Consider the following 57,671-nt stretch of genomic DNA (forward strand, 5'->3'; position numbering starts at 1 on the left):
ATCAAACCCGGCAAAGCCGCCCCGCCGCCGAAGCACGCCGACATCAACGGCAACCCGAAGGGTCTCGACGGCCCGAAGGGCAAGGGCGACCCCGACGCGCCGCCACCCAAGACCGACCCGCCGCCCAAGAACGGCGACGACAGCACGAGCACATCGGGTGCGAAGGGCGACCCGCCGCCGAAAACCGACCCACCACCCAAGACCGATCCGCCGCCGAAGAGCGACCCGTCCGCCGACGGGCCGCCGCCCAAGGCCGACCCGCCCGGAGGCACACCGAAAGGCGGCCCGGACGGCGGCGGCACGCCGAAGGGCGACCCCAAGGGCGACGGCCCGCGTGACCGCGCGGTGCCGGACGACAAGAAGGTCTGCGTCTCCGACCCGGTGGACGTCGCCACCGGTGAGGTGGTGCTGAAGCAGGTCGACCTGACCTTGCCGGGCGACGCGGGCGAGCTGGTGCTGTCGCGCACACACCTGTCGTCCTACCGCGCGGGCCGGTGGTTCGGCCGCTCCTGGGCGTCCACTTTGGACCAGCGGCTGGAGGTCGGCCACGACCGGATCCGGTTCTACGCCGAAGACGGCATGGTCCTGGTGTACCCGCTGCCCGACGGCGACCGGACCGTGCTGCCGATCGAGGGACCGCGCCACCCACTGCGGCGGACCGCCGAGGGCTACCGGTTGTCGACCGGATCGCGCGAGCTCGGGTTCGCGGCCGGGCCCGGGCCGGTGCGGCCGCTGACGCTGATCGAGCAGGGCGGCTCGCGCACCACGATCGACCACGACGGCAGCGGCGCCCCGCGGCTGCTGCGCCGGGACGACGGCACCGAGATCAGCGTCGGCTCCGGAGCCGGCCGGATCACCGCGCTCGGCGTGCCCGGTGGAGCGCCGGTCGTCCGGTACGGCTACAACCGGCTCGGCCAGCTCACGCAGATCGCCGGGTTCGCCGGGCGGCCGGTGAACCTCGACTACGACGTCGACGACCGGATCGTCGGCTGGCAGGACCGTACCGGCACCTGGTACCGGTACGTCTACGACGCCGCGGGCCGCTGCGTCCGCAGCGTCGGTGCCGAGCGCTACCTCAACGGCACGTTCGCCTACGACACCGAGGCCCGGACCACCCGGCACACCGACGCGCTGGGCCACACGTGGACCTACCGGATGAACGAGGCCGGGCAGCTCGTCGAGCGGACCGACCCGCTCGGGCACACGCGCCGGTACTCGTGGACCCGCTACGACGACCTGCTGTCGCAAGTGGACGAACTCGGGCGGATCACGTTCTACGGCTACGAAAACGGTGTGCTGACGACCGTGACGCGGCCGGACGGTTCGGTCGTGCGGCTGACGCCGACCGAGACGGGCGAGGTTGAGCTTCAGGCCGGCGAAGCGCGTGTGGTGGCCACGGCGGCCGACCCGTACGCCGCCCTGCCGGGCGTCTCCACACTGTTGCGCGTCGACGGCGCGGCGGACGCCCTCGGCGACGAACCGGTGCTCACCGCGGCGGTGCGGCCGGGCGACCGCGACCCGTTCGGCCGGCCGCGGCTGGCGCACACCGCGTCCGGCGGCGCGGTCCGGCTGGGCTGGACGGCCGAAGGGCAGCGGTCCTGGCGGCTCGGCCCCCACGGCGAGCGGGAAAGCTGGCGCCACGACGGCGAAGGACGCGTCGTCGAACACCGCGACGCCGCCGGGCGGACGACGCGGCGCACGTACGGCCCGTTCGGCCTGCCGATCGAGGAGTTCGACGCCGCCGGCGCGCGCACGGCGTACGGCTACGACGCCGAGCTGCGCCTGATCGCCGTGACCAATCCGCGCGGCCAGACCTGGCGCTACACCTACGATCCGGCCGGACGGCTCGTCGAGGAGACCGACTTCGACGGCAGGCGGCTGACCTACGCCTACGACGAGGCGGGGCAGCTCCGGCGGATGACCAACGGCCTCGGCGAAGTCACCGAATACGCCTACGACCAGCTCGGCAACGTCGTCGAACGCCGCACCGCCACCGGCGTCACCGGCTACGCCTACGACGCGCTGGGACAGCTCGAGTACGCGGTCAACAACGACTCGGTCCTGCAGATCGTCCGTGACGAACGCGGGCGGGTGCGCGAAGAGACCGTCAACGGGGTCGGTGTGCGCTGGACTTACGACGCCGCGGGGGTCCACCGCACCACTCTGTCCGGTGTGGACAGTGAGTGGCGCTACGACGGCGAACTCCCGGTGTCGCTGCGCGTGGCGGGCCGCGAAATCGCGTTCGAGTACGACGAAGCCGGCCGCGAAACAAGCCGGTCGGTCGACGGCTCGGAGGTCCTGCGTCAGACCTTCGACGCCGCGGACCGGCTCGGCGAGCAGGAAATCACCGGCCTGGGCCGGCGTACCTACACCTACACGCCGGACGGCAGGCTCGCCGCGATCGACGACGCGCGCCCGGTCCGGTTCGGGTTCGACGCCGCGGGCCGCGTCGCGGAGGTGCACGCCTCGGACGGTGTCGAACGCTTCGCCTACGACGCGGCGGGGAGGCTCACGCCCGTCGGGACGCGGTACGGCCACGACCCGCAAGGCCGCGTGACCAGCCGGGTGCACGCGGCCGCCGAGTGGCGCTTCGTCTGGGACGAGCTGGACCGGCTGGTCGCCGCGATCGGTCCGGACGAGTCGTTCTGGACGTACCTCTACGACCCGCTCGGCCGGCGGTTCGCCAAGCGGCGCTGGGAAATCGGCGACGACGGCGCGCCGCGGCAGACCGCCGAGACGTGGTTCGTCTGGAGCGGCGCCGAGCTCGTCGAGGAGATCGAGGTGACCGACAGCGGGCACTCGCGGGTGCTGGCCTGGGAGCGGCACCCCGGCGACGGGCGCCCCGTGGTCCAGGTCGAGCAGCGCGGTGCCGAGGTGCGGTTCCACACGGTGGTCACGTCCCCGGCCGGCACGCCGACCGAGCTCGTCGGCCCGGACGGAAGCGTCGGCTGGCAGGCGCGCACGAGCTTCTGGGGCGAGCTGCTGCCGTCGACGTCCGGCACCGCGCCGATGCCGCTGGCCTTCCCCGGCCAGTACCGCGACGCCGAGACCGGGCTGCACTACAACGTCTACCGCTACTACGACCCGGCGACGGGCCGGTATCTGAGCCAGGACCCGCTCGGCCTCGCCGCGGCGCCCGACCCGGTGGGCTACGTCGAGCAGCCGCACCTGCGGGGCGACCCGCTCGGCCTGGTGCAAAGCCCGTGCGGCAAGACGGGTGGCCCGAAGGCCCCGGAGAACCCGGCGGGCGGCGGCGACGCGGCGAAGCTGCCGCCGGGGTCGAAGAAACCGGACGGCCTCGACGAGTTCCGCGACCCGGACGGCAAGATCCGGCCGCACAACCTGACCGACGAGCAGTACGCCAAGTTCTCGAAGAAGTGGGACGAGATGATGGCGCCCGGCAAGGACAAGTCGTGGTTCTGGTCGGGCGGCCACATCAAGGACTCGGAGTTCTCCGACGTCCCGGTGTGGGCCAAGAACGCGGACCCGTCGAAACCGAACTCGCACCTCTACGACCCCGCCACCGGCAAGAACATCACGGAGTCGCAGTACCACGGCTCGATCGAGAACCCGGCGATCGACCTGGCGAAGAAGAACGGCGGCAACACGCTCGAAGGCATTCTGAAGGACAACGACGTCGAGATGCCGAAGTTCTCCGACAACCACCCGAACGGCGAGAAGGTGTGGAAGGACGCGTCGAAGGCACTGGCGCACAACGCGGAGGGCGACGTCCACATCGCGCTGCCGAACACGCCGGGCAAGTCGAGCGGCTGGCCCAACCAGGGTGACGAGCTGGGTTCCCGGCGGCCGAACAACGTGTTCGACATGGACGAGTTCCCGATCCTGCGGCACAACCCGAAGGTGGACAAGGTCTGGGCCCACGACACGGACTACCCGGACGCCCCGCCGGTGGTCATCTGGGACAAGACCAAGCGCTGACCCTCAACCGGCGGCGGTGTTCGGGCGTGAGAGGGAGGTCCGCACGTACTCCACCGGAGAGGACTCCCATGGACACCTTGCCCGAAGACCCGATCGGCCCGCCGGTGCTCGGCCGAGCGGCACTCCCCGTCACCGCCCGCAACCAGGCACTCGCCGGCCGCAACCCGCGCCGGGACATCTTCATCCAGACCACCACCGTCAGCCTGCACCCCGAAGACAGCTGACCCGCCGCCCGCCACCGGTCGCACCGGTGGCGGGCCCCCGGAAGCCCGTCAAGCGAACTGGATCCCGCCGTCGATCATCACCGACTGCCCCGTCATGTAGTCGGAATCGGGCGAAGCCAGGTACGACACGTAACTCGCCACGTCCTCCGGCACCGACACGCGGCCGAGGTGGATCAGGTTCGAGTACTTCTCGATCGCCTGCCCCTTCCGGAGCCCCTCGGACTCGGCCAGCTTCTCGTCGATGAGGTCCCACATCGCGGTCCCGACGATCCCCGGGCAGTAGGCGTTCACCGTGATGCCGTGCTCGGCCCACTCCATCGCCGCGGCCTGGGTGAGCCCGCGCACCGCCCACTTCGACGCCGAGTAGTGCCCGAGCAGCGCGAACGGCCGGTGCGCCACGATCGACGCCGCGCCGATGATCTTGCCGCCCCCGCCCTGCGCGATCATCTGCTTCGCCGCGGCCTGGTAGCAGAGGAAGATGCCGCGCGCGTTGATCGCCAGCATCCGGTCCCAGTCCTCCGGCGTCACTTCCAGCAGCGGCAGGACCTGCGCGATGCCCGCGTTCGCGACCATGACGTCCAGCGACCCCAGCGCATCCACGGTCTCGGCGACCATGGCCGTGACCGCCGCCGGGTCCGAGACGTCCGCGGTGACGGCGGCCGACCGCCTGCCGAGACCGCGGATTTCCTTGGCGACCGTCTCCAGTTCGGTCTCCTGGGCAGCGATGTCGTTGACGGCGACGTCGTGCCCGTCCGCCGCGAGCCGCAGCGCGATCGCCTTGCCGATCCCCCGGGCCGCGCCGGTGACGAGGACGTTCTTGCTCATGCGATGACTCCTTTGTGTCGCAGGGCTTCCACGGAACGTAGGCGAGCCCCGCCGGAGTCAGAAGACGGCCGCTGTCTCAGTTTGAGACGCGCCGGTGGCGGAACAGCGCCCGGTACTCCCGCGGTGACGTGCCGAGGTGCCGGTGGAACGCCGCCCGCACGGTCGCCGTGCTGCCGAGTCCCGTGTGCCGGCCCAGGTGCTCGACCGGGAGGTCCGTCGTCTCCAGCAGTTCCCTCGCGAGATCCAGGCGCGCGCCGGTCAGCCACGCCATCGGGGACGTCCCCGTCTCCTCGCGGAACCGCCGCAGGAACGTGCGCCGCGACAGGTGGACGCGGGCGGCGAGCGTGTCGACGTCCACTTCGCGCGTGAGATCGGCCAGCAGCCAGTCGCGCAACGGGCCGAGGCGGTCGCCCGTCGGCTCCGGCCGCAGGCGCTCGATGTACTGCGCCTGGCCGCCCGCGCGCTGCGGCGGGGCGACCAGCTGGCGAGCCTTGGCGTTGGCCGCCGCGGCGCCTTCGTCGGTGCGGATCAGGTGCAGGCACAGGTCGATCCCCGCGGTCACGCCGGCCGAGGTGAGGACGTCGCCGTCGTCGACGTAGAGCCGGTTGGGCAGCACCCGCACGCGCGGGTAGCGGGTGCGCAGGTCGGCGGTGAACTGCCAGTGCGTGGTCGCGGGCCGCCCGTCGAGCAGGCCGGCCTCGGCGAGCGCGAAGGCCCCCGTGCAGATCGAGACGATCCTCGCGCCCCGGGCGTGGGCGGCCCGCAGCGCGTCCAGGACTTCGGTGGCCGGCGGGGTGCCGACGTCGTCGTAACCCGGGACGATCACCGTGCCGGCGCCGTCGAGGGCCTCGAGCCCGGCGTCCGCGGCGATCGTCAGGCCGCCGCCGCCCACCGGGACCGGGCGCCGGTCCGCGCACACCGTCAGCTCGTAGTGCGGGTCCGAGCCGAAGACCTGCACCGGGATCCCGATGTCCAGCGCGAGCACACCCGGGAGCGCCAGCACCGTGACGCCGTGCCGCTTCATGGCACGATCCTAGCGGTGACCGGCCTGCGGGCCACTGTCACCGGCCGTTGCCGGCTTCTAACGTCGACGCCGTGACCGACTTCCTCGCCCTGCCCGCCGGGCCGCTCGCCGACACGATCCTCGCCACCGTGCGGAAAACGGAAAGCCCCGCGGTGGCCAACCACAGCGTCCGGAGCTTCCTGTTCGCCCGCCTGCTCGCCGAGCACGAAGGCTGTCAGGACGACGCCGCGTACGACGCCGGGCTGCTGTTCGCGGCCACCGTCCTGCACGACCTCGGCGTGGGCACGCTGGCGCCCGGCCGGACGCGCTTCGAGGTCGAGGGCGCCGATCTCGCCGCCGAGCTGCTGACCGCGAACGGCGTCGGCGCGGCGCAGGTCGACCTCGTGTGGGAGGCGATCGCGCTGCACACGTCACCCGGCATCGCCGAACGCCGCGGCCTGCTGGCCTACCTGACCCGCGAAGGGGTGGGCATCGACTTCGGCCGCAACGCCCACGTCGTCACCGGCCGGCACGAGCGCATCCACGAGGCGCACCCGCGGCTGTCCATGGTCCCGTCGCTGGTCGACGCCATCGTCGAGCACGCCGCCCGCGCGGGAGAATCCGCCGCACCGCGCTATTCGATCGCCGGCGAACTCCTGCGCGAGCGCCGGGAAGCCGGTGTCACCGGGCTGGAACGCGCGACCGCCGGCACGCCCTGGGCGTGACCGTGGCCGGCGCGTGCCTGGGCCACATCGGGCTCAGCGCAGCTGCCGCCAAGCCTCGCGACGCCGGCGCTGGGCCTCCGGATCCGCCACCGGGGCCGCCGACAGCAGACGCTGCGTGTACGGGTGCGCCGGGGCCGTGAGGACGTCCTTCGTCGGGCCTTGCTCGACGACGTGACCGCGGTGCATCACCGCCACCCGGTCGGCCAGCTGCTCGATCACCGCCAGGTCGTGGCTGATGAACAGGCACGCGAAGCCGAATTCGTGGCGCAGGTCGCGCAGGAGGTCGAGGACCTTCGCCTGGATCGTGACGTCGAGGGCGCTCGTCGGCTCGTCGGCCACCAGCAGGTCCGGGTTCAGCGCCAGCGCGCGGGCGATGCACGCCCGCTGGCGCTGGCCGCCCGACAGCTCGTGCGGGTAGCGCCCGGCCAGCGACGGCGACAGCTGGACCGAGTCCAGCAGCTCCGCCACCCGGCCGTCCACTTCGGACGAGGAGACCGCGCGGTGCAGCCGCAGCGGCGTCGCGACGCTCTCCCCCACCGTCGTCCGGGGGTTCAACGAGGACAACGGGTCCTGGAACACCACGCCGATCCGGCGCCGCAGCGCCTTCGCCGCCCGGCCGCGCACCCGGGTGATGTCCGTGTCTCCGATGTGGACGGATCCGCCGGTCGGCGCGAGCAGCCCCGTGACGGCGCGCGCGACCGTGCTCTTGCCCGAGCCGGACTCGCCGACCAGGCCGAGCACCTCCCCGGGCTCGACGTGCAGGCCGACTCCCGCGGCCGCGCGGACGGCGATCGCGCGGAACCGGCCGCGGTAGGTCACCGACAGGTCCGTCACCCGCAGCAGCGGTGCCTCGGCGGGCACGTCCGGGACCGACGCCACCGCCGGGTGCTCCGCCGCGGCGACGTGGCCGGGGCCGACCGAAAGGTCCGCCGCCAGCGCGCGTTCGAGCCCCGTCGTGGCCGTCGCCGAAAGCGAGACGACCGAGCCGAGCAGCTGCCGCGTGTACTCCTCGGCCGGCGCGGTGAAGATCGCGGTGGCGGTCCCCTGCTCGACGACCCGGCCATCGTGCATCACCACCACGCGGTCGGCCAGGTCGGCGACCACGCCCATGTCGTGGGTGATCAGCAGGATCGCCGTCCCCAGCCGGGAGCGCAGGTCTCGCAGCAGTTCCAGGATCTCGGCCTGGACGGTGACGTCCAGCGCCGTCGTCGGCTCGTCGGCGATCAGCAGCTTCGGCTCGTTCGCCACCGCCATGGCGATGACGACGCGCTGCAGCTGCCCGCCGGACAGCTCGTGCGGGTAGGACCGGAACCGCTCGCGCGGCTCCGGCAGCCCGACCAGGCCGAGCAGCTCGATCGCCCGGTCCCGCGCGGCGGGCGCCGCGAGCGGCCGGTGCGTCCGGATCGCCTCGACGAGCTGGTCGCCGATGGTGAACACCGGGTTCAGCGCGCTCATCGGCTCCTGGAACACCATGCCGACCTCGCCGCCGCGGACCTCGCGCAGCTCGGCCGGCGTCATCGCGTAGAGGTCCCGCCCGGCCAGCTCCGCGCGGCCCGTCACGCGGGCCGTCGGCGGGAGCAGGCCGAGCACGGACATCGCGGTGACCGTCTTGCCCGAGCCGGACTCCCCGACCACCGCGACGACTTCGCCCGCGCGGACTTCGTAGCCGACCCCGCGGACGGCTTCGACGTCCCCGAACGAGACCGCGACGTCGTGCAGCCGCAGGAGCCCGGCCGCGGTCACTGCACGATCCCGAACTTGCGGTAGTCGACGTAGGCCGGGAACCGTCCGATCTGGACGTCACCGACCTGCGACCCGTGCAGGAACGAGTTGCGGGTGTAGATCAGGGGCACGACCGGCGAGTCGGCGAGGATCTTCTTGTCCAGCGCCGCCCACTTCTTGCCGGCCTCGGCCGGGTCCACAGTGGCCTGTGCCTCCCCGATCAGCTTGTCGACCTCGGGGTTGCTGTAGCGGGACTCGTTGTACCCGCCGTTGCCGATCTCGGTGGACTGGAACAGCGGCTGGATGTTCGCGTTGGCCGACGGGATGTCCGGCTGCCACGAGGTGAGCGTCAGGTCGTAGTCGGACAGGCCCTTGGTGTCCACTTCGGACGTGTAGGTGTCCTCGTCGAGCGGCTTGATCGTGACCTTGATGTTCGCCCGGGCGAGCGCGGCCTGGATCGCCGCGGCCTTCTCCGGGTAGCCGTTTTCGTTGTGGGTGGCCAGGACCAGGCCGTCGAGCCCGTTCGGGAAGCCCGCCTCCGCCAGCAGCTGCTTGGCCTTCGCCGGATCACCCGACGGCGGCGCCGGGTACAGGTCGTACTGCTCGCGGCCCTGCAGGCCCGGTGTGATCAGCGTGGTGGCGACGTCCCCGGCCAGCTGCGCGCTGCCCGCGCTCGCGACCTGGTAGGCGGCCTTGTCGACGGCGTACTGGAACGCCTGGCGCACCTTGGGGTTGGTGAGGTTGCCGCGCTGGGTGTTCAGCGAAAGGTAGGCCAGCGCCCCGGATTCCGACGTCACGAGCCGTGACTTCGCCGACGCGTTGCCCTGGATCTGGGCCAGCTGGGCGGGCGAGGCGAACGACATACCGAAGGCGTTGCGGTCCTTGCCGGTGTCGTCGATCAGCCGCTTGGAGATGACGCTGGTGTCCTGGCCGAGCTCGAAGTCGATGGTGTCGGCGTAGGCCAGCCGCGTCTTGTCCTCGTCGCGGCTCCAGTTCGGGTTGCGGGTGAGCTTCGCCGACTTGCCGCGCTCGTAGCTCTGCAGCTGGTACGGCCCGGACGCGACCGGGTGGTCACCGTAGTTCGCCTCGGCGCCCTTGCCCTTCGGCACCGGCGAGAACGCCGGCGTGCTGGCGACCCAGTTGAAGTCGCCGTAGGCGCGGGCGAGGTGGAAGACGATCGTCTTCGGGTCCGGCGTCTGGATGGTGTCGAGTTCCTTGCCGTCGAACGGGCCCTTGTACGCCAGGCCCGGCGACAGCAGGTCCTTGTGGTAGGCCAGCCCGCCGGAGAACGCGGGCGCGAACGAGCGCTCCAGGCCCCACTTGACGTCCGCCGAGGTGATGGCCGTGCCGTCGGCGTACTTCAGGCCGTCCTTGAGGGTGAACGTCCACGTCTTGCCGCCGTCGGTGGCCTTCCCGGTGTCGGTCGCCAGGTCCGGCACGATCGTGGTGTCCTTGCCCGGCGCGACGTCCCACGACGTCAGCCGCCGGTGGATCAGCCCGAGCGTCGTGACGACGAGGTTCGAGCTCTTCGCCGGGTCCCAGGTGATCGACGGCGCGTCGTTGAGCAGGACGAGGTTCCCGCCCGGCTTGACGGTGCCGCCCTGCCCGGCCGGTGTGTCGTTGGCCCCGCACGCCGTCAGCAGCGTGACGGCGGCCAGCACCCCCGCGGCGAACCGCAGCTGTTTCATCGTTACCCCTTCAGACGAGGCGCGCACGCGGATCGAGCGCGCCGTAGCAGAGATCGACCAGGAAGTTCAGGACCGTGACCAGCAGGGCCGAGAAGAGCGTCACGCCCAGCAGGACCGGCAGGTTGAGCGACGCGATCGCGTCCACCAGCAGCCGCCCGACGCCGGCCATGCCGAAGATCCGCTCGGTGATCACCGTCCCGGCCAGCAGCCCGCCGAGGTCGACGCCGAAGACGGTGACCACCGGCAGCAGGACGTTGCGCAGCGCGTGCCGGCCCACGACCTTCCGCTCGGTGAGGCCCTTCGCCCGCGCGGTGCGGATGTAGTCCTCGCCGAGGGTTTCCAGCATCTGGCCGCGGGTGAGCCGCGCGTAGATCGCGGCGTGCAGGAACGCCAGCACGAACCACGGCAGCACGAGGTGCCACGCCCACTGCGCCGGGTCTTCGGTCAGCGGCACGTACCCGTTCTTCGGGACGACGTCGAGCGCGAACGCGAAGATCGTGATGCCGATCATCCCGGCCAGGTAGGCGGGCATGGACACCCCGGCCATCGCGGCTGCCATCGTGATCCGGTCGGCGGCGGTTCCGCGCCGCAGCGCGGAAAGCACGCCGAGGCCGACGCCCAGGACGATCCAGATCGCGGCCGCGCCCAGCGCGACCGAGAAGCTGACCTCGATCCGGCCGCCGATCTCGCTCAGCACGTCGACGTTGTTCTGGAAGTCCCAGCCGAAGCACGGCGCGGTGCAGTGGACCGCCGCGGCGCCGGTGCCGAACGTGCGGCCGCCGAGGATGCCGCCGAGGAAGTCGAAGAACTGCCGGTACCACGGGACGTCGTACCCCATGAACTCCCGCGCCAGCTGCAGGCCCTCGGGCGAGCACGGGCGGCCGCAGGCCATCCGCGCCGGGTCGGCGGGCAGGACGTAGAACACCACGAACGTCACGAAGGCGACGACGAACAGGACCAGCAGCATCCCGGCGAAGCGGGTGGCCACGAACCGGGCGGTGCGCATCAGGCGGCACCGCCGGACCGCGGGTCGAGCGCGTCGCGGATCGCGTCGCCGACGACGTTGAACGCCAGCGTGACGAGGAACAGCATCGCGCCGGGGAAGACCAGGTACATGGGGTCCGTCTCGAAGAAGTCGATGGCCGCGCTGATGGTGCGGCCCCAGCTGGGCGTCGGCGGCAGCACACCGACGCCGAGGAACGAGAGCGCGGCTTCGTTGCCGATCATCGACGGGATGGACAGGCTGGCGACGACGATGATCGGCGCCCACAGGTTCGGCAAGAGCTCTTTGGTGAACACGTGCCACGGGCCGCCGCCGACGACCCGGGCCGCGGCGACGAAGTCGCGCTTGGCTAGCGTCAGGGTCTGGGCTCGCACGATGCGGGCGATGCGCGGCCAGCCGAAGAGCCCGAGCACGACGACGAGCGTGATCTGCCGCGGGAAGTCCACCGGCAGGACGGCGCCGAGCGCGATCATGAAGATGAGGTAGGGGAAGCCGAGGATGACGTCGGCGGTCCAGGTGACCAGCCGGTCCCACCAGCCGCCGAGGTAGCCGGCGCTGACCCCGATCACGACGCCGAGCACGGTCCCCAGCACGGTGGCGCCCAGCCCGACGAGCAGCGACGTCCGGGCGCCGTGGGCGACGAGCGCGAAGAGGTCGACGCCGGTGAGGGGCTCGACGCCGAACCAGTGGGCACCGCTCACCCCGCCGAGCGCGCCCGCGGGCAGCCCGGTCGGGCCGAGGGTGCCGATGTCCGGGGTGAGGCTCTGCCCCTCGGCCAGGACGAACAGGTCGGCGCCGGCGGCGAGCAGCAGGATGACGACGATCAGCAGCGCGCAGACGGGCGTCCACCGCCCGGTCCGGACGGCGCGCCACACCGCGGCGGGCAGGGAGCGCGCCGCGAGCGGCGGAAGGGAGGGGGCGGACACAGCACCTTCAGGGAGTCGAAGTTCAGCCGATCGAGTGACGATCGGGAACTCTATGGAGCTGCGTCGGTGATCATTCAACCGTCTCAACATGTGGACGGGAAGTAACGCGCTGGTGGGTGATTGGTCCGGCTCGTCCCGGTTTTTTCGCACCATGCGGACGTTCGGAAGTCGCGGAAGGCGGCGGCCCTGGCGGCGCGAACCGTTCTCGTTCCCGAAGCCGGACAAAGCCGGACAAGCGGGCCGGGCACCTTCCCGGCACCGGTTCCGCCCGCCGGTAAGTCCGCTTTGGGCACCCCGGGCGGCACGATGACGAGGAGCCCGTCGCCGCGGTCCTGAGTGGACAGCCGCCACCACCCGACCCCGGCCGCGATGTCCACCACCACGATCGACCGGTGCACCGGCCCCTCGACCCGACACTCAGCGTCGGCTGCTCCCCTCCCGGTCCAGCCCGCTCGTGGCGCGACGGCGGCGGTTCTCCCCTCCCTCGCCCAAGATGTTCCCGGCCGTCCAGGTGAGCAGGGCGCCGCCGGCGAAGACCGCGCCGAGGACGGCCGAGCCCGGCCAGCCCGCCACGTCGTACACCGCCGTCGTCGCGGCGGCGCCGGCCGCCGAGCCGAGGGAGTAGAAAACCATGTAGCCGCCGATCACCGTGCTGGTGCGGCCGGGGAACACCGTCGTCAGCAGGTGCTGGTTGGCGACGTGCACGACCTGGACGGCGAAGTCGAGCACCAGCACGCCGAAACCCGGCAGCAGCAACGACCAGCCGAGCTGGCCGATGGCGAGCCACGATCCGAGCAGCAGCACGAGCGCGATGCCGGTGACGCGGCCGGTGTGTCCCGCGTCGCCCCAGCGGCCGGCCCGGGCCGCGCCCAGCGCGCCCGCGAGCCCGGCGATGCCGAACAGCCCGATCTGCGTCTCGCCGAGGTGCCACGGTTCGCCGGCCAGTGGCAGCGCCATTCCGCTCCACAAGGTGCCGAAAGACGCGAAGAGGAAGAAGGCGATCAGACCCCGGCTGAGGAACAGCGGCCGGGTGAGGAGCCCGGCCGGCGACCGCGGTTTCCGCCCGCAGGACTCGGTGCCGGTCCGGACGTCCGCGGGCAGCGCCACGACGCACAGCGCGGAGAGGACGGCGGCGAGGACCGCGAGCGCGAGGTAGCTGCCGCGCCAGCCACCGAGATCGGCCAGGGTGCCGGTGAGCACCCGGGCGCCGAGGATGCCGGCCACCACGCCGGCCGTCACGACGCCGAGGGTGCGCCCGCGCTCGGCGGGCGGTGAGATCGACGCGGCGTAGGCGACCGTCGTCTGCACCACCACCGCGAACAGTCCCGCGACGGCGAGACCGCCGAACGCCACCCAGGCGACGGGCGCGGCCGCGGTGACCGCGAGACCAGCCGCGACCAGGCCGAGGTGGGCGGCGATCAGGCGACGGCGGTCGAGCCGGTCGCCGAGCGGCACCAGCAGCACCAGCCCGGCGAGGTAGCCGAGCTGCCCCACGGCCACGAACCAGCCGACCGAGTCCCGGGGCACGCCCAGGTCGTCGCCCATCGGGCCCAGTACCGGCTGCCCGGCGTACACGCCGGCGACCGCGACTCCGCACACGACGGCAAGCAGCAGCTTCGTCCCGCGTCCCACCACACCTCCCAATTAGTTGCGATTTGCAACTCTTCGGAGAGTAGGCGAGAATGGTTTCATTACGCAACTCACGGGAGACGCGATGTGGACGGACCCGACCTGCCCGGTCGCGCGGGCGGCGGACGTGATCGGCGACCGGTGGAGCCTGCTGATCGTCCGCGACGCGATGGACGGCGCCCGCTCGTTCACCGACTTCCAGCAGCGCACGGGCATCGCCCGCAACATCCTGACCGACCGGCTGCGCAAGCTCACCGGGCACGGCCTGCTCGTCCAGGTCGAGGCGCCGTCGGGCAAGCGGCGGCAGTACGCGCTCACCGACGCGGGCCGGGACCTGTTCGCCGTGATCGTGACGCTGCGCCAGTGGGGTGAGCGGCACGCCTTCGAGGCGGGCGAGCCGCATTCGGTGCTGGTGGACGAGCACGGCGTGGTCGTCCCGCCCGTCGTCCCCACCGCACCCGACGGCGCACCGCTGACCTGCGACACGACCACGGTGCTGAAGGTGGATCAGCCGTAGCGCTTGCCCAGCCACTCGACGATCTCGGCGGCCGCGAGTTCGTTCCCCGTCGGCTCGCCCTCGGCGATGGCGCCGCCGAAGTGCAGGCCGCGCACCGTCGTCGCCGTCAGGTCCGCCGCGCCGAGGGAGGCGATCATGCGGCGGGAGTCCGCCGGGAACGCCGCCTGGTCGCCCGTCAGCTCGATGAACAACGTCGGGACCGTGACGCCCGGGCCGCACCGGACGAAGTCGGCGCGGGAGCTGAGGCCGGACCACGTCGACAGCCACGCCTCCGGCGTCGCGAGCCGGCCGAACCCCACCAGGCCGTAGTCGATCAGGTCGGGGCGTTTGCCGAACAGCGAGCCGTACGGGCGCTCGCTGGGGTCCAGGTTCAGGTCGACCGTGCGCGGGTCGGCGTCGGTGCGGAACACCGTGATGACACGCGGCGCCAGCGAACGGCGGCGGTCCTCTGCCCGGCCGCTCGTCTTGAACGCTGTGCGCGCCGCGGCGGTGCCGGCCAGGTGCGCGCGGGCCACCGCGTCGATGCGGGCGACGCGGTCGCGCTGGGCCGCGCGATAACGGTCCAGGAATTCCGTTGGGTAAGAGGAACTTTCCGGCGGCTCGGCGAAACCGTTGGCCGGGGAGAACGGGTCGAGCTCGGGGACCACCGACATCGGATCCGTCTCGTCGGCCACCGACGGGTCGATGCACGCGAGCAGCAGCTTGCCCTGGCCGGGGTGCGGCGCCAGGAACACGACGCCGTCGGGCAGCGGCATCTCCGCTTCGGCCAGGCGCGTCGGCCGTCCGCCCGGCGTGGTTTCGACGCGGTCGGTGAGCGCGGCCTGCTCGCAGTAGTAGGCGAAGAGCGTGCCACCGCCCGAGTGGCCGAGCACGACGACCGCGTCGAATCCTTGCTGCCGCAGGAAGACCTGACCGGCGGCGACGTCGAGGAGCGCTTGTTCGTGGACGAGGTTCAGGTCGTTGTTGACCGACCGCGTGTGCTGGGTCCACACCGCGACGCCGGCCCGCAGCAGCAGCGGGACGAGCGGGTGGTGCGTCAGGTCCTGCCGCGGGTGCGTCAGCGCCACGACGGTCCGCGCGCCGGCCACAGTGGACAGCACGCCGCGCACGGTGGCGCCGTCCACTGTGGTCAGTTCGTGGACGGTCGAGGCGGGCCGCTCCCCCGCGGCGAGGTAGCGGCCGGCACCGAGGCGGCCGCTCACACCGGCTCCACGCGCAGGGCGTCCTTGTCGTGCTGGGTGATCCGGCTGTCGCGGGCCACGCCGCCGACGCAGGAATACCAGACGGCGTGCCGGCAGCCGGTCGCGCGGCGGTCGACGACGATCGGCCCGGCCGCGCGGATCTCGAAGTAGGGCCCGATCCGCCCGACGGTGACCACCGGATCCTCGGCGGCGATCTTGGCCACGGCGGTGTTCTCCGGGACGTCGAGGATGTAGAGCGCGGTCATCGCGCCGGCTCCCAGTCCGCAGCACGCTCGACGATGAGTTCGGCCTTGCGCGCCAAGAGCTTCCCGAAGGTCGGCTCCGGCCCGCCGACGACGTCGAGGAGCGCGTCGATGGTCAGATTGGCGTCGAGGTCCTCCTGCGGCGTCACCGGCCGCATGGCGCGGGTGATCTCGAACATGTAGCCGTTGGGGTCGTGGGTGTAGATCGACTCGATGGTCTCGTGCTGGATCTGCATTTCGACCGGCCAGTCGCTCGCATCGAGCCGCCGCCGGTACTCCAGCAGGTCTTCTTCGTTCTCGACGTGGATCGCGAGGTGCCGCGACCGCACGAAGTACTCCGGGACGTCCGCGCCGAACCGCGCGTAGACATCGCCCTTGACCCCTTGCGTGCCACCGACTTCCGGGGTGGTGCCGAAGTAGTAGAAGAACGCGATCCGGTCTTCGTTGCCGATGTCGAAGAAGAAGTGGATGAAGTCGGGGTGGTTCTCCGGGCCCCAGCCCGCCGCGCAGATCGAGTGGACGACGGGGAACCCGAGCACGTCCCGGTAGAAGCGCACGGTGGCGGCGGGGTCGAAGGTGGGGAACGCGACGTGGTCGACGCCCCGCACCCGGTGGTCCAGTTCGGTCATGGTTGCCTCCCGCGTTGTCTCGTGAAGTTCACGGTACGCGGGAGTCGACGGGAGAGTCAATATTCTGACACCTGTGCCGAACGACACTCAGACGTCGAGGATGCGCTCCAGGTGGTCCAGGTCCTGACGCAGCATCTTCAGCGCCGCAGCCGGCCCTTCACCGTCAAGAACATGCTGGTCAGGACGCTGCAAAGCCCCCACGGCCATATCGGCCAGCTGCTCGACGACCTGCTCGGCGCTGTCCCGCCCGCCCGGGTGGAACCACCAAGCCACCCAGTTGCACATGCCCAGCACACCGAGCGCCGCCACGCGGCCGTCGACCGGCCGGAACCGCCCCGCGCGCACGCCCTCTTCGACGACCCCGGCGATCGTCTTCAACACCGCCCGCCGGCCCTCGTCGTAAGCCTCCGTCAGCTCGGCCGGCAACTCCGCCTCCGACCGGATCAGCAACCGGAACCGCTCCGGCTGCCGCGCGCGCCGCCCCACGATGATCTCCACGATCCCACGCAGCTTCGCCACCGGGTCGAGGTCCCGCGCCACCAGCTCGGTCAGCTCCTCCAGCGGCCCGTTGGTGACCTCCGTGACGAGCTTGGCCAGCAGCTCTTCCTTGCTCTTGACGTAGTAGTAGAGCGCCGGCCGCGTGATCCCCAAGGCGTCCGCGATGTCCTGCAGGCTCGTGCCCGCGAAGCCGCGCTCGGCGAAGAGCCGCGTCGCGTGCTCGTAGAGCTCGTTCTCCACCAGTTCCCGCCGGGCGGTGGTCCCCTTTTCGCGGGACCCGCCCCGCGGTGTGCTGCCGCTCATCCTCGTGATGGTAGAGGTCCCGCGAGCAACCGCCCGGCTCCCGGCAGCCGCGGCGCGAGGTTCAGCCCCTTCAACAGCGCGTACGCACCGGCCGTCGCCGCGGACAACACCGGCAGCCCGAACTCCGTCTCCGCGGGTTCGACCAGGTCGAGCGACGGCATCTGGACGCAGGCGGAGATCACCAAGGCGTCCGCCTGGGAAAGGTCCAGGCCGCGGGCAGCCGCCAGGACACGCGAGCCGGGAATGCACCCCACCTCCGCGTTGTCCCCGACCTCCAAAGTGGCCCAGTCCACGACGTCGAAGCCCTCCGCCCGCAGGTAGGCGACCACTTCCTCGGCCAGCGGCCGCAGGTACGGTGTCACGAGGGCGACGCGCCGGGCCCCGAGCGCGCGCAACCCTTCGACGAGCGCCCCGGCGCTGGACAGCACCGCCGGGTGCGCGTCGCGCGCCGCCAGCCTGCTCACGACCGCCTTCTCCGTGCGCGAGTGCTCGCCCGGCCCCTGCGCCATCACCGCGACGAGGCACGCGTAGAGCAGCGCGTCGACGCCGGCGTCGGCCAGTTCGTCCACGCAGCGTTCGCGCTGGGCGTTCATCGCGCGCAGCTCCTCCGCCGACACCTGGTGCATGCGCATCCTGCTGCTGTGGAAGGAAAACACGGCGGACGGGTGGCGCGCGAGCAGCGCCGGGATCTCCGTCTCGACGGTGACGTTCGAACTGGGGACGACCAGGCCGATGCGGTGCGGGGTCACGGGGTTTCTCCTTGCTCGGTGGCGATCTTCGCGGCGATTTCGGCCTGCAGGCGCTTCTTGTCCAGCTTCCCGACGAGGGTGCGCGGGATGTCGTCGACGACTTCGACGCGTTCCGGCCACTTGAACTTGGCCACACCCAGCTCGGCGAAGTGCCGCCGGACTTCGGGCAGGTCCACGGGCCCGCCGACGACGAACGCGCACGAGCGCTCGCCCAGCCGCCGGTCGGGCATGGCCACCACGGCGGCCGCCGTGACGCGCGGGTGACGCAGCAGGAGCAGTTCGACCTCTTCGGCGTTGATCTTCTCGCCGCCGCGGTTGATGACGTCCTTGATCCGGCCTTCGATGCTCACGTACCGCTCGCCGTCGAGGACGCGGATCGCCGCGAGGTCGCCGGTGCGGTAGAAGCCGTCGGTGGTGAACGCGCGCGCGTTGTGCTCCTCGGCGTCGAAGTAGCCGCGTAGGGTGTACGGGCCGCGGCAGCACAGTTCGCCGACTTCGCCGTCCGGGACCTCGTCTTCGGTGCCCGGTTCGAGGACGCGCACTTCGTCCAGTTCGGACAGTGGCGTGCCGACGGTCGTGGCGCGCGCGAGCCGGGGCGCGCCGGGGCGGGTGGTCAGGAACAGGCCCTCCCCCATGCCGAACAGCTGGCCCGACCACAGCCCGCGGCGCTCGAGGTCGTCGAACAGCGCGGGCGGGACCTTGCTGCCCGACAGCACCACCTGGGTCAGCGCGGCCGCCGCGGCGGCGAACCCCGCGTGGCCGACGGCCTGGAAGTGGCCATGGCCGAGCAGGACGTGCGTGGCCGCTTCGCGCGCCAGCAGCGGGAGCGACGCGTCCAGGTCGGCGGTGCCGAGGACCAGGCACGCGCCGACGCTGTGCGGGCCGTGCAGCGCGCAGACGATCCCCGCGTTGTGCACGATCGGGATCAGGTGGGCGACTCGCGACTCGGGGGTCCACCCCCAAGACCGGGCGTAGGCGAGGGCGTTGTACCAGTACTCGGCGTGCAGCCGCGGGATCACCTTCGGCACGCCGGTGGTGCCGCCGGAGAGCTGGAACACCGCGACGTCGTCCGGGCCGATGCCGGCCTGGATCTCCTCGACGGTCTTGCGCGCGGCTCCCGCGTCGGCGTCCCGGCCGAGCGCCTCCAGGGAAACGCCGCGTGGGTCGTCGCCGAGCACCAGCACGTGCCGCAGGGTCGGGTGGCCGGCGGCCTGCTCGACCGCGAAGCCGACGAGGTCGAACCCGCCGGTCTCCACGAGGTGCGCGACGGCGCCGACCCGGCGGCTGACCTCGCCGATCTCGTGGCCGCGGTGGGCCGCGAGGGTGCACACCGGCACCAGGCCCGCCTTGAGCACGCCGTACCAGGCGAGCACCGTGCCGAGCCGGTTGCCGGCCTGGAACAGCACCGGGTCGCCGGGTTCGAGCCCGAGCCCGGCCAGGCCGGCGGCCAGCAGGTCGGTGCGCTCGTCCAGCTCGCGGAAGGTGACCCGGCCGTCGAGCGCGACGACGGCGTCGCGGTCCGGATGGGCCAGCGCGATCTCGTGCAGCCGCGTGGCGATCGTGCGGGTGCCCCACAGCCCGCGGTCCCGGTACGCGCGCACGGCGTCCTCCGGGTACGCGACGACTTTGCCGCCCCAGCTCATGCCGTCTCCTCGATCAGGTCGGTGCGGGCGCTGACCAGGCCGGCGGCCAGGTCGTCCCGCAGTGCGGCGGGTCCGGCCACCAGCACGATCCCACCGGTTTCGAGCCGGACGCGCTCGGCGAGGTCCAGCCGGGTGAGCAGCGCCCCGCGGTCACCCGGTCCGGTGAACCGGAACCCCGCCGCGCCCCGGTCCCGGGCTTCCCGGGCGCGAGCCACGACCGCGTCCCCGGCGGGATCCCACGGATCTTCGACGACGTCGTCGAGCGGGACGAGGTCGCCGGGTGGGGCCGGCTGCCGGTCGAGGACCCAGTCCACGAGCCCGGCCGCGGGTGGGGACGTCCCGGCGTACTGGGTGAGCGCGGCCCCGACGACGTCCGGGCTGGTGGCGGCGAAGCGTTCCAGGGGGACGTTCCCGGCGCGGGTCATGTAGGCGACCATCAGCCGCTCGACCGGCAGGTGCAGCCGCGCGGGGAACGATTCCCACCACAACCGGCTGCGCCGGGCCAGCTCCTGCAACCGCTCGACGGCCGGGCGCCGGTCCGCCTCGTACCGCGCGAACGCTTCCGCGGTGTCCGGCGCGGACCGCAGCGCGTCGACCAGGCCGATCGCGTCCTCCATGGCGAGTTTCGTGCCCGAGCCGATGGAGAAGTGCGCGGTGTGCGCGGCGTCGCCCAGCAACACGACCCGCCCGGCCGCCCACCGGGCACAGTGGACGGTCCGGAACCGCAGCCAGCGCGTGCGGTTGCCGATCAGCCGGTGGCCGCGCAGCTGCTCGGCGAAGGCGTCTTGCAGGTACCGCAGGGACACCTCGTCGGACTCCCCGTCCGCGACGTCGTGGTCGAACCCGGCCCGGCGCCAGGTGGCCTCGTCGGTCTCGATGAGGAAGGTGCTGCGGCCGGTGCCGTACGGGTAGGCGTGGGTGACGAAGACGCCGTGCTCGGTGCGCACCGGCTCGAACAGGGCGTCGTCGAGCGCGAAGCCGGCGCCGCACCACAGGTACAGCCCTCGGCCGGTGCCGATCCGCGCCCCGAAGCCGCCTTGCTCGCGCGTCGCGCTGCCGACGCCGTCGGCGGCGATCACGAGGTCGGCGTCGAGGTCGGCGGCCGCGCGACGGACACCGAAGTGCAGGTCGACACCGGCCTTTTCGGCGTGGCGCTGCAGGATCGCGAGGAGCTCGGTGCGCGCGACGCCGACCAGGCGGTCGTTGCGGACGCGGGCGATCCGGCCGTCGACCCGCAGGGTCATGTCGTGGCGGCAGCCCGCGGCGACGACGTCACGCAGGGTGTCGGGGTCGGCCGCGGCCAGCTTGCGCTGGGTGCCCGCGGCCAGGCCGACGCCGAACCCGAAGGTGGTGTCCGGCTCGCCCTGCTCGTGCACGGCGACTTCGCAGGACGGGAACGCCAGCTTCAGCAGACGCGCGGCGTAGAGCCCGCCCGGCCCGCCACCCAGCACCGCGACCCGACGTGGCTGCATCTCCGACCTCCTTGTTTGACATTTACGTCGACTATTTGACGTCAGAGACCAGAAGGCGTCAAGAGGGTTGACTCTTGTCACATGCGTTGAATAGTCTACGCCGCAGTTAGCAGCTTTCTCCGCGCAAAGGAGCGTGAGTCATGGCCTATGTCATCGGCGTGGACGTGGGCGGCACGTTCACCGACGCCGTTCTCGACGACGACGCCGGGACCGTGCTCGCCGCGAAGTCCCCCTCGACCCCGCCCGACTACTCCCAGGGCGTGCTCGACGTGCTCGGACTGCTGGCCGAGCAGCTCGGCAGGTCGCTGCCGGAGCTGCTGGCCGACACCCACCACATCGCCCACGGGACGACGTCGTCGCTCAACGCGCTGGTGACGGGCAACGTGCCGCCGGTCGGCTTCCTCACCACCAAGGGCCACCGCGACTCGATCTTCGTCATGAACGTCGAGGGCCGCTACCTCGGTCGTGCACCGCACGAGCTGCAGAACGTGCTGCACCAGAAGAAGGACCACGGGCTGCTGCCGAAGCGGCTCGCCCTCGAGGTGACCGAGCGGGTCGACCGCGACGGCACCGTCGTCGTCCGGCTCGACGAAGACGAAGCCCGCGCGAAGATCCGCGACCTGCTCGCCGACGGCGTCCGCGCCATCGCCGTCTCGCTGCTGTGGTCCTTCCGCAACCCGGCGCACGAACAGCGGATCCGCGAGCTGATCGCCGAGGAGGACCCGGACGTCTTCGTCGCGCTGTCATCGGAGGTGAGCCCGCGCATCCGCGAGTTCGCCCGCAACGCCACCACGATCATGAGCACGCAGATCGGTCCCGGCCTGCGCGACTACCTCACGACGCTGGAGGACACGCTGCGCGCGAACCGGCTTTCCGGGCCGTTGCTGGTGATGCAGAGCAACGGCGGCGCGGTCGCCGCGAAGGAGGCGCCGGCCGCGGCGATCAGCACCGTCGGCTCGGTGCTCACCGGCGGGGTGATCGGCTCGGTCGCGCTGGGCCGCCAGCTCGGCCACCGCAACATCATCTCCACCGACGTCGGCGGCACCACGTTCCTCGCCGGGCTGGTCGTCGACGGCGAGCCGGTGCGCGACACCACGACCGTCATCAACCACCACCCGATCAACGTCCCCACCCTGCGGGTCGACGCGATCGGGTCCGGCGGCGGCGCGATCGCCTGGCTGGACGCCGGCGGGAACCTGCGCATCGGGCCGCACAGCGCGCAAGCCGTGCCGGGTCCGGCTTGCTACGGCAACGGCGGCACCGAGCCGACCAACACCGACGCCAACCTGGTGCTCGGCATCCTGCCCGAACGCGGGCTGCTCGGCGGCCGCAAGCCCCTGTCGCTGGAGCTGGCGCGCGAGGCGATCGACACGCACATCGCGAAGCCGCTCGGCCTCACCGTCGACGAAGCGGCGGCCGCGATCTACACCGTGCAGAACGCGCAGACCGGCGACCTGCTGCGCAAGACCGTCGTCGAAGCCGGCCACGACCCGCGCGAATTCGTGCTCTACGCGTTCGGCGGCGCCGGACCGGCGCACTGCGCGGGCTACGCGGCCGAAGTCGGGTGCACCGAGGTCGTCGTCCCGCTCGGGCCGGTCGCGTCGGCGTTCTCCGCGTTCGGGCTCGCCTCCTCGGACATCGTGCTGGCGGCCGAGCTGTCCGACCCGTCGAACGTCCCCTTCGACCCGCGGCGCGCCGAACGCAACTTCGGCCGGCTGGAACAGCGGGTCCGCGAGGGCCTCGACCGGCAGGGCCTGAAGTTCGAAAAGGTCGAGCTGTTCCGGGAAATCGACATGCGCTACTCGATGCAGCTCGCCGAAGTCACCACGCCGGTCGTCCGGGGACCTCTGGACGTGGCGGCGATCGAAGAAGCCGCCGCCGGGTTCGAAGAGCGTTATGCCGCCCTGTACGGCAAGGACGCCGGGTTCCGCGAAGCCGGGATCCAGGCCATCACGTTCCGCGTCCGCGGCGTCGGCATCCTGCCGTTCAGCCCGGAGCTGCCCGAAGTCCCGGTCGCGGACGCACCCGCCGCGCGGGCCGGCACGAGGCTCGTGTGCCTCGACGCCGCTCTCGGGTACGTCGACACCGCCGTCTACGACTACCGCGAACTCCGCAGCGGCCACGTGCTGACCGGCCCCGCCATCGTCGAGGTCCCGACCACCACCGTCGTGGTGCCCGCGGGCTCCACCGGCACCGTCGACCACCTCGGCAACCTCACGATCAGGAGCGCCGCATGAGCATGCCCATCCCGGGCTCGGAGCAGTTCTCGAGCCGTCCCGTCGACCTCGGCGAGCTCCGGCGGTCGCTGCCGTCCACTTTGGATGTCCACAGTGTCACCCAGGACCAGATCGACGCCCTCGACCCGCTGACCTACGAGGTCGTCCGGCACCGGCTGTGGTCGGTCACCGACGAGATGGGCGAGGCGCTCAAGCGCATGTCCGGCTCGCCGATCGTCACCGACGCCAACGACTTCGACTTCGCCATCTCCGACGAGCTCGGCCAGGAGGTGCAGGTCGGCCTCTACAACACGATGCTCGTCGGCGCGGTCGACCTCGCCATCTACTGGACGCTGCGCAACCGCGCGGCCAACCCGGGCATCGAAGCCGGCGACATGTTCCTCTGCAACGACCCGTGGGTCGGTGGCGGGCTGCACCAGAACGACGTCATCGTCTACCAGCCGGTGTTCCACGACGGCAAGCTCTTCGCCTGGACCAGTGCCATCGCCCACCAGCCGGACCTCGGCGGCGTCGGGCTCGGGTCCTTCTCCCCCGCCGCCGAGGACGTCTTCTCCGAGTCCCTGCCGACACCGCCGGTGAAGGTGGTCCGCGACGGGCGGCTGCAGCGGGACGTCGCCGACCTCTGGGTGCGCCGCTCGCGCGTGCCGATGCTCGTCGGGCTCGACCTGCGCGCGAAGATCGGCGCGAACAACGTCGGCGCCGAACGCCTGCACGCGCTGATCGACCAGTACGGCCCGGACACCGTCAAGGCCGTCATGAAGCGGATGATGTCCGACGCCGAAAGCCGGTTGCGGGACAAGCTTTCCGCGCTGCCCGACGGCACCTGGACGGCCACCGGTTACCAGGACCAGTCGCACGAGGGCGACCGGAACCTGCACAAGATCACGGTCACCACCACCAAGACCGGCGACCACCTGACGTTCGACTTCACCGGCACCGACCCCCAGGCCGGCGTCATCAACTGCACGTACGCCGGCATGCGCGGCGGCGTGATGCTCGCGCTGCTGCCGATCCTGGCGGGCGACATCCCGTGGTCGGCGGGCGGGCTGATGCGCTGCTTCGACCTCGTCACCGAGGAGGGGACGCTCAACAACGCGACCTTCCCCGCCGCGGTCGGCCGCGGCCCGATCGGCCCGGCCTGGCTCACGGGCAACCTGATCGCCGAGTGCCTCGCGCAGATGCTCGACCGGGACATCTCCCTGGGCAAGAGCGTGCAGGCGACGTGTTGCGGGACGTGGGACACGGCGGTGATCGCGGGGCTCGACGAACGCGGCGAGGCACCGGCGCCGTTCCTCAACATCATCATGGAACCGATGGCCGGCGGCTACGGCGCGCGGCCCGACGCGGACGGCATCGACACCGGCGGCCTGTTCTGCATCCCGATGGGCCGCGTCCCCGACGTCGAGATGACCGAGTTCCTCTACCCGGTGTTGACGCTGTGGCGGCGTGAGGTCCCCGACTCCGGCGGGCCCGGGCGCCACCGCGGCGGGCTCGGCGCGTCGATCGCGCTGACCCCGCACGGCACGAGCGTCCCGATGGGCCTGGTGCTGGCGTCGGCGGGCAAGGCGGTCGCGCAGAACGGCGGCCTCGCCGGCGGGCACCCGGGCAACAGCGGCCTCGACGTCGTGGCGCGGCGGAGCCCGGTGGCTTCCCTGCTCGCGTCGGGCCGGATTCCGTCCACAATGGACGAGCTGGGGTCCGCTCTGGAGCCGGGGCAGAACTACGCGTCGAGCTACCTCGCACCGGGCGAGGTCTTCGCGATGACGTGGCAGGGTGGCGGCGGCTACGGCGATCCCCTGGCGCGGGATCCCTTGGCGGTGGCTCGCGATTTGCGCGAAGCCAAGATCACGCCGGAAGCGGCGCTCGAGGTCTACGGCGTGGTGGTCCGCGACGGCGTGGTGGACGCGGCTGCTTCGGCGGCCGAGCGTTCCCGGCAACGCGACCGGCGCCGCTCGCGTTCGTCGGTACCGGGGCCTTCGCTGGGCAAGGTGAGTTTGACCGGCGCCCGCCGGCTCGACGACAACCTGGTCGAACCCGCCGACGGCGGGTTGGCGTGCGGCCACTGCGGCGAAGTCCTGCGCGCGAAGGACGGCGAACCGGCGGCGGCGGTGTACGAGGGGCCACCCACGGACGCGGGCCCCCAGATCATCGCGACGGCGGCCGACTACGTGGACGCGGCGGTGGTGTTCCGCCAGTACTGCTGCCCATCCTGCTGGACGGCGGTGTACTCGGGCGTGGTGCCGGCGGACCACCCGCACTCGCTGCGAGCCCTAGGCCACCGGACGGCGGCGCCGGTCGCCTGAGCAGAGCGTTCCGCACCTGGGCCGCCACTGTCTTCACTGCCTCCGTTCGCACGGGAGGTCCGCGAGAGCACGAGCGGCTGACGCCCAGAAAAGAAGCTGGGTGGTCATCCCGTCGCCTGAGGCCGCAAAAATCACTTTGAGCCAGGCCCGCAACCCACAGGAAAAGGCGAGAAGACAACGCAAGCTTGCGGGCCTGGCTCAAAGTGATAGGCCTCGTTCAGGCGACGGGATGACCACCCAGCGACCACCCGAGAAGGCGAGCCGGAGAGCAAAACCCAAGGCCATCCCAGAGCCTGCCCGTCCGGCGAGGACATCTTTTGACCGTCCCCCGAGGACATCTTTTGCCCGTCCGGCGCTGTTCCCCAGCCCCCGCCAGGCACGCGCCCACCCAACCCCCAACCGTCAACCCGCAACAGCAGGCCGGTCCCCCGCGCGGGCCAGCAACCCCGAAATCGTCACTGCCAGGGTCCGGCCCACCAGCTCCGTGAAGTCCACCCGCGTGGCCGCCACCGCCGGGTCCAGCGCGTAAGCCGCCTGCAGTGCCTCGGACGGCCGGCTGTGCGGCCACGCCGCCGCGGTCACCAGGCTGGTCGTCGACACCAGCTCGAACGCGGCCCGATCGTCGAACTCGGGCAGGTGGCGGCGGACCACCGCGGTCAGCGACTCCACGGCCCGCAGGAGCGCGCGCTTGTGCTCGAGTGCCACCTCGGTGGAGACGTTGTGCTCCAGGACCGCCGCCTGCGAGCTGATCAGGTCGCACAGCACCGGCCGCCGCGCCAGCGATTCGGCCAGCACCGCCGCCAGCCGGTCGCCGCGCTCTCGCGGCGAGCCCTCCTCGACGGAAGAGCCCGCCAACTCGGCGATCCAGTCGCGCACGTGCCGGTCGAGCAGTTCCAGCAGGACCGCCTCGCGCGACTCGACGTACCGCACGATGTTCGCCTTGGCCAGGCAGACCCGGCGGCTCAGCTCGTTGAAGCTCAGCTTGGCGACCGGCAGCTCGGTCAGCATCTCGTCGGCGGTGGCCAGGATCGCGCGCCGCCGCTCGGCCCGCTGCTCGTCGGTCCGGGCGCGCTTGAAGTTCACCTCGCCATCTTACGAACCCCCGGTACGTTGTCAACGAACCAGCGGTACGTTATCGTGGGTCTCGTAACGTACCAGCGGTACTTAGAGAGGTCTGTCATGTACCAGGTCCCTGACCAGCACGGGAAGCTCGCCGTCGTGACCGGCGCCAACAGCGGCACCGGCAAGGAAACGGCCAAGCGGCTGGCCGCGGCCGGCGCGGACGTGATCCTCGCCGTCCGCACGCCCGAGAAGGGCGAGCAGGCGCGCCGCGACATCCTCACCGAGCACCCCGGAGCCCAGGTCGAAGTCCGGCGGATCGACCTGGCCGACCTGGCCTCGGTCCGCGAGTTCGCCGACGGGCTGATCGCCGCCGGCCGGCCCCTCGACCTGCTCGTCAACAACGCCGGCGTGATGACCCCGCCCCAGCGCGTCGAGACCACCGACGGCTTCGAACTGCAAATGGGCAGCAACTACCTCGGCCCGTTCGCGCTGACCCTGCGCCTGCTGCCGCTGCTGCTCGCCGCGCCGGCCCCGCGGGTGGCGACGATGAGCAGCGGCATGGCCAACGCCGGCCGGATCGGCTTCGACGACCTGCAGTGGGAACGCGCGTACCGCCCGAACCGCGCCTACGCCCAGTCGAAGCTGGCCGACCTGATGCTGACCCTGCGGCTGGCGGACATCGCGGCCGAGCGCGGCTGGCCGCTCCTCTCGACCGGCGCGCACCCCGGCTACACCCGCACCAACCTGCAGACCTCGGGTCCGGGCCTGGACGGCAGCAAGCCGGCCCCGCTCACCTCACTGGCGTTCAAGCTGGTGCCGTCCCAAGGGGTCGAGCAGGGCGCGGAACCCCTGCTGTACGCGGCGACGAGCCCGGACGCGGTGCCCGGCGGCTACTACGGCCCGCGCTGGGGGCTGGTCGGCCCGGCGAAGACGGCCAAGCCGGCGCGCCGCGCGCTGGACAAGGCGGTGGCCGAGCGGCTGTGGACCGAGTCCGAGCGCCTCACCGGCGTCTCGCTGCCCGCCCACGCCTGAGCGTCACCCGCGCAGCGCCGGGCCGATCCAGCGGCGGACGAGCGCCCGGATCCCGTCGTCGGTGAGCGCCGGGGTCGAGGGGTAGCGCAAGTACGACAGGAAGAGCCGCATCAGGAGCTCGGCCAGCCCCTCGAAGTCCTCGTCGGTGGTGACGCCGGCGGCCGTCCAGCCGGCCGGCACGTTCCGGAGAATCGTCGCGCCGTAGGAGAAAGCCATCGGCGACAGCACGCCTTCGGTGAAGAAGTCGGCTTCGCCCGCCTGCAGGAGGAGCCCGAGGTAGGGCTCGCCGGGCAGCGTCCGGACCGCGAACACCACGGACTCCACGGCGACCTCGACCGCGCTGCCGAACGACGTCAGGTGGCGTTCCATCCGCCCGGCGAACTCCTCGACGCCGGCCAGGGCGACCGCGCGCAGGATGTCGTTGAGGCTCGGGAAGTAGCGGTAGACGGTCTGCCGCGTCACCCCGGCCTCGGCGGCGACGTCGGACAGGGAGGTCTTGGCGAGGCCGACGCGGTCGAGGCACGCCGTCGCCGCGTCGACGATCCGGCGGCGTGCCTCGTCTTCGGTGCCGGGTGGGTTGCCCCGCCAGCCGTGGTGCCCCATGCGCCCCATCTTCCCCGACCGGACGGCGTCAGCCGGGAGCAGGGGCCCGCTCGTTCCGGTACAGCGCGACCAGCACGAGACCGGCCGCGGCGAAGCACGCGAGCACGTACGGGACGCTCCCGGCCGGGCCATCGCCGTCCGCGGCGAGCCAGAACACCGCCAGCACGCCCAGGTAAACGGCGGGATAGACCCGGGCGAAGACGGACCGCGGCGGGCGGTCCGCCCGGTTCGCCGCGATGATCCAGGCACCCGCGACCCAGACCAGGGCCAGCTCGACGCCGAGGATCCACGCCTGCGCGCCCGCGTGGCCGTCGAAGAGGCTCGACGGGAGGCCGGCGATCGCCATCGCCGGCGGGGTGAGCACCCCGGCCACCAGGGTGCGCCAGGTCAGCGACCACCCGCGTCGCGGACCGCCGGCCAGCCGCACCACCAGGTAGGTCAGCGCGCCGAACGAGACCGACGCGAACAGCAGCATGCTGGTCATCGGCACCGACGCCAGCGCCGGCTGGTTGACGATCCGGTTGCCCGGGTTCCACGCCCACCACCTCAGGTGCGGGCCGAGCTGGTCGAAGACTTCGTAGCACACCTGGCAGACGAAGGCGACCGCGACCGACCCGGCGAGCGGGCCCCGGGTCCGGAAGATCCCGAGCGCCCGCACGAGCTCGTAGGCGAGCTGGCTGAACGCCGGGTAGAACGCGACGATGTAGAGCGGCAGCCGGTCCGCCATGAACTGCACGGTGAACTCGTTGTGGGCGAAGATGAAGCCGTACAGCCGGTCGAGGCCGAACCACTCCGGGAAGTACAGCGGCGGCTCGGTGACGAACAGGTAGACCAGCGAAGCCCACCACAGCGCCAGGTTGACCGGATCGCCCGCGCGGTACCGGCGGACGGCGTGCGCCAGCGCGAAGACGGCACCGCCGACGACGAGCAGTTCGAGCAGCGGCATCGTCCAATGGGCCAGGTCCCACGGGGAGCGGGCCGAGACCACCGGGGAGACGTCGTGGCAGTCGAAGCCGAGACCGCGGGTGACGGCTTCGGCGTCGGACCCGCACGCCGTGCTCATCGCGCGGTCGCCGTCGAGTAGTCCGTGGCGGGCGGCTCGGCCTGGGCGTCGAAGCCGAACGGCACCCGGTGCCGGCCCAGCGCCGCGCGGACGCGGTAGCGCACGAGCCCCGCGAGCACGCGCGGGTTGCGCAGCATGTCCCCCAGCGACTCGTCGAGGTTGAACACCTTGGCGAAGTGCTCGTCGACGACTTCGTCCTCCCGGGCGGCCCCGACGATCAGGCTGAACGCCGGAGCCGAGACGGCGGCGAGGATCCGGCGCTTCCACTCGGGCGGCTTCTCGGTGCCCTCCGCGCACTCGTACCCCTGGTCGCGGGCCATCGCCAGGCGCCACGGGACGTTCAGCAGCTTGCGTTGCGCGGCAAGGAAGTCCGCGGAGAACTTCGTGTCGACGCGGTCGGCGCGGGCGAGGTGTTCGCGCAGCAGCAGGGCCGAGCCGGCCGCGGAGCTGATGCCCTGGGCGTAGAACGGGTTGAACGCGCAGATCGAGTCGCCGACGAACGCCAGCCCCTTCGGCGGGGTGCGCAGGCGGTCGTAGCGCCGCCACTTGTTGCCGGTCGAGCGGGTCAGGTGGACTTCCGAGGTGGGCTCGCACCGGTCCATCGCGGCCGCGAACAACGGCGTCCGGACGCGGCGGGCGGTCTCGACGAACGCGTCCGTCGTGCGCGGCATCGGCAGCCCCCACGACCCCATGCAGGCGATGACCCGGTTACCCTCGACGGGGAAGAAGTTGACCAGGTAGTCGTGTTCGTCGGGGTGCTCGCCCTTCGCCGGGGTCGGCATGATCACCAGGTGCCGCCACCACCAGGACGCGGGCCGCGGCGTCGGCAAGTCGTACCAGCGCGAGGTGTAAGTGACCTTCGCGTCGAGCGTCCTGGTCTCCGGCTCGGGCCAGCCGGCCGCCGCCAGCCAGCCGCCGACGGCGGAGCCGCGGCCCAGGGCGTCGACGACGAAGTCGGCGTCGAGGTGCCCGCCATCGGTGTCGACGCCGGTGATGCCGCCGTCGCGGGTGGTCAGGCCGGTGACCACGACACCCTCGCGGACGGTGACGTTGGGCAGTTCGCGCACTTTGTCCCGCAGGACGCGTTCGATGAGGATCCGCGAGCTGTAGACCATGGTCATCGCGCTGCGCTTGCGGGCGGACCAGCCGGCTCCGTCGAGGTAGGCGGCGTCCATGGACGGCATGAGGTGCAGCCCGCCGGCGGCGATGAGGTCGGCTTCGAAGCCGGGGAAGAGCGCACCGATCGCGCGACGGCCCGAGTTCAGCAGGAAGTGCGGGTGCTTGCTCTGCGGCACCCCGCGGCGGTGCTCGGCGCCGGCGGGCAGCTCGTCGCGTTCGAGCACGAGTACTTGGTCGAAGTACGGCGCGAGCGCGCCGGCGGAGCAGAGACCGGCGGCACTGCCCCCGAGGACGACGGCGGTCTTGCCGAGCCGCATACGACCAACTCCCATCATACAAAGTGACGACGAATGTATGAATGGATGGGCGTGGGTGTCAAGGGGCCCGGGTCGCTAGGACGCGGGCGGCGAGCTGACCCGCAGGACGTTCCCGTCCGGGTCGTGCAGGCGCATCTCGTACATCCCCCACGGCCGCACGAACGGTGGCTCCGCGATGTCGACGCCGCGCCCGCGCCACTCCCGGAACAGCCGGTCGACCTGCGCGGCCGTGTGGACGTCCAGGTGCAGGCGGGTCGCGTGCGCGCCCGGGACCTGGGTCAGCATGAGCTGGACGTGGTCGCGGCCGACCAGCGCGGTGCCCGGCTCGTGCGGTTCGCCGTCGTGCAGGAACCGGGCCCGGCGCTCGGACCAGCGCCAGCCGACGTCGAAGCCCAGCGCGTCCGCGTAGAACCCGAGGCTGGCGACGACGTCGGCCACCAGCAGGTTGGGCCGGCAGGCGAAGATCGCCGGCCCGGGCGCGGCGCCGGCCCAGTCCTCGGCGAGCAGGCCGAACAGGAGGTCGTCCGTCCATTCGCCCTTGAGCCACGTGTGCCGGCGGCGGAAACCCTCGCGGCCGAACCCGAGCCGTTCGAGCAGGCCCGCCGACGCGGTGTTGCGCGCGTCGCACTCCGCCGACACCCGGCGCACGCCCGCGGCGAACGCCCGGTCCAGCACGCACCGCACGGCGTCGGTCGCGTAGCCGCGCCGCTGGTGCGCGCGGGCGATGGTGAACCCGAGGTCGGCCTGCATCCGGTTGTCCGCCAGGCAGAGGCCGACGTCCCCGACCAGCACCCCGCCGGCCTCGACGGCGTACTGGAACCAGCCGGGCACGCCCTCTTCGGCGGCCGCGAACTCGGCGACGAGCTGCCGGGCTTCCGCGTCCGGCACCGGCGCGTCCCACCCCTGGTACCGGGCGACTTCGGGATCGGAACGGTAGGCGGCGAAAGCCTCGGTGTCGGCGGTGGTGAACCGCCGCACGACCACGTGCCCGGACGCCACCGGCAGTTCGCTCATCCGCCCAGGTTAGAGCGCTTTCAGCGCGCCGAGCCGTGGGAACCGCGGATCCGCAGCCCGTCGGTCTCGATGATGAGTTCCGGCGGGTAGCCGTTCACCCCGACGCCCGCGAACCGGATGGGCTCGCGGCCGGCGCCGACCAGCGTCGTGGTGCCGTTCTTCTCCTCGAGCCGGACCGTCCGGGGACCCGATCGGGTGTCGAAGACGTGCATGCTGCCGAAGGCCGCGTCGAGGTCCGGCCAGGCCTGCCGGGCCACCCCGTCGAGGACGACGGACGGCAGCGCCTGCGGCTCCCCGTCCAGGAAGACCTCGGTCGTGGAGGACTCACCGGTTTCGATGCGCAGGCCCGTCTGCTCCTCGTTGTCGAGGGTGAGCTCGACGTACCCGCCGCGAGGAGCCGTCTCGCGGATTTCGAGCTCACCACCGGGCCGGACCAGGAACTCCGCCGGGTACCGGGCGACGACGGCGAGGAGCGGATGGCGCAGGCCGTTGACGATGCGGATCGTTTTCACCCGCTGCGCTAGTGATTCGGTCAACGGACAGGCCTTTCGGAGTAGCTGCGAATCGGCAGATCGTACCTCCGGCTGCCGGGTCGTCGGAGCTACCCCAGGGGTATCTAAGGGGTGGTCCAGTCCTGCGTCACCCGACCGCCGGGTTCCGGCGGCGGCGCGGGTTCCCCGGCCCGCGCCCGATCTCCGCGCAGCGGTGGATGGCGAAGGCGTGACTCAGGTGATCGCGGAAGACGGTTCGTGGTCCGCACGCTCGAAGACGGCCGGCCGGCGGAGCACCGCGCAACCGCGGGCGTGAGCCCTGCCGGTGTCAGCGGCGCGCGCGGCGGCCGGACGGGTCGTGAGCCGGCGTGCCGGAACGGCGCTGCGGGCCGGGCACGCCGTCGGAAGGCTGCTCCGGGGTGTACACGGGTTGGCGGAACAGGCCGCCGTACCGGACGTCCTGGGGTGTGGTGAGCGTGCCGGGCAGGGGCTCCTCGGCGATGGGGTGGCTGAACAGCGAACTGTCCACTGTGGAAGCGGTGATCGGGGGATCCTTTCGTGACCGCCACCGGAGGTGGCGGGGTTCAGACGGGTACCGCTACGCGGCTCGCTCGTGGGGCGAGGGGTAGCTGACCCAGTCGGGCAGTCCCGTGGTGGGCGCCGCGGGCTCGAGCCGCAAGCGTGACCCGGTGGGCATCGGCCGGATGGGGGCCGAGGGCGGCGCAGGTTCGACCACTCGCGCTCGGAATGCCCTCGGACACCACCCAGCGTACACGACACCCTCGCGGAGTGTGTCAAGACCGGGTCCTGCCGACCGGGCTCACGCACCCCCGTTCGCCAACGCCCGTACCTCCGTCTCCCCCAACGCCCGCCCGTACAACCGGAAGTCCGCGACCGCGCCCTTCAGATACGGGTGCTTCGGGTTCTGCGAGCGCCCCAAGTAGTTCAGCTGCGTCGCCCCCAGCAGGAGCGGGCTCATCTTCGGCGCCGGGTTCACCCCGGTCAACTCGCCGCCGAAGTACAGCCGCAGCCCCTCGCCCGCCGTCACCGCCACGTGCGTCCACTCCCCCGCCGGGAGCGGGACCGCCGCGTCCACGTAGTCCTCCGCCTCCATGCCGCCCAGCTTCATCGCGCAGCGCGCCACCCCGAGCCCCGTGCGCGGGGTCAGGAAGAAGTACGACTGCGCGTTGAAGCCCAGGTCGAACACGCGCGCCGAGTTGACGACCGCGTCCACCCGTACCCACATCGACACCGTCAGCCCGGTCAGGTTCGCCGGCAGGCCCGGCGCCAGCCGGACGTGCCCGTCGACGCCGTCCAGCTCGATCCCCCGCTCCCCGGCGACGGCACCGCCGCCGAGCACCGCGGCCGGCCAGCGACGCGTCGACTCGGACAAATCAGCGCCGAGCGGGTACACCGCCACGGTCTTCGGCGCCGGCCGATCCGGCTTCGCGGCGAGATAGACGCTGTAGTGCTCGTGCTGCACGTCCAGGAACGGGCTCAGCCGCAGCCGTTCCGAACCCGCGAGCACGCTGAACTCCGCCCGCCCCGGCTCCCGCCGCAACGAGCGCGGGTACACCGTCGGGATGACCGGCGGCACCGACGACCCGTGCCGCGCGGCGAGCACCAGCGGGCCGTACGTCAGGGCCGACACCGCGGGGTTGTCCGGCGCGGGCAGCCACCGCGGGGTCATCGGCAGGTGAAGTTCGACGACGTCACCGGCGTGCCACCGGCGCCGGATCGTCGCGAACCGCCCCGGCGTCGCGTCCACCGGCACGCGGTTCACGGTCAGGCGCGGGTGGGACACCCACGAAGGAATCCTCACGCGCAGGGCGAATTCGCCGGAACCGTCGACGCGCAACCGAACGGTTTCGTCGTACGGGTATTCGGTCTCCAGCCGCACCGACGCACCATGGAAGTCCACTGTGGACGGGATGAACAGGTTGACGTACAGCGTGTCGCCCGCGGTGAAGTAGATGTTCTCCGCGTACTTGACGTGGGTTTCCAGGCCGGTGCCGTGGTCACACGTGAAGTTGCCGTAGTCGCTGCTGTACGTGCCGGGGTCGGACGTCACCCCTTGCTTGCCCTGCCGCTGGGCTCCCGGCGTCAACCCGGTGTAGTACGTGACGAAGCCGTGCGGCGAGCCGGGGTCCTGCTCACCCAGCAGCTGGTTGAGCAGCGTCCACTCGTAGTGGTCGAGGTATCCGGTGCGGCTCGGGTCCTGCAGGAACAGCAGCCGGCCGAGCTTGAGCATGTTGTAGCTGTTGCAGTTCTCGCAGGTGTTCTCGCCGAGCTGGCTGACGACCTGGTCCGGCGGGCCGAAGAACTCCGCGTTGGCGTTGCCGCCGATGACGTAGCTGTGGTGGTGCACCACCTGGTCCCAGAAGTACGTCGCGATCGTGCGGTACCGCGGCTCGCCCGTCACGTCGTACTCCGCCGCCGCGCCGACGATCTTCGCGATGTCGGTGTTGGCGTGCCGCCCGGCGAGGGTGTCCTGGCGGGCGGCGAGGGGCGTGAAGATCTCGTCGTGGTCGAACCGCCGGGCCAGAGTGAGGTGCAGCGGGTCTTTCGTGACGGCGTAAAGGTTCGCGAGCGCCTCGTTCATGCCGCCGAACTCGGTGTGCAGCACCTTCTGCATGGCGTCATGGGAAAGCGGCGCGGTGCGGGTGTCGATCCAGCGCGCGATGCCGCGGGCGACGTCGAGGGCGCCCGCGGTGCCGAGCAGCCGGTGCTGGTCGAGCAGGCCGGCGAGGATCTTGTGGATCGTGTAGTACGGCGCCCACACGGACTTCCCGGCCTCGAGGCTGACGAAGTCGGACTCCGGGAACGCCGATAGGTAGCCTTCGGTGAACCCGGCCGACGGCGCCGCGGCCTGGCACTCGGCCAGCGCGGCCACCAGCCGGGTGCTCTTCGCGGCCAGCTCGGCGTCGCCGAGGTTCGCGGCCGCGAGGGCCAGACCGGACAGCAGGTGCCCGGTCGTGTGCCCGCGCAGCTGGCTGTTCGGCGCTTCCCAGCCGCCGCAGGGTTCGGCCGACGTCGGCAGCCCGGCGGTCAGCCGGAACGTGTGCAGCAGCCGGTCCAGGTCGACGAACTTCAGGTACGCCACGGTCCGGCGCATGTTCGCCAGGTACCGGCTTTCGAGCAGCCGGACCCCGCCGAGCGCGACGGGCCGCACCGGCGCCGCCGTCGACGCCGAAGCTTCCCACGGGACCACCGCCGCGAGGCCGAGCGCGGCTCCCAAGCCGAGCGCGGTGCGCCGCGTGACCTTCATCGGATCTCCTCCTGGCGGTACGGCAGCAGGCGCACCGGCCCGACCAGCCCGTAGGCCTGCCGCGCCGCGATCGCGAACACAGCGGGCCGGCTCACCCGGAGCCGGTTGTTCAGCGTGGTGGCGACCTCCACTTCGATGCTGTTGCGCCCGGAGCGCAGCCACGGCCCGACGTCGACGACGGTGTCGAGCACGTCGCACGGCGGCAGCGCGACGCCGTTGACCCGCACGCGGTAGGTGTCGAACACCTCCCCGAGATCCAGGTACGCGCCCAGCCCCCGGTCCCACCGGCCCAAGTCGACGGTCGTGCGATAGTGCCCGACCCCCGACACGTCCTCCAGACCGGGGATCGACGGCCAGGCCGCCAACGCGGGCAACGAGAACCGACGCTTCGGCTTGATCGTCGTGGTCGGGGTCGGCCCCGGCTGCCAGTCCTCGACTTCGAGGTCCCAGGTGGACAGTGCGATCGGCGCGGGCGGATCCGTCACCGAGGTCCGCGCGACCCGTCCGGTCGGCAACGTGGTCGAGTACGTGCCGGCCACCGGCGAACGCACCACCAGTTTCCCGTCGAGGTACCGCACCTCCGGCGCGTCGGACGACACCGCGTGCGGACCCCGGTCCGCGGCCAGCCCGACGATCACCGACTGGCCCGGCTTCAAGGACACCGAAACCCGGACCTTGTCGCCGCTACGCGAGAACAAGCCCAATCGTGAAGTCTCACCGGTCCACGCGTCGAGCAGGAAAGGCTGCGCGTCCCGGTCCTGGGCCGTCAGCCACACGTCCTGCGTGACGGCGGTGATCTTGCGATTCTCGGCGTGCCGGGCATTGCAAAGGTAGTAGTAGTCGGCAAGACCGTCGATGCGGTGCACGCTCATCACAGTGGACGGGTCGTGCTCGACATCGCGCGTGACGCCCAGTTCGGCGAGCGCGGCGGGGATTCCGGTGGCGTCCGCGACCACCCGGACGGAAGGCTGCGCGAGCAACGACGTCACCAGAGAGCGGAGCCGGTCGTTCTCCCCCGGCTGCGCGATGCCCTCGGCGTGGACGTCGGTCCAGGTGCCGATGACGACCGTCGGCAAGCCGGCGCGAGCGAAGTCGAGGAGCCGCTGGGCCGCGTGGACGGACAGCGTGTGCTCGCTGCCGTGGAACTGGTCGCCGCCGAGGATCATCGCCTTGTACGCGGGCCCGTCGGGCGCCAGCCGGCCCCGCCGGACGACCGCGCTGGGCAGGTCGAGCACGCCTTCGCTGAGGAAGCCGTGGGTCCAGCCGGCCGGGATGCCGTCGTTGGTCGCCCACGGCGCGCCGATGCCGGTGGACGTCCAGCCCTTCTGGCGGAAGAACGCGAGGTCCACCTGCGGCCGTCCGGTGCGCAGCACCAGCTGGGTGCGGGCGAACCAGCCGGCGATGTCCGGCACGTGCCCCCACGTCGGCTGCCGCGGCCCCCACGCCTCGGCGTACCCGATGCCGTTCCCGTTGTACGGCGAGAAAGCCGCGAAGCCGGGCCACTCCGCGCCAGGCGCCATCGCGTAGGCGAATCCGTGCAGCACGGCCTGGTTGACGCCGCCGGCGAAGACGCTGCCCATCGTCTGCAGCACCTTGTCCCAGGTGGTGTTGTACGCGCCGTTCGCGTACGCCGCGGACTCGCACGACAGCAGCCGCCGCCCGCCCATGTCACGGCCGGACGCGAGCACGCGGTAGTCGTCGAGGTTCTTGAACCCCAGTGATTCGCTCTCCGGCGCGTCCAGCAGCGCGGCGCTGCGGATGGCGTCGGTCTGCAGGCCGTAGGGCTGCACGCGCAGCGTCATGCCGAGGCTGTGCGCGAAGTCCCGGATCGGGAGCAGGTGGTGCTCGTGGTAGAGGTCCGAAAGCACCCGGTTGTAGTCGTCCTGCACGTGGTTCGACGTGTCGGAGTCGAAGGCGAACAGGTACTTGCCCTTGCGCTGCACGATAACCGGCAAGTACGGCAGGAGGTCGTACCCCATCCGTCGCCGGAACTCGGCGAGGAAGTCCGGCGACCAGATCGTCGCGTCGGTCTCGATCTCCAGGGAGTCCTCGAACAGGTCGCCGCCGACGTCCTTGAGCAGCCCGCGGATCGCGCGGGTGAGGATCGTCGAGTTCCACTCGTCCAGCACGACGCGGGTGCCCGCCGCGCTGAAGTGGTCGACGACGTAGGCGAGCGGCGTCGTGTGCGGGCCGGCTTCCGGCTGCTGAGCCGAACCGCGAGCCCAGTACGCGAGGAGCACCCAGGTGCCTTCGGGCGCGGTCCAGTCGATCTGTCCGTTCTGGACGTCCACCGTGCGCACCGACGCCGGGTCCAGCGTGACGGTGACCGCGGTGGGCGAACCGATCACCTGGGCGGCCTGGACCGCGACCAGCTCTTGGTTGCCGACGCCGTCTTCGGCGGGCACCAGCGCGGCCGGCGGCGGGCCGGTGTAGCTGCCGGTGACCGTCACGACGCCGTGCGCCAGTTCCTTGCTCGCCGCGACGTCGTCGGGCGTGATCGTCGGGACCGCGGTGGGCCAGCACGGGCCCATGGCGAGATCGACGGTCAGGCCGCGGGCCTTCGCCCGGCGCAGGGCCGTCTCGACCGCCGCGAGCCACGCGGGCGTGCCCCAGCCGTGGTGCTCGGGGTCCATGACCGTCTGGACGCTGTGGTGGACGTCCTGGATTTCGACGCCGCCGAAGCCGGCGTCGGCGATCTGGTCCACCTCGCGGGCGATCTCGCCGAGGTCGACCAGGCCGTGCGGCCACCACCAGCGGAACTTCGCGGCCGTCGAGGCGTCCGGCTTGGCGAACTGCTTCGCGAACGGCTTCCCGGGCGTGGCGAGGGCGGGTGGGGCCCACGAGAGGGTCGCGCCGACGCCGAGGGCGGCGCCGATGGTGAGGACGGTGCGTCTGCTGACGGTCATCGGGTGGGCTCCAAGCGGGCGGTGAGGGCGGCCTGCGGGCGCAGCGCGACCGGGCCGACGAGGCCAGACGGCAGGATCTTGTTGCGCGAGTTGGCCAAGGTGTTGGTCACGCGGACGCTGATCGTGTTGACGCCCGGGTGCAGCGCGCTCGTGGCGTCCACTGTGTACGGGTGCCAGAGCGCGGCGGGCAGCTCGGTGCCGTTCACCGTCGCGGTGGCGAGGTCGTGCACCTCCCCGAGGTCGAGCACCAGCTTGCGGCGCGCGAGGTCGGCCGCCGTGAGCGTCACCGTTGTCGTGTAGACGGCGCTGCCGGAGAACGTCGGCGCGAAGGTGGTCCACGAGCCGAGCGGGCGTTCGGTGGCGACGGCGCCGTCCTGCTCCAGCCGGACCGTCCACGGCCCGGCCGGCGCGATCGGCGTCAGCGGGTCGGTGACCTGGACGGTGCCGTGGTAGGTGCGGCCGTCGGCCTGCCCGGTGAGGGCGTACGTGCCGGGTGCCGTCGCGGTGACGGCAGCCTGCATCGTCCGCCCGGCGACGGACACAGAGGTCGCGGGCAGGGTGCCGTCGGTCAGGTGCGCGGTGTCGCGGACGCCCTTGCGGAACACCACGCCCAGCGTCTCGTACGGCTGGAGCGTGACCGGGACGCCGGTGGTGGCCCGCCCGCCCGAGTACGCCGTGGCGAGCTTCGTGGTGCCGGTGCGCGGGTCCCAGATCTCCGGAGTGCCGCCGACCGGGAAGGTCGCGGTCGTGGTGACCACGGCGTCGCTCTCGTTGTCGAGCAGGAACGCGGTGTCCGCGCCCCGGCCGGTGCGCTGCACCCGCACGGCGTCGGCCGCGGGCTGCAGCCGGGCCGCGCCGAACCCGGCGTCCTGCGCCAGGCCCGCGATCGCGTTGACGTCGGAGACGACGGTGACCGCACTGGAGAGGTTCCGCAGCTCCCGCGCCAGGTCGGCGTCGCGGCCGGTTGCCTCCCGCGTCGGAAGCGGGCCGACCGCGATCAGGTGGCCGCCGGTCCGCACGAACTTCGCCAGGGTGCGGGCGGTCGCGAGGTCCAGCACCGGTGTGCGCGGCAGCACCGCGAGCCGGTAGTTCGCCGCGCCGACCTGCAAGGTTCCCCCGCGGACCTGGGCCTGGAAGCGCGCGACCGGGTCACCGGAGAGCGACGAGTCGCTCAGCAGGTCGAAGTCGACCTGCCCGCGTTCCAGCGCGAAGGCCGTCTCGGAGAAGTCCTTGTCCAGTTGGTGACTCGCATCCGACATCCGGGTCTGTTCCGCCGCCCGCTGCGGCTGGATCAGCGCGGTCCGGGCGAGGTTCGTGCCCCGGCCCAGCTCCATCACGCGGCCGATCCACGCGTCGACGTCGGGCATGTCCTCCCAGAACGTGCTGCGCGGCCCGAACGGCGGCGCGAACGTCACCGACGTCTCGTCGGTGTACATCGCGTGCAGGAAGGTGAGGTTGACGCCGCGGGTGGCCAGCGCGCCGACGGTGGCGTGCAGGTAGTCCGGCGCCACCTGCCAGCCCGCGTTGCCGAAGGTCTCCATCAACGTCCGCGGCGCGCCGCTCTGGTGCGCGGCCGAAGAAGCGTTGCGCCCCAACGTGGTCTGCTCGCCGACGGTGTAGTCGGTGGTGATCATGTCGCTGCCCGGGACCTGCGCCCACTGGTTGTCCTTGGCCAGGTCACCGGTCGAGTTCATCCGCTGCTGCGGGCTCTGCTCGTCGAGCAGCGGGTTGGTGATCAGCTTCAGGCCGTGCTTGCCCATCCAGGCGGCCTCGCGCTGGTAGTAGCTGGTGGCGAAGAGGTTGTTCACGGCCCGCCAGTACGTGCCGGCGGCCCGGTCCGCGACCGCGTCGAGGCCGTCGGCCGCGGCGGTGTAGGCGACGCCGGGGGTGCCGCCGGCCGCGTGGACGGCGTCGGCGAGGCCGGGCGAGGACGGCAGGCGCTTGAACGGGTGTGGCTGTGCGGAGGCGAGGAAGGGTTCGTCGTCCCAGAAGCCGGGCACGACCGTGCCCATCGCCCACGGGAAGCGCCGCGCGTACTCCTCGGGCGCGATGCTCAGGAAGGCGTCCGTGGCGTCCGGGTCGAGCAGGTCGAGGTAACCGCGGACGTACCCGCTGGAGTCGTCGCGCAGGAGGACCTGCGAGTAGACGTCGACCTGCCAGGTCCCGGCGGGCACCGGCCAGCTGCCGCCCTTGAGTTCCACCGCGGCGGTCGTGCCCACCGGTCGCGCGGCCGCCGCCGTGACACCGGCCAGGTCGACGCGGTGCTGCGGGAAGTCCGCGAGCGCGGTGGCGTTGTCGAAGGTCGAGGTCCACAGCTTGGCGCCGTCCGGCGCGGTCACGGTCAGGTCGTCCCACAGCGAGCGTTGCGTGCCCTCGGCCGACACCGCCGCCGCACCGGCCGGATAGCTCGCGTCGATCGCCGCGGGCTGCACGGTGTTGTTGATCTTCGGGGTGATCGTGGTGCCGGAGACCGTGACACTCACCGTCTGCACATGGGTCGGCGTGAAGCCCGGCGTGTTGACGCCGGTGGTCAGCCGCGTCCGGTTCGGACCGTCCACTTCGTACACGCTGGCCGCGCCCTTGGCGTCGACGTCCACGAGGTAGCCGTGGGTGCCGTCCGAGCGCACCGCCAGCTGGACGCCCCCGGCCGTCAGCGTGACCTTGCCGCTCACCGTGTAGTCGGTCCAGCCCGCGCCAGGTGTCAGCGGGGCGGCGCCGGGCGCGGTGGCCGGGTCGACGACCAGCTTGCCGGTGTCGACGCTGAGCCCGGAGGTCTCGGCGAGCTCGAGCGTCGACGGCCCGGTGACGATCCGCGTCGAGCGCAGCAGGCCCTTGAGCCGCAGGTCCGGGCGCGCGGGGATGGTCCGGTCGCCCAGGGTGCCGCCGTTGACGACGTAGTTCGCGCCGCGGCCGCTCGGGAAGTTGTTGTCGTTGAACAGCCACATCTTCATGCCGGTGCGCCGCGCCTCGCGCAGCACGTGCCCGACGAGCGTGAACCAGTCCTCGGACAGGAACACGGGTTTCATCGAGTCGCCGCCGAGCGGGAAGATCACCGCCTCGTACACGCCCTTGGCGCGCATCTCGGCCATCTGCCGGTCGGTGACGTCGGCCGTGATGGTGTTGTTCCAGTACCAGTAGATCGCCGGGAGGCTGTCCCTCGGCGGGTTCGCGAAGGCGGCCGGGTCGAAACCCGGGGCGTCGGGCCCGGCGGTGGCCGGGGTGCTCACGCTCAGCGCGGTGACCACCGCGAGCACGAGGGACATCAGTGTCCTGCGCATGGGATTCCCTTTCAGCCGCGCGGAACGGGTTGCCGGAAGGTGTGGGTGCCCGACCCGACGCGGTGGACCGCGTCGCCCCGCGGCAGGTGCACTTCGGCCGTGCTGCCCGGCGGCACGGTGACGGTCAGCCGGTATTCGCGGTCGGACTTCGTCCACGTGGTGGAGATACGGCCGTACGGGCTCTCGTAGCTGCCGGACGCGGACGTCAGGTCGCCGACGACCGCCGGGTCGATGACCAGGTTCCGAAAACCGACCGAGCCGGGTGCCTGCCCGATGCCGGTCAGGCGGGTGGTGAGCCAGCCGTCCAGCGCGCCGAGCATGAAGTGGTCCTGCGACTGGCCGCTGCCGCCGTCCCAGGTCTCCCCCAGCGCGGTCAGCCCGGCCTGCACCTGGTGGCCCAGGCTGGGGCTCGTCGTCTGGGTGGCGATCCGGTAGACGACGTCGTCGCGCCCGGCGGCCGACAGCACCCGCAGCACGGACGGGAACGAGATCTCCCCCATCACCAGGTGCCAGCCGGCGGCCTCGATGGTGTCCACCAGGTGCTGGGTCAGCCCGGCGCGCAGGCCCGCGGGCACCGCACCCATGTCGAGCGCGAGGGCCGTCGCGCCTTGACCGCCGCCGCCGAACAGCCCGGTCGCGGGGTCGTAGTACTTCGCCCAGACGGCCTTGGCCAGCGCGTCGGCTTGGGTGCGGTAGGGCGCGGCGTCCTGGCCGAGGGCCGTCGCCACCTTCGCGAGCCCGTCCGCGACGGCCCAGACGCCGAAGGAGCTGACGATCGCGCGTGGCATGGCCGGCTTCTCGGTCGTGATCCAGTCGCCGAGGCCGTAGTCGTAGACGCCGTCGGCCCAGCGCGTCGGCTGCCCCTGCAGGAAGTTCAGGTAGCGCTGCATCGCCGGGTAGTACCGAGCGAGCAGTTCCTTGTCGCCGTAAGTCTGATACGCGTTGAGCGGCACCAGCACGAGCGCGCCGCCCCAGTTCGGGTCGTCGCGGTAGGCGCCGGCGAGCGTGACGTGGTCCGGCACGGTGCTGGGCACCAGGCCGCTCGCCTCCTGGCCGTCGGCCATGTCTCCGACGATCTTGCCGAGGTAGGCCTCGACGTCGTAGTTGCGGGCGAGCGCGTCGAACGCGAGGTGGTCCTGCTCCAGCCAGCCGAGCTTTTCGCGGCTCGGGCAGTCGGTGAGGATGCTCTGCATGTTGTTCTCGACGGCGGCGCGGGTGAGCCGGTGGATGCCGTCGAGGGTCGCGTCGGAGGAGTCGAAGTCCCCGGCGGAGTCGTTGTCCGCCATGGTGCGCAGGCCGGCGACCGAAAGCTGGGCGTCGTCGGGAACGCCGGCCACTTCGAGGTAGCGGAAGCCGTGGTAGCCGAAGTTCGGATGCCAGGTCTGCGGGGTGCCCTTGCTGGTGAAGCTGTCCCAGATCGGCGCGCCGACGTTGCTGATGGACTGGTCGACGTGCCCGTCGCGCAGGGCCTCCGCCGGGTAGACGCGGATCGCCGTGCCCTTCGGCGCGGTGAGCGTCACCTGGGGCAGGCCGGCGATGGTGCGGCCGACGTCGTAGACGCGCACGCCGGGCGCCGGGCGCGAGATCTCCTTGCCGGGCAGCTGTTCCACGACCCGGACGGGCTCGCTCTGCCGGGCGGTCAGCTTGGCCGTGCTCGTCGCGGGCACCACCGCGGACCACGTCGTGCGGTCGGCGCCGGGTGCGTCCCAGCCGGGGAGTTCGCGGCGGGCGTCGTAGTCCTCGCCGCCGTACCACTGGGACACAGTGGTGGCGCCGAGCGTGGTACGCCAGCTCTCGTCGGTGACGATCCGCCTTGTCGTACCGTCTGTTAGCGTTAACTCCAGCTGCGCGATGACCTGCGGGTCGCTCGCCGTGCGCGCGAACTTCCGGTAGCGGCCGGAGGTGTGCAGCGCGTCGGCGGTGCCGTTGCCGACCGCGATGCCGATCGTGTTGGCGCCGCCGCGGATCTGCTTGGTGACGTCGTAGGCGGCGTAGGTGACGCGGTCGGCGTAGTCGCTGTCGCCCGGCTCGAGGACGGCGTCGCCGACGCGGGTGCCGTTGAGGCTGGGCACGTAGACGCCGAGGCCGCTGACGTACAGGCGGGCGCCGGCGACGCGGCCGGTCACCGAGAAGTCCTTGGCGAACACCGGGAGCGCGGGCGGCAGCCAGGTGGCGGGTGCCGGCTGGTCCGTGACGGCCTTGGCGACGGTGAACGGGCCGTCCGTGGCCGTCTGGACCGTGTAGTCGACCGGGAAGTTCGGCGTCCGGCCGTCGGCGGTGAGCGTGTCGGTGCGCGGGTACAGCACGACCTGGTCGAAGGTGTGCGCGGCGCCGAGGTCGATGGTGAGCGAGACGTCGGCGTCCGGGCCGGTGTGCGCGGCGCTCTGGTAGCCGGCGTTGCCGGCATCCTCCGGGTTGGACGTGGCCAGGCCGTCGGCGACCAGGCCGGGCTCCCACTCCTTGCGCACGGTCTGGGTTTCCGACGCGGTGACGTACTTCTGGCGCCCGTCGGCGAAGTTCACGCCCGGGTCGGCCGAGTCGCGCACCTGCAGTTCGGCGAGCTGCAGGCGGTAGGTCAGGTCGGGGAAGCGGCGGGTGGCGCCGGTGGTGACCATCCGGTTCTGACTGTCCAGGGGCTGTTCGGCCAGCGGGAGGCCGAGCTTGGTGACGTCGAGCTTCACGTACCGCGCGGTCCGGCTCGGGAAGGTGACGACGACCGGGTTCGCCGGCTTGGTGCCGAGCTGCCACCGGCTGTTCGCGACCCAGCCGGCGGACCAGTCCTTCTGGTCCGTCAGGCCGGTTTCGAACCAGGTGGGGGCGCTCCAGGCGGAGGGGACGGCGCCGGACCAGACCCGGACACGCCAGTACACGCGCTGACGGCTGCCGAGGGCGCGGCCGGCGTAGTCGACAGCGGTGGTGGCGCCGGCGACGCGGCCGGTGTCCCAGAGGTCGGGGCGGGCGAGCCGCGCTTCCGAGGTGGCGGCCTGGACTTCGTAGGCGGTCTGGTCCCGGGCGGTGGTCCGCCAGCTGAGTCCGGGAGTGGTGTCGTCCGTGCCGAGCGGCCGGTCGAGGTGGTTCGCGCGGAGGCCCGTGGCGGCGAAGAACGGGCTTCCGGCTTGGGCCGGTACGGCGGTTCCGGTGGTTGCCGCGACGACGAGCACGGCGAGAGCGAGGAGACGGCGGGGTCTGTGGCGCACGGCAGCTCCTGGGGACGGCCGTTGGTGACCGGCCTGGATTCGACGATGAATCGTTTCAACTCTGCGAGAAGCGTTTACTGCAGTAAGCAAGAGAAATGGGGATACCGCACTGTCGGGCGATTGAAAGGTTTCAGATGCCCGACGTGCAGACGCTACCTCGCGCCGGAAGGCGAAGTCAATGACGAGAACACCTGGTGAGAACGATCTTCCCCTCGACGGCGCATCCGCTCACGAGAGGTCGCGAGGGCGGGGCGTCAGCCGGCGAGCGCGTCCGCCCGGGTACCGGCGACGGCCAGCGCCTCGGTCAGGCCGGTCAGCTCCAGGGCCCGGCCCACGGTGCTGCGCCCGGGCGCCACGACCCGCAACCGCATGGCGCCGCCGGTGGCGCGATGTGCCTTGAGCAGGACCGTCATCCCGACGGAGGCGAGGAAGGACACCCCGGTCAGGTCGATCACGAGCAGCGCCGGCCGGCGGGCGAGCGCCTCGGCGAGGGCGTTGTCCAGGACTTCGACGCTGAGCAGGTCGACTTCGCCGGTCACCTCGAGCACCTCGGCCCCGCCGTCGGGTCGGTGCACCGTCACGTTCAGCAGGTCCTGGGGCCGGACCCGGCCTCCGTCAGCGGTCACCTTCACCTCCAGTCGCTCTTCTCCCAGCGCCTACCCACTTCTCCGGCGGCTCAAACACGCGGGCACTGACGTTTCCGCGACGTCCTGGTGACGGCCGGCTGCGACGCTGTCCGAGGGTTCCCGTCGCGGGAGGAGAGCCGCCCCCATGCCACCGCCACCGAGGGATCGAGCGAAGCTCCCCGCGGCGACGACGGCCCCGGCCACGACGCCGGCGCCGGTGGCGCTGAAGGACCGGCCCCCGCGGCGGAAGCCGCCCCAGCTGCCGCCGTCGAATGCCGCGGCGCTGGCGGCGCTGCGCGCGGGCGACAAGAAGCCGCCGGCCGACCCGTCGCGCAAGGAGTCGCAGGACAAGGTCGGCAACGGCGCGGTGGCGGCGGGCCTGGCGCGCGGCCCGGCCTCGGACCCGAAGTTCGCGGCGCTCAAAAAGGACGTCGCGCACAAAAAGCACACCATCGCCCGATCGCACCCCCCGGCGGCCAAGGAAGCGACGTCGGCGCAGGACGCGTCCGTGCCGCCCAAGGACGACGAGGTCGCGCAGGGCAAGACGGCCAACGCCGAGAAGATGAACGAGGCCAAGCCGAAGGAGTTCGACAAGGAAGCGTTCGTCAAGGCGGTCGAGAAGGCCATCGCCGAGAAGGCGCCGAAGAACCTGGAGCAGGCCGACGAGTTCGCCGACTCGGGCAAGCCCGCCGAGATCAAGGCCGAGGTGCAGGGCAAGGTCGGCGAGGGCAAGACGGACTCGGCCGAGCAGATCGCGGACACGACGGCCGCGCCGCCGGACACGTCCGCGGCGGAGACGAAGCAGGTCGTGCCCATGGCGGCCGACCGCCCGCCCGGCACGCCGGCCACCCCGGACCCGGCGAAGGCGACGCCGGACAAGCTGCCGCCGTCGGCGACGGACCTGTCCGCCGGCCCGGCCGGCGTCAACCGGGAGATGGCCGAGAACCAGGTCACCGAGCAGCAGCTGCGGAAGTCGAACGAACCGGCGTTCGGCTCGGCGCTCAAGGACAAGAAGACCGCGGAGAAGCATTCGGAGACGACCCCACCCGAACTGCGCAAAAACGAAGCGCAGCAGTTGCGCCGGACCACGGCGCAGGCCAAGGGTCTGGGCGCGGCCGCGATGGGGGCGATCGCCGGCCGGCGGGTCCGCACCGGCCAGCAGGTCGGTGGCGGGAAGCAGGCCACGAAGGCCACGGACGAGGAGAAGCGGGCCCAGGTCACGGCCGTCCTGCAAAAGGTCTTCGACACGATGAAGACCGAGGTCGAGGGCATCCTCACCGGCCTCGACAAGCTCGTCGACGACCAGTTCACGCGCGGTGAGAAGGAAGCCCGTGACGCGTTCACCACCGAGCACCGGCAGAAGATGGACGAGTACAAGGACCGCCGGTACAGCGGCCCGCTCGGCGCTCTCCGGTGGGGCAAGGACAAGTTGTTCGGTCTGCCGCCGGAAGCCGACCTCATCTTCGTCGTGGCCCGCGACCACTACGTCAAGCGGATGCGCGGGGTCATCTCGGCGGTCGCGGACACGATCGGCCGCGAGCTGACCCGCGCGAAGCAGCGCATCGCGAAGGGCCGCGACGAGCTGCAGGCCGAGGTCCAGAAGCTCCCGAAGGACCTGCAGGCGCTGGGCAAGCAGGCGGCGGCCGGGTTCGCGGACAAGTTCGACGAGCTGACCCAGTCGGTCGACGACAAGAGCACCGAGCTGGTCGACACCCTGGCGACGAAGTACACCGACGCGGTCAAGGCGGTCGACGACGAGATCGCCGCGGAGAAGGAGAAGAACAAGGGCCTGGTCGACAAGGCCCTGGACGGCATCAAGGGCGTCATCAAGACGATCATGGAGCTGAAGGACCTGCTGCTGGGGGTGCTCGCGAAGGCGGCACAGGCGGTGATGGGGATCCTCCGCGACCCGATCGGCTTCCTGGGCAACCTCGTGTCGGCGGTCGGCGGCGGGTTGAAGCTGTTCATGCGCAACGCGGGCCGCCATTTGCAGCAGGGAGTGCTGTCGTGGCTGCTCGGCACGGCGGCGACGGCGGGGATCACGCTGCCGACGAGCTTCGACGTGATGGGCATTTTGCTGCTGATCGCGAGCTTGATCGGGTTGTCGTGGGCCAATCTGCGGGCGCGGCTGGCCCGCAAGCTGCCGAAGGAAGCAATGGCGGCGATCGAGGCGGGCGAGCACGCGCTGCCGATCGTTTTGGAGGTTCGCAAGCGCGGGATCCGTGCGTTGTGGGACGACCTCAAGGCTCGTGTCGGGGACCTGAAGAAGAACTTGATCGACAATCTGGTGTCTTATCTGTTGCCGACGATCATCATTGCCGGGGTTACCTGGATAATTTCGCTGTTCAACCCGGCGTCCGCGTTCATCCGGGCTTGCAAGATGATCATCGACATCATCCGGTTCATCGTGACCAACGGCAAGCAGATCATCGAGTTCGTCAATACGGTTTTGGACGCGGTGATCGCCATCGCCAAGGGTGGGTCCGGTGGGGTGCCTGCTCTGGTCGAGAAGGCGTTGGCCCGGTCGATTCCGGTGTTGATCGGGGCTTTGGCCGCCTTGCTGGGGATCGGCGGGATTGCCGGGAAGGTCAAGGAGATCTTCCAGAAGCTGGCTCGGCCGGTCAACAAGGCTATCGACTGGGTTGTCGAGAAGATCGTCGGGTTGGCCAAGAAGGTTTGGGCCAAGGTCAAGGCTTTGGCCAAGAAGGTCAAGGACAAGTTCGGCAAGAAGAAGCCCAAGGACGGCAAGCCGCGCAAGCCGGGCGACGACGACAAGAGGGGCGCCGCCGTCAAGCTCCAGCCGGCGCGGGAAAGCCTGTCGATGACAGGCGAGGGACACACCCTGATCGCGACGCCTGGTGAAGGTGTCGACATCGCGAGCGCCCGGCTGAAGGTCTCCGTCAAGGCCGACCGGGTGATCAAGCGGCTCCAAGCAAGGAAGCGCAAGGATCCAAAGGAAAAAGAGAAAGTCAACGACCTCAGGGCAATCGTCCGGGCCGCGAAAAAGGTCGAGAAACTCGTCGAGGCGGCAGAGAAGCAGAGCGGCCAGAAGGCCAAGAAGCTCCTCGACTACCCAGGCTTCCCGGCGGCTTTCCGCGACCTCAAGGCCAAGATCGTCCAGTACGGGAGCGACTACGGAGTCAAGGACCTCGTCGAGGGCGACCTGGGTGAGCAAGTCAAGATCGAGAAGGAGATCCGCGCCGCCATCGTCTCCGTGGCCAGGGCGCACGACAAGGCCGGCCGGTACGAGGACGTCATCGCGGACGTGACCAAGAAGGTCAACAACGACGTGAAGATCGCGAAGTACACCGACTACCACGCCTCTCCCCCGGAGTGGCGTGGCAAGGACCTGATCGAGGGCGCGACCTATCTCGTCGTCGGGGATTTCGCCCGCGACTCGGGCCGCACCTACCGGATCCTGGTCGGCGACCAGAACCTTGTAGGCGAAGAAGCGAAGAAGGCCTTCGCCGACTTGGCGCGAGTGACCGCGGCGGCCGGCATGCTGTCCGCCGCCCGGCTGACGCAGGAAATGACTCCCGGGATGATCAAGGCGGGCAAGGCACGACCGGATCTGCGCACGCGATTCATCGGAATGGCGGTGGAAAAGTACGTGGCCGCTACCGTCTCCCACCCCGACATCTCGCGACTCGGCGCGAGCCGGCCGGGGTCGAGTGTTCCAGACTTCCTGATCAAGGACGGCAAACGATCGATACCGGTGGATGTCACCGGCTCCAGCACCACGTCCACGAAGGAGCACCTGCAACGAGCCTACATAAGTCGCGAGAACCAGATCGTCGCGTACCGTTCCATCCCGGCTCGTATCATCGACGCCGTGTTCGCCTGATCACCGGAGAGGACGGGTTGTGCCCACCAGACTGGTTGACGAGTATTTCGAAGATGTCCGAGCCACCGATCCCGGGCAGGTCATCGAGGACTTCGAGCTCGACCGGTGCACCTTCGTAGCTTCGACATTGGCCCAGCGAGCGGACTTGACCCCGAGCCTGGTCGTACGCCGCGTCAACGCGACCCGATGCACGCTGGACAACTGCCTGGCCGTCGGCATCCGCTTCGAGGACGTCACCGTCGACAACCTCGTGACCAAAGGCGGCTTGCTGCACCTCAGGGGCTGCGTACTGTCCCATGTCACGATCAAGGGCAGGGCTGGCGCGGTCATCGCCAGCCCACCCGTCCCGCGGGCGGGCGAGGACGAAGTCGGCCCCGACGCCGATCGAGCTTTGGTCGAGGCCTACGAGTCGGTCGACTGGGCACTGGACATCACACAGGCCGAGTTCGTGGACGCGAGCCTGGACTACATACCGGGCGACCTGGTCAGACGGGACCCCGAAACGCAGTTCCTCCTGCGCCGCGCCAGCTTGGCGGAGCTGCCGAACCGGCAAGTCCCCGACGGAGCGGACCTGTTCTTCAGACGGCTCGAGATGAGCCCGTTCGACTCGATGGTCGCCATCGCTCCCAGGCGCAGCAAACAGTTCCAGTCCTTGTTGTCGATCCTCAGAGACCTCCGCGACATCGGCTTGGCCGAGTAGGTTCCGCGCTCAACAGCCGGGGCAGGATTCCTTCTTCGGAACCGCCATCGGGACCACCCGCATCGCCGCCCCGGCGATCGCGGCGTTCCCCACCCGGTCCTGCCCCGCCGCCAAAGTCGACGCCAAATGCGACGGCACCGTCTTCGACGACCCATCCATCGCCGTCTTCGCAGCCTGAGCGTTCCCCACCACCGCCGGCACCAAAACCAACTTCGACTTACCCCGATCCGAAGCCGCCGCAGTCCGCAGCTCCTGAGCGGTCACCGGCACGGCGGGCTTCGTCTGCGGGGGCATCAACTCAGGCATCACGCACTCCCGTTCTCGGCCAGTAACCCAGCATACCGGCCCAGCTCCGCCGGACGGAACAACCGCGCCTCCCGCTGGAACTGCCGCGACACCCCGCGGACCACGTGACGCATCGAGATCGAGGAGCAAGAAGAGTCAGCGGCGGCAAGAGCCGCCGTTCGGGCCGCCGACGCTATCCCCGCTCCCGTCATGTCCAAGCGGCACAACACGTCCACGTCCACGTCCGAAGACAAAGGCGCCTCCGGCGGGAAAGCCAGCTGCCACAACCGCCGACGCTCCGCCGAAGACGGCCGCGGGAAGTGGACCACGAAGTGGAACCGCCGGGTGAACGCCGGGTCGATGTTCTCCTTCAGGTTGCTCGTCAAGATGATCAACCCGTCGCTCGCCTCCAAGCGCTGCAACAGGTAACCGACCTCCAGGTTCGCGTACCGGTCCGTGCCCTGCTTCACCTCGCCGCGCTTGCCGAACAGCGCGTCCGCCTCGTCGAACAACACCACCGCGTGGCTGTCCTCCGCCTGGCGGAACACCGCCTCCATGTTCTTCTCCGTCTCCCCCACCCACTTCGACACCACCTGCGCCAGGTCCACCTTCAGCAGCTCCAGCCCCAGGATCCCGGTGACGACCTCCGCCGACATCGTCTTGCCCGTGCCCGGCTCGCCGGTGAACAGCGCCTTCACCCCGCCCGTCGCCGACTTGCGGGCGAAGCCCCAGGACTCCGCGATGCGGGGCCACGCGCGGAACGCCGACGCGATCTCGGTGATCTGGTTCATCTGCGCGTCCGGCAGCACCAGGTCGGCCAGGCCGCGGCGCGGGATGATCGACTGGACCGCGCCGCTCGTGCGGCCCCGGGTCACCGTCGCGATCGCCGGCTCCACGTGCTCGCTCACCGGCTTGCCGGTGCCGGACAGGCGCGCGTCCGCGTCGGCGACCGCCGCCACCGCGCGGAGCTCGCCGCCGCTCATGCGGTAGCGCGCCGCCAGGTCCGTCAGCACCTCCGGGTCCAGGACCGGGAACGCCGACGACCACATCGCGCGACGCTCCGGGAAGCCCGGCGGCGGGATCGTCAGCTCCGCGTACGTGCGGTCGGCCAGCAGCCGGGGCGGGCGCCACGGCGTCGTGCCGGTCAGGCACAGCGGCACGCCCGAGCGCACCAAAGCTTCGTCGGGGTGGGCCGCACGGCCGTCGGTCGGGATCCACAGGATCGCGTCGAGCGCCGCCGCGGTCCGGAGGTCCGCCACCACGTCGGCGCACACGCGACGCAGGGGCCGCCCGGCCGCCGCCGCCAGCGCCTGGGCCGCGTCGAGCTGGCTGTCGGCGGGCAGCCCCCACAGGCCGACCACGTCGACGTCGCCGGCGCGCAGGGCCTGACCGAGCCTGGTCAGCCGGGCCGACTCGAGGTGGACCGGCGCCGAAGCCGGCGCGACTTCGCCGGGGTCGTCGCCCAGGGTGCCGACGTCGCCGCCCCAGCCCATCAGGTACTCGAACACGCCGTCGCCGAGCGCCAGCTCCCGGGCCGGCTCGGCCGGTGCCTCGCCGTACGCCCGCAACAGGCCGTAGCGGCGCAACCGGCCCGCCGCGCCCAGCCCGCGGCGCAGCGCCAGCCGGTCCGCCGGCGTCTCCCCGAGCACCGTAACCAGCAGCTCCACGCACGGCGCCCGCCGGTTGAGGTTGTCCACGACGTACGCGTAGACGCGCTCGTAGCCCGGGTCCAGCTCCGGCGCGGCCACCAGCAGCAGCGCGTCCTGCTCGGCCCGGGACAGGCCGTACCGGGTCGCCAGCGCGTCCAGCGGCAGCGTCACCCCGCGCGACGCGGCGAGGCGCCGCAGCTCCTGGTCCGGCTCCGGGTCCGGCCGGGCCGGCGACGGCGGATCGGTCATCGCCTCGGTGAACGCGTCGACGCGGTCCAGCAGCGCGTCCACCTGTTCGTCGGTCACGCAGAACGGGGTCAGGTCCGGCCGCGTCAGCGCCGCCGCCGCCTGGGACTGCGCGGCGACCGCGATCCGCAGCGCCTGGTGCAGTTCCGCCAGGCGCGCCCGCAGGTGCTCGACCGCCAATGCGCTCACGTCAGCCACCGGAGAAGGTCAGGGTCCGGCCACCCAGCCAGACCACGTCGGGCACGTCGGTGAGGGCGCCGCCCTGCCACAGGTCCGTGTGGCGGCGGCCCAGCGGGATCTTCACCCGCACCGCGTCGCGGGTGAACCGGACGGTGGCCTCCAGGTCGGCGAACCTCGTCAAGGACAGGACCGGGCTGTCGCCGCCCCACAGCTGCCCGGCGATCATGCCCAGCGCCAGGGACGCGGCCAGCGCGACGCTGTGCTCCAGGGCGCGGTCCGCGGCCAGCGGCACGGCCCGGTGCTCGACGAACAACGTGCGAACCAGCTCGTCCACACGCTCGCCCGGGAAGTCCGCCGCCAGCCGGGGTTCCACGCCGCCGGTCGTCCACAGTGGAGTGCGCCACCGCAGGCGGGTCAGCGGGTCGTCGCGCAGCGGGCGCGCGTCCGTGATGAACCGGACGCCCGCCGCGGCCAGCTCGCGCAAGCACGCCGGCGGCAGCGGGCCGGCCCGGACCAGCACCGGCGGCCGGCCGCACGCTTCCCAGTGCGGCAGTAGGCCATCCACTGTGGACGACCACGCCACCGGGAACAGGCCGCGGGCGTCGACGAGCAGCAGGCCCTCGTCCACGCCCGCGATCAGCAGCGGATCGGCGGGATCGTGGCCGCGGCACAGCGACAGCGCGAGCACGCCGTCCAGCACCGGCAGCGCGGGAGCCACCCGGCGGGCGAACGTGGTCAGGTCCGGCACCGACTCCAGTCCGGCGAACGCCGCCGCCGCGACGTCGTCTTCGGGCGCCCGCCGCCAGCCTCGCTGCGGCGCGCCCAGCACTTTGTATGCCAGGGCCGCGGCGAACAGCGGAGCGTCCGCGAACAAGTCCACTCCGGACAGTGCGGGGCCGATCGCGTCCAGGTAGCCGGTTCGCGCCAGCGGACCCGCCAGCAGGAACGGCAGCACCGACCCGACCCTCGTCTCCCCCACCGGCCGCGCCGAGACGGTCACGGCCTCGGCCGGTCCCCCACCGGCGGGCGAAGTCGCGTCCGCACCGCTCGGCGGCTCCAGCACACCGGCGAGGTCCGCGCGGGTCGCCGGCGGCCACGGCAGCGACCGCCGCCGGGCCAGTTCCGCCACCAGCTCCCCCACCGGTCCGTCGAGACTCCCGCCGAGGAACGATCCGGTACGTTCGTCACCGTCGGCGATGAACGAACCGGCACGTTCACCATCGGACGCGGCGAGCAGCGCCGAAAGGAACGTCCGCACGGTCTCCTCGGGAAGCAATCCGAGCAACGCCGCCAGTTCGCCCCGGACGGCGAGTTCCTCGAACAGCGCGGCGACAGTCGGCTCCGGGGCGCCGGCGACGAGATCACCTCGGTCCGCGGCGGGCGAACCAGCCGGCGGCGGCACGGCCACCGGCACCGGCGGCGGGATCGGCCCGCGCGGCGAACCGGCGACGGGTTCGACGACGAGCCCGGCCGGCACCAGTCCCCCGCCCCCGAGAGCGGACAACCGGACCGACAACCGCACCGGCTCGGTGATCTCCAGATCCGGCCCGTCGCCGGCGAGGTACTCGTCGAACTCCCCGGCCAGCAGCTCCGGCAGCGCGTCGAGCACCCGCTGGACGAGCCCGCGGGGATCGGGCCCCCAGCTCCACCCACCCCGCCGGACCACGCGCACCACGCACTGCCGCACGGTGATCTCGCCGGTGGTGGGCGCGCTCACGGCTGCTCGACCTTCTCCAGCCGGCCCACCCAGCCGGGGACCAGGACCAGCACGCCGTGCGGGTCGTCGTCGACGGCCGTCGGGAGCGTCGTGACCGTGTCGCCCTGGTTGATCTGCCCGGGCAGCACGCTCGTCGCCTGCCCGTAGGAGATGAAGGCCCGCACCACGGTGGCGGCCCCGACCGGGTTGTCCACCTCGACGCGCAGGCCGTTGTCCTTGAACACCAACGGCTTGCTCGACGCCACCAGCGGCACGAGCGCGGGTTTCGGCGGCTGCCCCGACGGCACCGGCTCGACGCCGAACGCGAGCGGGTCGAGGAACACGCCCGGCTCGTCGTCGGCTTCCTGGACGGCCAGCTCGCCGGCGTCCAGGGCGAGCGTCACGACCTCCTCGGGGAGGAGGGAGACGCGCACCGGCAGCTCGTCGCCGGCCACCTCGGCCACGGTCGGCAAGCCGGCGCCGATCGCCCGGACCGCGCCGACGACGTGGCCCGTCTTCTTCACGTACACCACGAAGAGGCTCATGGTCGGCCACCACCACCCGCCGCGGCGACCGTGGCCAGGACCAGGAAGTCGACCACGCCGGGCTGTTCGAAGACCTGCGGCGGGGACGCCGTGGGATCGTAGACCCGGATCCGGCACCGCACCCGCCGCGCGTCGTCCACAGTGGCCTCGGCCGGGCTGGTCAGCGCCGAACCCGTCGCCGTCGGCGGGATCCGCGGGGTCACGTGGACGTGCAGCGAAACGCGGCCGTCGGCGACCTCCTCCGGTGTCACCCCGGACGGCAGCGGCAGCACCACGCCGTCCGTCGCGCTGCCGGACGTCGCCAGCACGCTGCCCGCGGAGATCCGGCCGGAGAAGCTCCCCGCGATGGTCAGGTTGCCGTTGGACTCCACCGTCAGCAGCGGGTCGACGGCACCGGTTCCCTTGTACAGCCCATAGACCAGCGTCGGAGCGTCCGAACCGGACAGCACCAGCGCCGGTTTCCCTTCCTGGGCCGTCGGCTGGGTCCGCAGCGCGAGCGAGCCGGAGCGAGCCGACACGGTGTCCGCGCGCACGCCGAGGTACCTCGGCTCGACGCCCCGGGCCGACGGGAACACCGCGGTGAAGTGCCCGGCGGTCCACTGGACGAAGCCCAGCAGCAGCAGCCACTGGGCAGGCGGGGCGGCCGGTGCCGCGTTCACCGCGGGCGGCTGCTGGTCGGCCACCAGCCGTTCGTCGCCGAGCCGCCGGAAGAGGACCTGGTAGGACTCCTCCACGCGCGTCGGCCCCGAGGAGCCGGCGCACGACGCGGGCCCGGTGCCCGGCTGGGGCCGGTCGGCGGCGGTGAGGAACACCGGGTACGGCTCGGTCGTGGGCCGGTCGGCGCCGTTGACGGCCGCGAAGTCCGCCTCCGACAGCACGACCGGCGCGGGCACGACGATCTCACGGCCGGTCCCGTCGACCGCCAGCCCGGCTTGCACGCTCACCTCGACGTACCGGGCACCCGTCGCCGGGTCGGTCCGGTTCTCGGTCGTCAGGCCGAGCCCGTCGGCGATGCCCCAGTCGTGCGCCAGGCGCGCGTGCCGGACCGCCGTGGCGCGGGCGTAGGCGACGGTCGCCGCCAGGTCCGCGGCGGCGAGCACCTGGCCCTCGCGGAACTCCGGGCGCAGTGGACCGGTCACGACGACTCACCCGACCGCGGCTTGCGGGCCGAGCCGCTGCGGCTCGACGTCGACCGGGTGCGCCGCGGCGGCGGCTTCGGTTTCACGGCCTGCTCCTCGTCCTCCTCCGCCGGAGCGGAGTCCGCTTCCGGCGCGTTCTCGAGCTCCGAAAGCCGGTCGGACAGCCGGTCCGGCAGTTCCTCCCGCACCCGCGAAACCTGCTCCCGCGCGGAGTCCAGCTGCCCGCGCAACGCCTCCACGGTCGCGATGAGGTCGCTCACCTGCCCGCGCAGCGCGTTCATCTCCTGCAGGCTGTCGGTCACCTCGTCCGGCACGGTGTACACCTGCTCGTGGATCGGCTTCGGCGGCGTCTCCCCCGGCGCGGGCCGGACCAGCAGGCTCCACATCCGGTCCAGGTCGGTGTGGCGGGGCCAGCGGACCAGCAACCCCGCCACGTACGCCGCCGGCACCAGGCCGTCCGGCGGCGGCGTCGGTTCGCGGTACACCGGCGGCGGCTGGCAGCACACCCGCTCGGCCAGCTCGCGCAGCCGGTAGAGCTTCGGCAGCCACTCGCCGTACGCCGAGCCGCCCGGCAGCACCTGCTCCCGCGTCGCCGAGCAGACGCGCACCACGTCGCAGCCGTCCAGCTCCAGGTGCGCGAGCAGCACGTCGTTGTCGGTGCAGTCGCCGCAGGGCGGGTTCAGCGTGGAGCACGCGGCGTCGGTGACGAACCGCTGCAGGTGCCGGGTGAGCTTGCCGGCGGCGTCGACGAGCTGGTCGAGGTCGGTCATCGTCAGGCGCTGCGCGGGGTCCGGTTCGGGGGTGGGCAGCGGCTGCGGCACCGCCACCTGCCGCACCTGGTCGCGCAGCGTGCAGTCCGCGACGCCCGGCACCCGGTCGAGGCGGCCCAGCAGCCATTCCCGGAGCTGGACCAGATCGGACCGGAACTCGGCCTGCAGCACGTTGCCGATCGGGGCGCCCTGCGCCAGCAGGCGGACCTCGAGCGGCGCGTCGTGGGCCGGCTCGACGATCCGGGCCCGCGCTTCGGCCACGACGGCCAAGGCGATCGAGCGGTGCACCGGCTCGGGCCACATCTTCTCCGCGTCGGTCCCGCCCAGGCGGTCGCACGCCGCACCGAGGACCTGCCGGGCGGTGCCGACGTCGCCGAGCTCCAGTCCCGGCTGCGCGTCGGCGTCGTAGGTGTCGTACCGGGCGAGCGTGCCGGCCACGGCTCGGACGCGCTCGGTCATCTCGGCGACGACCGGCGGCGTCAGCGCCACTTCGGCGTTGTCCTGCAGCCACTTCAGCGATTCCTCGTACCGGGTCCGGTCGGCCGGCGCGAGCTCGATGGTCCGGGTCGAGGCGGCCCCGGCGAGCGACATCGCGTCCAGGTGGAGCCCGAGCCGCTGGGCGCGCAGGCGGACCGCCTCGTACTTGTCCAGCGGGCCGACCCGCTCCAGCAGCCGCGTGCCGGGGTTGTAGCGGTGGTCGTCGGCGGTGTCGCACTTGACGACGAACCGGAAACCCTCCTGCACGCGCGAGGGCACGCAACCCGGCGACGGGCACGGCTCCTCGGTGGCGAAGGGCGCCACCGGGTCGGCCATGCTCTCCTCGTACCGCACGTACAGCCCGAACTGCCGCGCGCCGTCGTCGCACGGGTCGCCGCACTCGACCCCGGGCGAGGACACCCGCAGCTCGCGCACGAGCGCCTGCACGTCGACCTTTTCCTTGCAGGACAGCACGATGTCGTTGCCGCAGCAGTCGAGCGCGTGGCCGGGGTGCACGAGGACCGTCCCGCCCGCGCACGAATCGCAGGACACCTCCAGGCCGCAGACGACGCCGGGGCCGGACAGCATCCGGTTGTGCAGCCGGTCCTTCCCGGCCACGTAGTCGGTCAGCAGGGACAGGTCGTCCTCGGTGAGCAGCTGGCCCGCGAAGAACCGCGGCCGGACG

General features: G+C 71.8%; 41 protein-coding genes (1 of these 41 running past the window's edge). 9 read left to right on the forward strand and 32 right to left on the reverse strand.

Annotated features, from left to right (window positions below):
* Positions 1–3,939: DUF6531 domain-containing protein (locus ABFJ78_RS43075; RefSeq protein ID WP_436393225.1), on the forward strand; the 3,939-nt coding region annotated here is incomplete at its 5' end.
* 68 nt (positions 3,940–4,007) lie between these two features.
* Entirely contained in the window at positions 4,008–4,163 is a 156-nt protein-coding gene (locus ABFJ78_RS43080; RefSeq protein WP_436393226.1) for a hypothetical protein, read from the forward strand.
* Positions 4,164–4,211: 48 nt separating this feature from the next.
* On the opposite strand, the gene ABFJ78_RS43085 is transcribed toward ABFJ78_RS43080, so the two are convergent.
* Positions 4,212–4,988 (reverse strand): acetoin reductase, encoded by a 777-nt coding sequence (locus ABFJ78_RS43085; protein ID WP_436393227.1) that lies wholly within the window; start codon positions 4,986–4,988, stop codon positions 4,212–4,214.
* A 76-nt stretch (positions 4,989–5,064) separates the two neighbouring features.
* Positions 5,065–6,012: a GlxA family transcriptional regulator gene (locus ABFJ78_RS43090; protein WP_436393228.1), complete on the reverse strand. Its 948-nt coding sequence runs from the start codon at positions 6,010–6,012 to the stop codon at positions 5,065–5,067.
* 71 nt (positions 6,013–6,083) lie between these two features.
* Between ABFJ78_RS43090 and ABFJ78_RS43095 the strand changes: the two genes are divergently transcribed.
* Positions 6,084–6,716, forward strand: a complete 633-nt coding sequence (locus ABFJ78_RS43095; RefSeq protein WP_436393229.1) for an HD domain-containing protein — start codon at positions 6,084–6,086, stop codon at positions 6,714–6,716.
* 33 nt (positions 6,717–6,749) lie between these two features.
* On the opposite strand, the gene ABFJ78_RS43100 is transcribed toward ABFJ78_RS43095, so the two are convergent.
* The 5 genes from ABFJ78_RS43100 to ABFJ78_RS43120 all read right to left on the reverse strand — a co-directional run bounded on the left by ABFJ78_RS43100 (position 6,750) and on the right by ABFJ78_RS43120 (position 13,687).
* Positions 6,750–8,459: an ABC transporter ATP-binding protein gene (locus ABFJ78_RS43100; RefSeq protein ID WP_436393230.1), complete on the reverse strand. Its 1,710-nt coding sequence runs from the start codon at positions 8,457–8,459 to the stop codon at positions 6,750–6,752.
* Positions 8,456–10,126 carry an ABC transporter substrate-binding protein gene (locus tag ABFJ78_RS43105; protein WP_436393231.1) on the reverse strand — a complete coding sequence of 557 codons (1,671 nt, stop codon included), beginning with the start codon at positions 10,124–10,126 and terminating at the stop codon, positions 8,456–8,458. Before ABFJ78_RS43105 ends, ABFJ78_RS43100 begins: the two co-directional genes overlap by 4 nt.
* Before the next feature lie 10 nt (positions 10,127–10,136).
* Complete coding sequence (locus tag ABFJ78_RS43110) at positions 10,137–11,132, reverse strand: ABC transporter permease (protein WP_436393232.1); 996 nt, start codon at positions 11,130–11,132, stop codon at positions 10,137–10,139.
* A complete protein-coding gene (locus tag ABFJ78_RS43115; RefSeq protein WP_436393233.1) occupies positions 11,132–12,055 on the reverse strand; it encodes an ABC transporter permease in 924 nt (307 codons plus the stop codon). Before ABFJ78_RS43115 ends, ABFJ78_RS43110 begins: the two co-directional genes overlap by 1 nt.
* A 417-nt stretch (positions 12,056–12,472) precedes the next feature.
* On the reverse strand, positions 12,473–13,687 hold the full coding sequence (locus tag ABFJ78_RS43120; RefSeq protein ID WP_436393234.1) for an MFS transporter: 1,215 nt from the start codon (positions 13,685–13,687) through the stop codon (positions 12,473–12,475).
* A gap of 82 nt (positions 13,688–13,769) precedes the next feature.
* Between ABFJ78_RS43120 and ABFJ78_RS43125 the strand changes: the two genes are divergently transcribed.
* On the forward strand, positions 13,770–14,201 hold the full coding sequence (locus ABFJ78_RS43125; protein ID WP_436393235.1) for a winged helix-turn-helix transcriptional regulator: 432 nt from the start codon (positions 13,770–13,772) through the stop codon (positions 14,199–14,201).
* On the opposite strand, the gene ABFJ78_RS43130 is transcribed toward ABFJ78_RS43125, so the two are convergent.
* The 7 genes from ABFJ78_RS43130 to ABFJ78_RS43160 all read right to left on the reverse strand — a co-directional run bounded on the left by ABFJ78_RS43130 (position 14,192) and on the right by ABFJ78_RS43160 (position 20,939).
* A complete protein-coding gene (locus tag ABFJ78_RS43130; protein ID WP_436393236.1) occupies positions 14,192–15,403 on the reverse strand; it encodes an alpha/beta hydrolase in 1,212 nt (403 codons plus the stop codon). The genes ABFJ78_RS43125 and ABFJ78_RS43130 overlap by 10 nt on opposite strands.
* On the reverse strand, positions 15,400–15,648 hold the full coding sequence (locus ABFJ78_RS43135; RefSeq protein WP_436393237.1) for a hypothetical protein: 249 nt from the start codon (positions 15,646–15,648) through the stop codon (positions 15,400–15,402). Before ABFJ78_RS43135 ends, ABFJ78_RS43130 begins: the two co-directional genes overlap by 4 nt.
* The gene (locus tag ABFJ78_RS43140; RefSeq protein WP_436393238.1) at positions 15,645–16,274 is read right to left on the reverse strand and encodes a VOC family protein; all 630 of its coding nucleotides are present in this window, start codon (positions 16,272–16,274) and stop codon (positions 15,645–15,647) included. Before ABFJ78_RS43140 ends, ABFJ78_RS43135 begins: the two co-directional genes overlap by 4 nt.
* 87 nt (positions 16,275–16,361) lie before the next feature.
* The gene (locus ABFJ78_RS43145) at positions 16,362–17,075 is read right to left on the reverse strand and encodes a TetR/AcrR family transcriptional regulator (protein ID WP_436393239.1); all 714 of its coding nucleotides are present in this window, start codon (positions 17,073–17,075) and stop codon (positions 16,362–16,364) included.
* Positions 17,072–17,824, reverse strand: coding sequence for a maleate cis-trans isomerase family protein (locus tag ABFJ78_RS43150; protein WP_436393240.1), 753 nt, complete (start codon positions 17,822–17,824; stop codon positions 17,072–17,074). Before ABFJ78_RS43150 ends, ABFJ78_RS43145 begins: the two co-directional genes overlap by 4 nt.
* Positions 17,821–19,467: a (2,3-dihydroxybenzoyl)adenylate synthase gene (locus ABFJ78_RS43155; RefSeq protein WP_436393241.1), complete on the reverse strand. Its 1,647-nt coding sequence runs from the start codon at positions 19,465–19,467 to the stop codon at positions 17,821–17,823. Before ABFJ78_RS43155 ends, ABFJ78_RS43150 begins: the two co-directional genes overlap by 4 nt.
* Positions 19,464–20,939 carry an FAD-dependent monooxygenase gene (locus tag ABFJ78_RS43160; RefSeq protein WP_436393242.1) on the reverse strand — a complete coding sequence of 492 codons (1,476 nt, stop codon included), beginning with the start codon at positions 20,937–20,939 and terminating at the stop codon, positions 19,464–19,466. The genes ABFJ78_RS43155 and ABFJ78_RS43160 overlap by 4 nt, the downstream gene beginning before the upstream one ends.
* Before the next feature lie 140 nt (positions 20,940–21,079).
* On the opposite strand from ABFJ78_RS43160, the gene ABFJ78_RS43165 reads away from it, so the two are divergent.
* Together ABFJ78_RS43165 and ABFJ78_RS43170 are read left to right on the forward strand one after the other, a co-directional pair.
* Positions 21,080–23,176, forward strand: a complete 2,097-nt coding sequence (locus ABFJ78_RS43165; protein ID WP_436393243.1) for a hydantoinase/oxoprolinase family protein — start codon at positions 21,080–21,082, stop codon at positions 23,174–23,176.
* Positions 23,173–25,479, forward strand: a complete 2,307-nt coding sequence (locus tag ABFJ78_RS43170) for a hydantoinase B/oxoprolinase family protein (protein WP_436393244.1) — start codon at positions 23,173–23,175, stop codon at positions 25,477–25,479. The genes ABFJ78_RS43165 and ABFJ78_RS43170 overlap by 4 nt, the downstream gene beginning before the upstream one ends.
* A 402-nt stretch (positions 25,480–25,881) precedes the next feature.
* On the opposite strand, the gene ABFJ78_RS43175 is transcribed toward ABFJ78_RS43170, so the two are convergent.
* Positions 25,882–26,562, reverse strand: coding sequence for a TetR/AcrR family transcriptional regulator (locus ABFJ78_RS43175; RefSeq protein WP_436393245.1), 681 nt, complete (start codon positions 26,560–26,562; stop codon positions 25,882–25,884).
* A gap of 96 nt (positions 26,563–26,658) precedes the next feature.
* Here ABFJ78_RS43175 and ABFJ78_RS43180 point away from each other — a divergent pair, with 96 nt between their 5' ends.
* Entirely contained in the window at positions 26,659–27,573 is a 915-nt protein-coding gene (locus ABFJ78_RS43180; protein ID WP_436393246.1) for an SDR family oxidoreductase, read from the forward strand.
* A 3-nt stretch (positions 27,574–27,576) separates the two neighbouring features.
* On the opposite strand, the gene ABFJ78_RS43185 is transcribed toward ABFJ78_RS43180, so the two are convergent.
* The 11 genes from ABFJ78_RS43185 to ABFJ78_RS43235 form a co-directional block, all read right to left on the reverse strand.
* On the reverse strand, positions 27,577–28,176 hold the full coding sequence (locus tag ABFJ78_RS43185; protein ID WP_436393247.1) for a TetR/AcrR family transcriptional regulator: 600 nt from the start codon (positions 28,174–28,176) through the stop codon (positions 27,577–27,579).
* 28 nt (positions 28,177–28,204) lie between these two features.
* On the reverse strand, positions 28,205–29,239 hold the full coding sequence (locus tag ABFJ78_RS43190; protein ID WP_436393248.1) for a hypothetical protein: 1,035 nt from the start codon (positions 29,237–29,239) through the stop codon (positions 28,205–28,207).
* Positions 29,236–30,675 carry an FAD-dependent oxidoreductase gene (locus ABFJ78_RS43195; protein WP_436393370.1) on the reverse strand — a complete coding sequence of 480 codons (1,440 nt, stop codon included), beginning with the start codon at positions 30,673–30,675 and terminating at the stop codon, positions 29,236–29,238. Before ABFJ78_RS43195 ends, ABFJ78_RS43190 begins: the two co-directional genes overlap by 4 nt.
* Positions 30,676–30,750: 75 nt before the next feature.
* Positions 30,751–31,689, reverse strand: a complete 939-nt coding sequence (locus tag ABFJ78_RS43200) for a GNAT family N-acetyltransferase (protein WP_436393249.1) — start codon at positions 31,687–31,689, stop codon at positions 30,751–30,753.
* A 20-nt stretch (positions 31,690–31,709) separates the two neighbouring features.
* Entirely contained in the window at positions 31,710–32,201 is a 492-nt protein-coding gene (locus tag ABFJ78_RS43205) for a hypothetical protein (protein WP_436393250.1), read from the reverse strand.
* A 307-nt stretch (positions 32,202–32,508) separates the two neighbouring features.
* Positions 32,509–32,709, reverse strand: a complete 201-nt coding sequence (locus tag ABFJ78_RS43210) for a hypothetical protein (protein WP_436393251.1) — start codon at positions 32,707–32,709, stop codon at positions 32,509–32,511.
* Positions 32,710–33,000: 291 nt separating this feature from the next.
* Positions 33,001–35,448, reverse strand: a complete 2,448-nt coding sequence (locus tag ABFJ78_RS43215; protein ID WP_436393252.1) for a beta-L-arabinofuranosidase domain-containing protein — start codon at positions 35,446–35,448, stop codon at positions 33,001–33,003.
* On the reverse strand, positions 35,445–38,354 hold the full coding sequence (locus ABFJ78_RS43220) for a glycosyl hydrolase (protein ID WP_436393253.1): 2,910 nt from the start codon (positions 38,352–38,354) through the stop codon (positions 35,445–35,447). The genes ABFJ78_RS43215 and ABFJ78_RS43220 overlap by 4 nt, the downstream gene beginning before the upstream one ends.
* The gene (locus ABFJ78_RS43225; RefSeq protein ID WP_436393254.1) at positions 38,351–41,632 is read right to left on the reverse strand and encodes a glycosylhydrolase-like jelly roll fold domain-containing protein; all 3,282 of its coding nucleotides are present in this window, start codon (positions 41,630–41,632) and stop codon (positions 38,351–38,353) included. The genes ABFJ78_RS43220 and ABFJ78_RS43225 overlap by 4 nt, the downstream gene beginning before the upstream one ends.
* Before the next feature lie 11 nt (positions 41,633–41,643).
* Positions 41,644–44,829, reverse strand: coding sequence for a family 78 glycoside hydrolase catalytic domain (locus ABFJ78_RS43230; RefSeq protein ID WP_436393255.1), 3,186 nt, complete (start codon positions 44,827–44,829; stop codon positions 41,644–41,646).
* A 254-nt stretch (positions 44,830–45,083) separates the two neighbouring features.
* Positions 45,084–45,455: an STAS domain-containing protein gene (locus ABFJ78_RS43235; RefSeq protein ID WP_436393256.1), complete on the reverse strand. Its 372-nt coding sequence runs from the start codon at positions 45,453–45,455 to the stop codon at positions 45,084–45,086.
* Between the two features lie 145 nt (positions 45,456–45,600).
* Here ABFJ78_RS43235 and ABFJ78_RS43240 point away from each other — a divergent pair, with 145 nt between their 5' ends.
* Together ABFJ78_RS43240 and ABFJ78_RS43245 are read left to right on the forward strand one after the other, a co-directional pair.
* On the forward strand, positions 45,601–49,299 hold the full coding sequence (locus tag ABFJ78_RS43240; RefSeq protein WP_436393257.1) for a phage tail protein: 3,699 nt from the start codon (positions 45,601–45,603) through the stop codon (positions 49,297–49,299).
* 19 nt (positions 49,300–49,318) lie between these two features.
* The gene (locus ABFJ78_RS43245; protein WP_436393258.1) at positions 49,319–49,999 is read left to right on the forward strand and encodes a hypothetical protein; all 681 of its coding nucleotides are present in this window, start codon (positions 49,319–49,321) and stop codon (positions 49,997–49,999) included.
* Positions 50,000–50,008: 9 nt separating this feature from the next.
* Here the strand turns inward: ABFJ78_RS43245 and ABFJ78_RS43250 are convergent, their stop codons facing one another.
* The 6 genes in view from ABFJ78_RS43250 to ABFJ78_RS43275 are tightly spaced (each overlapping or abutting the next) and all read right to left on the reverse strand, a layout consistent with a single transcriptional unit that may run on beyond the window.
* Complete coding sequence (locus ABFJ78_RS43250; protein WP_436393259.1) at positions 50,009–50,305, reverse strand: hypothetical protein; 297 nt, start codon at positions 50,303–50,305, stop codon at positions 50,009–50,011.
* Positions 50,305–52,377, reverse strand: a complete 2,073-nt coding sequence (locus ABFJ78_RS43255) for an ATP-binding protein (RefSeq protein ID WP_436393260.1) — start codon at positions 52,375–52,377, stop codon at positions 50,305–50,307. Before ABFJ78_RS43255 ends, ABFJ78_RS43250 begins: the two co-directional genes overlap by 1 nt.
* A complete protein-coding gene (locus ABFJ78_RS43260) occupies positions 52,370–54,076 on the reverse strand; it encodes a hypothetical protein (protein ID WP_436393261.1) in 1,707 nt (568 codons plus the stop codon). The genes ABFJ78_RS43255 and ABFJ78_RS43260 overlap by 8 nt, the downstream gene beginning before the upstream one ends.
* Positions 54,073–54,600 carry a hypothetical protein gene (locus ABFJ78_RS43265; RefSeq protein WP_436393262.1) on the reverse strand — a complete coding sequence of 176 codons (528 nt, stop codon included), beginning with the start codon at positions 54,598–54,600 and terminating at the stop codon, positions 54,073–54,075. The genes ABFJ78_RS43260 and ABFJ78_RS43265 overlap by 4 nt, the downstream gene beginning before the upstream one ends.
* Positions 54,597–55,739 carry a hypothetical protein gene (locus ABFJ78_RS43270; RefSeq protein ID WP_436393263.1) on the reverse strand — a complete coding sequence of 381 codons (1,143 nt, stop codon included), beginning with the start codon at positions 55,737–55,739 and terminating at the stop codon, positions 54,597–54,599. The genes ABFJ78_RS43265 and ABFJ78_RS43270 overlap by 4 nt, the downstream gene beginning before the upstream one ends.
* Positions 55,736–57,671, reverse strand: the 3' portion of a protein-coding gene (locus tag ABFJ78_RS43275; RefSeq protein WP_436393264.1) for a hypothetical protein. 59 nt of this gene lie beyond the right edge of the window; 1,936 of the gene's 1,995 nt are visible here — the last part of the coding sequence; its start codon lies beyond the right edge, outside the window; it ends in the stop codon at positions 55,736–55,738. Before ABFJ78_RS43275 ends, ABFJ78_RS43270 begins: the two co-directional genes overlap by 4 nt.

The sequence above is a fragment of the Amycolatopsis sp. MEPSY49 genome, assembly GCF_051337345.1.
Taxonomy (GTDB): Bacteria; Actinomycetota; Actinomycetes; order Mycobacteriales; family Pseudonocardiaceae; genus Amycolatopsis.

Bases quoted from the DNA above. Each gene is read 5' to 3' on its own strand.
- ABFJ78_RS43080 (WP_436393226.1), top strand. From the start codon at position 4,008: ATGGACACCTTGCCCGAAGACCCGATCGGCCCGCCGGTGCTCGGCCGA.
- ABFJ78_RS43145 (WP_436393239.1), bottom strand. From the start codon at position 17,075: ATGAGCGGCAGCACACCGCGGGGCGGGTCCCGCGAAAAGGGGACCACC.
- ABFJ78_RS43085 (WP_436393227.1), bottom strand. From the start codon at position 4,988: ATGAGCAAGAACGTCCTCGTCACCGGCGCGGCCCGGGGGATCGGCAAG.
- ABFJ78_RS43135 (WP_436393237.1), bottom strand. From the start codon at position 15,648: ATGACCGCGCTCTACATCCTCGACGTCCCGGAGAACACCGCCGTGGCC.
- ABFJ78_RS43220 (WP_436393253.1), bottom strand. From the start codon at position 38,354: ATGACCGTCAGCAGACGCACCGTCCTCACCATCGGCGCCGCCCTCGGC.
- ABFJ78_RS43125 (WP_436393235.1), top strand. From the start codon at position 13,770: ATGTGGACGGACCCGACCTGCCCGGTCGCGCGGGCGGCGGACGTGATC.
- ABFJ78_RS43195 (WP_436393370.1), bottom strand. From the start codon at position 30,675: ATGCGGCTCGGCAAGACCGCCGTCGTCCTCGGGGGCAGTGCCGCCGGT.
- ABFJ78_RS43250 (WP_436393259.1), bottom strand. From the start codon at position 50,305: ATGCCTGAGTTGATGCCCCCGCAGACGAAGCCCGCCGTGCCGGTGACC.
- ABFJ78_RS43155 (WP_436393241.1), bottom strand. From the start codon at position 19,467: ATGAGCTGGGGCGGCAAAGTCGTCGCGTACCCGGAGGACGCCGTGCGC.
- ABFJ78_RS43160 (WP_436393242.1), bottom strand. From the start codon at position 20,939: ATGCAGCCACGTCGGGTCGCGGTGCTGGGTGGCGGGCCGGGCGGGCTC.
- ABFJ78_RS43225 (WP_436393254.1), bottom strand. From the start codon at position 41,632: ATGCGCAGGACACTGATGTCCCTCGTGCTCGCGGTGGTCACCGCGCTG.
- ABFJ78_RS43090 (WP_436393228.1), bottom strand. From the start codon at position 6,012: ATGAAGCGGCACGGCGTCACGGTGCTGGCGCTCCCGGGTGTGCTCGCG.
- ABFJ78_RS43180 (WP_436393246.1), top strand. From the start codon at position 26,659: ATGTACCAGGTCCCTGACCAGCACGGGAAGCTCGCCGTCGTGACCGGC.
- ABFJ78_RS43105 (WP_436393231.1), bottom strand. From the start codon at position 10,126: ATGAAACAGCTGCGGTTCGCCGCGGGGGTGCTGGCCGCCGTCACGCTG.
- ABFJ78_RS43200 (WP_436393249.1), bottom strand. From the start codon at position 31,689: ATGAGCGAACTGCCGGTGGCGTCCGGGCACGTGGTCGTGCGGCGGTTC.
- ABFJ78_RS43265 (WP_436393262.1), bottom strand. From the start codon at position 54,600: ATGAGCCTCTTCGTGGTGTACGTGAAGAAGACGGGCCACGTCGTCGGC.
- ABFJ78_RS43240 (WP_436393257.1), top strand. From the start codon at position 45,601: ATGCCACCGCCACCGAGGGATCGAGCGAAGCTCCCCGCGGCGACGACG.
- ABFJ78_RS43140 (WP_436393238.1), bottom strand. From the start codon at position 16,274: ATGACCGAACTGGACCACCGGGTGCGGGGCGTCGACCACGTCGCGTTC.
- ABFJ78_RS43165 (WP_436393243.1), top strand. From the start codon at position 21,080: ATGGCCTATGTCATCGGCGTGGACGTGGGCGGCACGTTCACCGACGCC.
- ABFJ78_RS43215 (WP_436393252.1), bottom strand. From the start codon at position 35,448: ATGAAGGTCACGCGGCGCACCGCGCTCGGCTTGGGAGCCGCGCTCGGC.
- ABFJ78_RS43185 (WP_436393247.1), bottom strand. From the start codon at position 28,176: ATGGGGCACCACGGCTGGCGGGGCAACCCACCCGGCACCGAAGACGAG.
- ABFJ78_RS43190 (WP_436393248.1), bottom strand. From the start codon at position 29,239: ATGAGCACGGCGTGCGGGTCCGACGCCGAAGCCGTCACCCGCGGTCTC.
- ABFJ78_RS43110 (WP_436393232.1), bottom strand. From the start codon at position 11,132: ATGCGCACCGCCCGGTTCGTGGCCACCCGCTTCGCCGGGATGCTGCTG.
- ABFJ78_RS43170 (WP_436393244.1), top strand. From the start codon at position 23,173: ATGAGCATGCCCATCCCGGGCTCGGAGCAGTTCTCGAGCCGTCCCGTC.